This is a genomic window from Acrocarpospora catenulata (assembly GCF_018476525.1).
Taxonomy (GTDB): Bacteria; Actinomycetota; Actinomycetes; order Streptosporangiales; family Streptosporangiaceae; genus Acrocarpospora; species Acrocarpospora catenulata.
Genome location: NZ_JAHCST010000001.1, coordinates 188069 through 245739 on the forward strand (window position 1 = coordinate 188069; position 57671 = coordinate 245739).

Annotated in this window: 46 protein-coding genes and 1 pseudogene (1 of these 47 cut by a window edge); 22 read left to right on the forward strand and 25 right to left on the reverse strand. The window is 69.7% G+C overall.

The window, feature by feature from the left end; all coding sequences use genetic code 11:
* Nucleotides 1–212 precede the first annotated feature (212 nt).
* Both KIP79_RS00835 and KIP79_RS00840 read right to left on the reverse strand, forming a co-directional pair.
* Nucleotides 213–1448, reverse strand: a complete 1236-nt coding sequence (locus KIP79_RS00835; RefSeq protein ID WP_308169493.1) for a M1 family metallopeptidase — start codon at nucleotides 1446–1448, stop codon at nucleotides 213–215.
* A 66-nt stretch (nucleotides 1449–1514) separates the two neighbouring features.
* Entirely contained in the window at nucleotides 1515–5360 is a 3846-nt protein-coding gene (locus KIP79_RS00840; RefSeq protein WP_250212478.1) for a Pls/PosA family non-ribosomal peptide synthetase, read from the reverse strand.
* Nucleotides 5361–5583: 223 nt separating this feature from the next.
* Here KIP79_RS00840 and KIP79_RS00845 point away from each other — a divergent pair, with 223 nt between their 5' ends.
* Nucleotides 5584–6018: a hypothetical protein gene (locus KIP79_RS00845; RefSeq protein ID WP_214102706.1), complete on the forward strand. Its 435-nt coding sequence runs from the start codon at nucleotides 5584–5586 to the stop codon at nucleotides 6016–6018.
* Between the two features lie 120 nt (nucleotides 6019–6138).
* A complete protein-coding gene (locus KIP79_RS00850) occupies nucleotides 6139–6885 on the forward strand; it encodes a sulfite exporter TauE/SafE family protein (RefSeq protein ID WP_308169520.1) in 747 nt (248 codons plus the stop codon).
* A gap of 19 nt (nucleotides 6886–6904) precedes the next feature.
* Here the strand turns inward: KIP79_RS00850 and KIP79_RS00855 are convergent, their stop codons facing one another.
* From KIP79_RS00855 to KIP79_RS00865, 3 genes are all read right to left on the reverse strand, one after another.
* Complete coding sequence (locus tag KIP79_RS00855) at nucleotides 6905–7453, reverse strand: LGFP repeat-containing protein (RefSeq protein ID WP_214102707.1); 549 nt, start codon at nucleotides 7451–7453, stop codon at nucleotides 6905–6907.
* A 264-nt stretch (nucleotides 7454–7717) separates the two neighbouring features.
* A complete protein-coding gene (locus tag KIP79_RS00860) occupies nucleotides 7718–8371 on the reverse strand; it encodes a response regulator transcription factor (RefSeq protein ID WP_214102708.1) in 654 nt (217 codons plus the stop codon).
* Nucleotides 8368–10428 carry a sensor histidine kinase gene (locus KIP79_RS00865; RefSeq protein ID WP_214102709.1) on the reverse strand — a complete coding sequence of 687 codons (2061 nt, stop codon included), beginning with the start codon at nucleotides 10426–10428 and terminating at the stop codon, nucleotides 8368–8370. The genes KIP79_RS00860 and KIP79_RS00865 overlap by 4 nt, the downstream gene beginning before the upstream one ends.
* 180 nt (nucleotides 10429–10608) lie before the next feature.
* On the opposite strand from KIP79_RS00865, the gene KIP79_RS00870 reads away from it, so the two are divergent.
* Entirely contained in the window at nucleotides 10609–11226 is a 618-nt protein-coding gene (locus tag KIP79_RS00870) for a hypothetical protein (RefSeq protein WP_214102710.1), read from the forward strand.
* 425 nt (nucleotides 11227–11651) lie between these two features.
* On the opposite strand, the gene KIP79_RS00875 is transcribed toward KIP79_RS00870, so the two are convergent.
* Nucleotides 11652–12413: a DeoR/GlpR family DNA-binding transcription regulator gene (locus tag KIP79_RS00875; protein ID WP_214102711.1), complete on the reverse strand. Its 762-nt coding sequence runs from the start codon at nucleotides 12411–12413 to the stop codon at nucleotides 11652–11654.
* Between the two features lie 1032 nt (nucleotides 12414–13445).
* Between KIP79_RS00875 and KIP79_RS00880 the strand changes: the two genes are divergently transcribed.
* The 4 genes from KIP79_RS00880 (at nucleotide 13446) to KIP79_RS00895 (ending at nucleotide 20193) form a co-directional block, all read left to right on the forward strand.
* Nucleotides 13446–14822 (forward strand): family 2B encapsulin nanocompartment shell protein, encoded by a 1377-nt coding sequence (locus KIP79_RS00880; protein ID WP_308169494.1) that lies wholly within the window; start codon nucleotides 13446–13448, stop codon nucleotides 14820–14822.
* A gap of 295 nt (nucleotides 14823–15117) precedes the next feature.
* Nucleotides 15118–16491: a family 2B encapsulin nanocompartment shell protein gene (locus KIP79_RS00885; RefSeq protein WP_308169495.1), complete on the forward strand. Its 1374-nt coding sequence runs from the start codon at nucleotides 15118–15120 to the stop codon at nucleotides 16489–16491.
* Nucleotides 16491–17624, forward strand: coding sequence for a family 2 encapsulin nanocompartment cargo protein polyprenyl transferase (locus KIP79_RS00890; RefSeq protein ID WP_214102712.1), 1134 nt, complete (start codon nucleotides 16491–16493; stop codon nucleotides 17622–17624). Before KIP79_RS00885 ends, KIP79_RS00890 begins: the two co-directional genes overlap by 1 nt.
* Before the next feature lie 475 nt (nucleotides 17625–18099).
* Complete coding sequence (locus tag KIP79_RS00895; protein ID WP_250212530.1) at nucleotides 18100–20193, forward strand: ATP-binding protein; 2094 nt, start codon at nucleotides 18100–18102, stop codon at nucleotides 20191–20193.
* Here KIP79_RS00895 and KIP79_RS48090 read toward each other — a convergent pair whose 3' ends face one another.
* Genes KIP79_RS48090 through KIP79_RS00910 form a run of 3 tightly spaced genes read right to left on the reverse strand, consistent with a single transcriptional unit; the run spans nucleotide 20194 to nucleotide 22762 of the window.
* On the reverse strand, nucleotides 20194–21096 hold the full coding sequence (locus KIP79_RS48090) for a carbohydrate kinase family protein (RefSeq protein WP_214102714.1): 903 nt from the start codon (nucleotides 21094–21096) through the stop codon (nucleotides 20194–20196). It abuts the gene before it with no gap.
* Between the two features lie 11 nt (nucleotides 21097–21107).
* The gene (locus KIP79_RS00905; RefSeq protein WP_214102715.1) at nucleotides 21108–21704 is read right to left on the reverse strand and encodes a hypothetical protein; all 597 of its coding nucleotides are present in this window, start codon (nucleotides 21702–21704) and stop codon (nucleotides 21108–21110) included.
* Entirely contained in the window at nucleotides 21701–22762 is a 1062-nt protein-coding gene (locus KIP79_RS00910; protein WP_250212480.1) for a hypothetical protein, read from the reverse strand. The genes KIP79_RS00905 and KIP79_RS00910 overlap by 4 nt, the downstream gene beginning before the upstream one ends.
* A 372-nt stretch (nucleotides 22763–23134) precedes the next feature.
* Between KIP79_RS00910 and KIP79_RS00915 the strand changes: the two genes are divergently transcribed.
* From KIP79_RS00915 to KIP79_RS00935, 5 genes and pseudogenes are all read left to right on the forward strand, one after another.
* The gene (locus KIP79_RS00915; RefSeq protein ID WP_214102716.1) at nucleotides 23135–26245 is read left to right on the forward strand and encodes an AfsR/SARP family transcriptional regulator; all 3111 of its coding nucleotides are present in this window, start codon (nucleotides 23135–23137) and stop codon (nucleotides 26243–26245) included.
* Nucleotides 26246–26389: 144 nt separating this feature from the next.
* On the forward strand, nucleotides 26390–27259 hold the full coding sequence (locus KIP79_RS00920; RefSeq protein ID WP_214102717.1) for an IS1380 family transposase: 870 nt from the start codon (nucleotides 26390–26392) through the stop codon (nucleotides 27257–27259).
* Entirely contained in the window at nucleotides 27256–28239 is a 984-nt protein-coding gene (locus tag KIP79_RS00925; RefSeq protein ID WP_308169496.1) for an IS110 family RNA-guided transposase, read from the forward strand. The genes KIP79_RS00920 and KIP79_RS00925 overlap by 4 nt, the downstream gene beginning before the upstream one ends.
* Nucleotides 28240–28286: 47 nt before the next feature.
* Nucleotides 28287–28643, forward strand: a pseudogene (locus KIP79_RS00930) (transposase); the annotation flags it as partial.
* 1102 nt (nucleotides 28644–29745) lie between these two features.
* The gene (locus tag KIP79_RS00935; protein ID WP_214102718.1) at nucleotides 29746–30771 is read left to right on the forward strand and encodes a LacI family DNA-binding transcriptional regulator; all 1026 of its coding nucleotides are present in this window, start codon (nucleotides 29746–29748) and stop codon (nucleotides 30769–30771) included.
* Nucleotides 30772–30790: 19 nt separating this feature from the next.
* On the opposite strand, the gene KIP79_RS00940 is transcribed toward KIP79_RS00935, so the two are convergent.
* Complete coding sequence (locus KIP79_RS00940) at nucleotides 30791–31873, reverse strand: winged helix DNA-binding domain-containing protein (protein WP_214102719.1); 1083 nt, start codon at nucleotides 31871–31873, stop codon at nucleotides 30791–30793.
* Nucleotides 31870–32646, reverse strand: coding sequence for a DUF3152 domain-containing protein (locus KIP79_RS00945; RefSeq protein ID WP_308169497.1), 777 nt, complete (start codon nucleotides 32644–32646; stop codon nucleotides 31870–31872). Before KIP79_RS00945 ends, KIP79_RS00940 begins: the two co-directional genes overlap by 4 nt.
* 192 nt (nucleotides 32647–32838) lie before the next feature.
* Here KIP79_RS00945 and KIP79_RS00950 point away from each other — a divergent pair, with 192 nt between their 5' ends.
* Nucleotides 32839–33624: a CHAP domain-containing protein gene (locus KIP79_RS00950; RefSeq protein WP_308169498.1), complete on the forward strand. Its 786-nt coding sequence runs from the start codon at nucleotides 32839–32841 to the stop codon at nucleotides 33622–33624.
* A gap of 14 nt (nucleotides 33625–33638) precedes the next feature.
* Here KIP79_RS00950 and KIP79_RS00955 read toward each other — a convergent pair whose 3' ends face one another.
* Together KIP79_RS00955 and KIP79_RS00960 are read right to left on the reverse strand one after the other, a co-directional pair.
* On the reverse strand, nucleotides 33639–34076 hold the full coding sequence (locus KIP79_RS00955; protein WP_214102721.1) for a type II toxin-antitoxin system PemK/MazF family toxin: 438 nt from the start codon (nucleotides 34074–34076) through the stop codon (nucleotides 33639–33641).
* A 41-nt stretch (nucleotides 34077–34117) separates the two neighbouring features.
* On the reverse strand, nucleotides 34118–34453 hold the full coding sequence (locus KIP79_RS00960; protein WP_214102722.1) for an MmcQ/YjbR family DNA-binding protein: 336 nt from the start codon (nucleotides 34451–34453) through the stop codon (nucleotides 34118–34120).
* Nucleotides 34454–34639: 186 nt separating this feature from the next.
* Here KIP79_RS00960 and KIP79_RS00965 point away from each other — a divergent pair, with 186 nt between their 5' ends.
* The 4 genes from KIP79_RS00965 to KIP79_RS00980 all read left to right on the forward strand — a co-directional run bounded on the left by KIP79_RS00965 (nucleotide 34640) and on the right by KIP79_RS00980 (nucleotide 37985).
* Nucleotides 34640–35575 (forward strand): endonuclease/exonuclease/phosphatase family protein, encoded by a 936-nt coding sequence (locus tag KIP79_RS00965; RefSeq protein WP_214102723.1) that lies wholly within the window; start codon nucleotides 34640–34642, stop codon nucleotides 35573–35575.
* A 12-nt stretch (nucleotides 35576–35587) separates the two neighbouring features.
* Nucleotides 35588–36679, forward strand: a complete 1092-nt coding sequence (locus KIP79_RS00970) for an MBL fold metallo-hydrolase (RefSeq protein ID WP_214102724.1) — start codon at nucleotides 35588–35590, stop codon at nucleotides 36677–36679.
* Between the two features lie 69 nt (nucleotides 36680–36748).
* Nucleotides 36749–37105, forward strand: a complete 357-nt coding sequence (locus tag KIP79_RS00975; protein WP_214102725.1) for an Lsr2 dimerization domain-containing protein — start codon at nucleotides 36749–36751, stop codon at nucleotides 37103–37105.
* Nucleotides 37106–37112: 7 nt separating this feature from the next.
* Nucleotides 37113–37985 carry a PHP domain-containing protein gene (locus tag KIP79_RS00980; RefSeq protein ID WP_214102726.1) on the forward strand — a complete coding sequence of 291 codons (873 nt, stop codon included), beginning with the start codon at nucleotides 37113–37115 and terminating at the stop codon, nucleotides 37983–37985.
* A gap of 86 nt (nucleotides 37986–38071) precedes the next feature.
* Here the strand turns inward: KIP79_RS00980 and KIP79_RS00985 are convergent, their stop codons facing one another.
* Nucleotides 38072–38926, reverse strand: coding sequence for a type I methionyl aminopeptidase (locus KIP79_RS00985; protein ID WP_214102727.1), 855 nt, complete (start codon nucleotides 38924–38926; stop codon nucleotides 38072–38074).
* Nucleotides 38927–38995: 69 nt separating this feature from the next.
* Between KIP79_RS00985 and KIP79_RS00990 the strand changes: the two genes are divergently transcribed.
* Nucleotides 38996–39250, forward strand: a complete 255-nt coding sequence (locus KIP79_RS00990; protein WP_214102728.1) for a helix-turn-helix domain-containing protein — start codon at nucleotides 38996–38998, stop codon at nucleotides 39248–39250.
* 183 nt (nucleotides 39251–39433) lie between these two features.
* On the opposite strand, the gene KIP79_RS00995 is transcribed toward KIP79_RS00990, so the two are convergent.
* Nucleotides 39434–41773, reverse strand: a complete 2340-nt coding sequence (locus KIP79_RS00995) for a Tex family protein (RefSeq protein ID WP_214102729.1) — start codon at nucleotides 41771–41773, stop codon at nucleotides 39434–39436.
* A gap of 171 nt (nucleotides 41774–41944) precedes the next feature.
* On the opposite strand from KIP79_RS00995, the gene KIP79_RS01000 reads away from it, so the two are divergent.
* On the forward strand, nucleotides 41945–45235 hold the full coding sequence (locus tag KIP79_RS01000) for an ATP-binding protein (RefSeq protein WP_214102730.1): 3291 nt from the start codon (nucleotides 41945–41947) through the stop codon (nucleotides 45233–45235).
* On the opposite strand, the gene KIP79_RS01005 is transcribed toward KIP79_RS01000, so the two are convergent.
* The 7 genes from KIP79_RS01005 to KIP79_RS49970 form a co-directional block, all read right to left on the reverse strand.
* Nucleotides 45236–47383 carry a peptidase domain-containing ABC transporter gene (locus KIP79_RS01005; RefSeq protein WP_214102731.1) on the reverse strand — a complete coding sequence of 716 codons (2148 nt, stop codon included), beginning with the start codon at nucleotides 47381–47383 and terminating at the stop codon, nucleotides 45236–45238.
* On the reverse strand, nucleotides 47380–47541 hold the full coding sequence (locus KIP79_RS01010; protein WP_214102732.1) for a hypothetical protein: 162 nt from the start codon (nucleotides 47539–47541) through the stop codon (nucleotides 47380–47382). Before KIP79_RS01010 ends, KIP79_RS01005 begins: the two co-directional genes overlap by 4 nt.
* Nucleotides 47538–48287: a TIGR04500 family putative peptide maturation system protein gene (locus KIP79_RS01015; RefSeq protein ID WP_214102733.1), complete on the reverse strand. Its 750-nt coding sequence runs from the start codon at nucleotides 48285–48287 to the stop codon at nucleotides 47538–47540. Before KIP79_RS01015 ends, KIP79_RS01010 begins: the two co-directional genes overlap by 4 nt.
* Complete coding sequence (locus tag KIP79_RS01020; protein ID WP_214102734.1) at nucleotides 48268–49263, reverse strand: MvdC/MvdD family ATP grasp protein; 996 nt, start codon at nucleotides 49261–49263, stop codon at nucleotides 48268–48270. Before KIP79_RS01020 ends, KIP79_RS01015 begins: the two co-directional genes overlap by 20 nt.
* Nucleotides 49264–49324: 61 nt before the next feature.
* Nucleotides 49325–49486 (reverse strand): hypothetical protein, encoded by a 162-nt coding sequence (locus KIP79_RS01025; RefSeq protein WP_214102735.1) that lies wholly within the window; start codon nucleotides 49484–49486, stop codon nucleotides 49325–49327.
* Between the two features lie 192 nt (nucleotides 49487–49678).
* Complete coding sequence (locus KIP79_RS01030) at nucleotides 49679–51934, reverse strand: glycosyl hydrolase family 18 protein (protein WP_214102736.1); 2256 nt, start codon at nucleotides 51932–51934, stop codon at nucleotides 49679–49681.
* Nucleotides 51935–52070: 136 nt separating this feature from the next.
* Nucleotides 52071–52325, reverse strand: coding sequence for a transposase (locus tag KIP79_RS49970; protein ID WP_214102737.1), 255 nt, complete (start codon nucleotides 52323–52325; stop codon nucleotides 52071–52073).
* 109 nt (nucleotides 52326–52434) lie between these two features.
* Here KIP79_RS49970 and KIP79_RS01040 point away from each other — a divergent pair, with 109 nt between their 5' ends.
* Nucleotides 52435–53589: an RNA-guided endonuclease InsQ/TnpB family protein gene (locus KIP79_RS01040; protein WP_214102934.1), complete on the forward strand. Its 1155-nt coding sequence runs from the start codon at nucleotides 52435–52437 to the stop codon at nucleotides 53587–53589.
* Between the two features lie 70 nt (nucleotides 53590–53659).
* Here the strand turns inward: KIP79_RS01040 and KIP79_RS01045 are convergent, their stop codons facing one another.
* From KIP79_RS01045 to KIP79_RS49140, 3 genes are read right to left on the reverse strand one after another with little or no spacing between them, the layout of a single operon-like run.
* Nucleotides 53660–54235 carry a TetR/AcrR family transcriptional regulator gene (locus tag KIP79_RS01045; RefSeq protein ID WP_214102738.1) on the reverse strand — a complete coding sequence of 192 codons (576 nt, stop codon included), beginning with the start codon at nucleotides 54233–54235 and terminating at the stop codon, nucleotides 53660–53662.
* The gene (locus KIP79_RS01050; protein ID WP_214102739.1) at nucleotides 54232–55011 is read right to left on the reverse strand and encodes an SDR family NAD(P)-dependent oxidoreductase; all 780 of its coding nucleotides are present in this window, start codon (nucleotides 55009–55011) and stop codon (nucleotides 54232–54234) included. Before KIP79_RS01050 ends, KIP79_RS01045 begins: the two co-directional genes overlap by 4 nt.
* A 40-nt stretch (nucleotides 55012–55051) precedes the next feature.
* Nucleotides 55052–56647, reverse strand: coding sequence for an IclR family transcriptional regulator domain-containing protein (locus KIP79_RS49140; RefSeq protein ID WP_308169499.1), 1596 nt, complete (start codon nucleotides 56645–56647; stop codon nucleotides 55052–55054).
* A 75-nt stretch (nucleotides 56648–56722) separates the two neighbouring features.
* Here KIP79_RS49140 and KIP79_RS01065 point away from each other — a divergent pair, with 75 nt between their 5' ends.
* On the forward strand, nucleotides 56723–57532 hold the full coding sequence (locus tag KIP79_RS01065) for a CoA transferase subunit A (protein WP_214102740.1): 810 nt from the start codon (nucleotides 56723–56725) through the stop codon (nucleotides 57530–57532).
* Nucleotides 57533–57552: 20 nt separating this feature from the next.
* Nucleotides 57553–57671 carry the 5' portion of a CoA-transferase subunit beta gene (locus KIP79_RS01070; RefSeq protein ID WP_214102936.1) on the forward strand. It continues 604 nt past the right edge of the window, so only the first 119 of its 723 coding nucleotides appear in the window; the start codon lies at nucleotides 57553–57555; the stop codon falls past the right edge of the window.

A 57671-nucleotide genomic window follows, 5' to 3' on the forward strand; every position in this document is an offset into this window, starting at 1 on the left:
CCCCCCCACGCGAGGGGGGGGGGCGGGGCGCCGGGATTTCAGCGTTCGGCTGGGGCGGCCAGCCGTTCCGCTTCCCAGTGCAGGGCCTCGACGAGCACGAGCTCCAGGTGCAACTCACTGTCGATGAGGCTGTCCAGGACGTCCATTCGGGCCTCCCTGACAATCATGACGCCCCATCAGTCACAGAGGTTCACACAACTCTTGAAATTGCATCAATCGGCCGGAAGTTTGGGGGAGTAGAGCCACCCCGCGAAGAGCGGATCCAGCGAATCAGGGGTGTACCGGGCGGCCAGGTCGGTGAACAGGCCGGTGCTGACCGTCCCGTGCCGGTAGGCCGAGGTCCACTCCCGCAGCAGGGAGAAGAACGGCCCGTCCCCGAGGGCTCCGCGCAGCGCGTGCAGGGTCAGCGCCCCGCGCTTGTAGACCCGGTCGTCGAAGATGCGCCGCGCCCCGGGATCGGCCAGCACGAAGTCCTGCGGCTGCCCCGCCAGCCGGCGCCGCCACCGCCGCGCGTGCCCGGCCGCGGGCTCACCCCCGGACGCCTCCGACCACAGCCACTCCGCGTAGCAGGCGAACCCCTCGTGCAGCCAGATGTCCCGCCAGTGCCCGAGGGTGAGGCTGTTGCCGAACCACTGGTGGGCCAGCTCGTGCGCGACCAGCCGCTCCGAGCCGCGCCCGCCGTCCACGTGGTTGGCCCCGAAAACCGACATGCCCTGCGCCTCGACCGGGATCTCCAGCTCGTCGCTGGTGACCACCACCGTGTAGGACTCGAACGGGTACGGCCCGAACAGATCCCCGAACACCGTCATCATCCGGTCCTGCCGGCCGAAGTCGTGCCGCACCCGGTCCGCCAGCCGCGCCGGATGGTAGACCCGCTGCGGCAGCTCCCCTGGCAGGTCCGTGGCCACGTACCGCCCGATCTGCACCCCCGCCAGATAGGTGGCCATCTGCTCCGGCGCCTCGTACACCCAGGTGGTGCTGGACGGCCCCTGCGAAACCGACACCTTCTTCCCGTTCGCCACCACCCGGTACGGCGAGGCGGCGGTCACCGCGATCCGGAAGGTCGCCTTCTGCCCAGGGAGGTCGTTGCACGGAAACCAGGACGGCGCCCCCGTCGGCTGGCTGGCCACGATCGCCCCGTCCGCCAGCTGGTCCCACCCCAGCCCGCCCCACGGACTGGATACCGGTTGCGGATTGCCGCCGTACCGCACCTCGACGGTGAAGGCCCGCCCCTCCGGCAACCACGCCACCGGCTGCACCCGCAGCTTCTCCGTCCGGTGCGCGTACCGCGCCTTGACCCCGTTGACCTGCACCCGGTCCACCCGCAGCGCCCCCAAGTCGAGTTCGAACCGGCTCAGCGGCGCCGTCGCCACCGCATTGAGCAGCGCGACGCCGGTCAGCCGGTTGGGCCCGACCCGGTACTCCAGCGACAGGTCGTAGTGCAGCACGCGGTAACCCTCATTACCCCGCCCCGGGAAATAACCCACCGAACTCCCAACGCGAAAACTCCCAGATCAGAACCACGCCGCGATCGGGTTGCCGAACCAGCGCGTCCGAGCGGGAAGCGACTCCCCGCGCATGACCAGGGACGCCGGTCCGACGGTCGTGTGCTCCCCGACCGTCGCGGCGGGCAGCACGACCCCGTGCGGGCCGAGCGACGATCCGGCCCGCAGTACGACAGTATCGACGCTCATCACCCGGTCGTGGAACAGGTGGGTCTGGAGCACGCACCCCCGGTTCACCGACACCCCGTCCCCCAGGGTGACCAGGTCGATCTCCGGTAGCCAGTACGTCTCGCACCAGACCCCGCGCCCGATCCGCGCCCCCATCGTGCGCAGCCAGAGCACCAGCGGCGCGGTGCCGAGCAGCGGCTGCGCGAACCACGGCGCGGCCAGCACCTCCACGAAGTTGTCGGCCAGCTCGTTCCGCCAGACGAAGGAGCTCCACAGCGGCCGGTCGCCCGCCCTGATCCTGCCCAGCAGCGCCCACTTGGCCAGCGTGGTCACGGCGGCGGCCAGGATCCCGGCACCCGCCAGCACCACGCCGCCGAGCAGGGCGGCCGCCGCGTAGCCGTGCCAGAGGGCCAGGCGCAGCAGCGTGGCCAGGACCAGCACCGCGACCGCCACGGTGGCCATCGCCGGGACGATCCTGCCCAGCTCCACGGCCGCCCGGGCCAGCCGGAGCCGAACGGGCGGGTTGTAGGTGCGGGCCCGGTCGGCCGCCTCGGCGGTGCGGCGCAGCTCGACCGGGGGCATGCCCAGGTACGACGACCCCGCCTTGGCCTTCTTCGGCGCGGCGGAGAGCACCCCGACCAGGCCGTCCTTGGGCACCTTCCGGCCCGGGGCGGTCATGCCCGAGTTGCCGAGGAAGGCCCGCTTGCCGATCCGCACGTGATCGACGCGCATCCGCCCGTCCTCCAGCTCGTACGGGGCGACCATGGTGTCGTCGGCCAGGAAGGCCCCGTCCCCGACGGTGGTCATCGAGGGCAGCGCGAGCACGGTGGACAGCTCCACGTCCCGGCCCACCTTCATGCCGAGCGCGCGCAGCCAGCCGGGGGTGAACGTGCTGGCGTACAGCGGGAAGAGCCAGACCCTGGCCGCCGACATCAGCCGCGCGGTCAGCCACGCCTGCCAGGCGACCCGGCTGTGCACCGGATGGCTGCCGGGGTACAGGCGGATTCCGAGCAGCCGGACCGCGACCACGGTGAGCAGCGCGAACGTGGCCATGGACGCGACGGTGGCGAGCGGCACGCCAAGCAGCGCCCGCCCGAGCGCCGCCCCGAGCGTGGCCGCGTCGCCGATCGCGGCACGCAACAGCAGCAGCCCGGGGAGCGCGGCGGCCACCGGCAGCAGGCTCAGGGTCAGCGCCGACACCGCGTACACCGCCATCCAGCGGCGCGAGCGGCGCGGCCGCCTGCCCTGGTGCCTGGCCTTGCCGGTACGGCCGGCCGGTGCGCCCGCCCAGCGTTCCCCGGCCGGAACACCCTTGCGGACCGCCGAACCGGCCACCACCTGCGCGTTCTTACCGATCCTCACCCCCGGGAAGAGGGTCGACCTGGCCCCCACGGTGGCCCCCGCGCCGATCCGGATCTCGCCCACCCGGAGGAGATCCCCGTCCAGCCAGTACCCGGTCAGGTCCACCTCGGGCTCCACCGCCGCGTGCTTGCCCACCCGGAGCAGGCCGGTGATCGGCGGCAGCGTGTGCAGGTCCGCGTCCTGGCCGATCTGCGCGCCCAGCGCCCGCGCGTACTGCGGGATCCACGGCGCGCCCGACAGCTCGCCCACCCCGATCCTGGCCGCGAACTGCTCGGCGAACCACAGCCGCAGATGCATGCCGCCGCCGCGCGGGTAGACGCCCGGCCGCAGCCCCCGCAGCAAGCCCCGGGCCACGGCGGCGGCCAGGCTCATCCGGCCCAGCGGCGAGACCACCAGCAGCCAGCCGAACGCCACCCACCACCAGGAAACCGTCGGCAGCCACGGCAGCCCGGCCAGGTTGGCGAGGGCCATCAGCCCCACCACCCAGCGCAGCGCGCCCACCGTGAGCAGCGGCACCGTCAGCGCGGCCTGCACGGCCGCGGCCCGCGGCGGCACCGGCGCCACCACCCGGTCCTGCCCGGCCACCTCGGTGTCCATGGCCGCCAGGTACGCCCCGAGCCCGCGCAACGTCGGATGATCGTAGAGGTCGGCCACCGCGACCCCCGGATACTGGTCGCGCAGCACCGACACCAGCCGCGCGGCGGCCAGGCTGGTCCCGCCCAGCGTGAAGAAGTCGGCGTCCGGATCGCCCGAGCTCACCCCGAGGATCTCCTGCCACCGCTCGGCCAGCCACTTCTCGATCCCGGTGAGATCCCCGGTGTCCTCGGCGACCGCGAGCGGCCACGGCAGCGCGTCCCGGTCGATCTTGCCGGAGGTCCGGGTCGGCAGATCGTCCACCACCGCGAGCCGGGGCACCAGCGCGGCGGGCAGCGCCTCCCGGAGCCGGTCCCGGGCGATGCCGGGGTCGAAATCCTCTCCGGTCACGACATAGCCGACCAGCAGTTGGTGCCCGGCGCCGGTGGTGCGCACCGCGGCGGCGGCCCCGGCCACGCCCGGCAGGGCCAGCAGCGCGGCGTCGATCTCGCCCAGCTCGATGCGGCGGCCACCGATCTTGATCTGCTCGTCGGCCCGGCCCACGAAGAGCAGCCCTTCGGGTTCGGCCCTGACCAGGTCGCCGCTGCGGTAGGCGCGCGCCCAGCCGAGCGCGGGCAGCGGCGCGTACTTCTCCCGGTCCTTCTCCAGGTCCAGGTACCGGGCCAGACCGACGCCGCCGATCACCAGCTCGCCGATCCCGCCCATCGCGACCGGCTCGCCGGTCGGCCCGACCACGGCCAGGTCCCAGCCGTCCAGGGGCAGGCCGATCCTGACCGGGCCCTGACCGTCGAGCGGGGCCGCGCAGGCCACCACGGTCGCCTCGGTGGGGCCGTAGGTGTTCCAGACCTCCCGTCCCGGCACCGCGAGCCGGTCGGCCAGCTCGGGCGGGCAGGCCTCGCCGCCGAAGATCAGCAGCCGTACCTCGTCCAGCGTCTCCACCGGCCAGAGCGAGGCCAGCGTGGGCACCGTCGAGACGACCGTCACTCCCTTGTCGACCAGCCACGGCCCGAGATCCATCCCGGTACGCACCAGCGCGCGCGGCGCCGGCACCAGGCAGGCGCCGTGCCGCCAGGCCAGCCACATCTCCTCGCACGAGGCGTCGAAGGCCACGGAAAGCCCCGCCAGCACCCGGTCCCCGGGGGCGATCGGGTCCGCCCGCAGGAACAGCCGCGCCTCCGCGTCCACGAACGCCGCCGCGCTGCGGTGGGTGACCGCCACGCCCTTCGGCTTCCCGGTCGACCCGGAGGTGAAGATGATCCACGCGTCGTCGCCCAGCCCGGGCCGTCCGCTCTGCCCCCCGGGCTCGCCCGTCATGGCGACGGTACGGCTCTCGCCGATCACCGCGCACACCCCGGCCTCCTCGAACACCAGCCGGGCGCGTTCCTCGGGGTCGTCGGCGTCCACGGGCACGTAGGCGGCTCCCGCGTGGAGGACGGCCAGGATCGCGACGTACAGGTCGGCGGTGCCGGAGGGAACTTGTACGCCGACCCGGTCGCCCCGGCCGATGCCACGTGCGGTCAGCTCCCCGGCCAGGTGGGTGACCTGGGCGGCCAGTTCGGCGTACGACAGGGGGGTCTGGCCGTCGTCGAGGGCGGTCGCCATGGGGTGGCGGCGTACGGTCGCCGCGAAGACGTCCAGCAGGGTGCGTCCGGGCGGGGCGGCGGCGCCGCCGCGAAAGATCGCCTTTGTCGGGGGGAAATCGGTGGTCGGATTGGGCAGGGATGTGCGCAAAGATTCCCCCGGTGGTCGACAGAGGGCAGCCACCGGCCGAGCAGGGTGCGGATGTCGCTCGCGCCGGTCTTCCCGGGCCGCCGGACGCGAGGACGCGCCACCTCCATTGAATCAGGCGATTGCTAGAACAATTCCCTTTACGCCCGATATATGCCAATAACCTTACGAATGGCCGGAAATATGGAATGAACCCGGACGGCCTGCGCTGCGTACCTCGAACGTGTTGACTCGTTCGCGCCAGATCGCGCTTGCCGTCTCCGCCGCCGCCCTGCTGTCCGCCGTCGCCTGCTCGGGAAGCGAGAGCGCCGGCCAGGGGGCCGCCACCGAGGTGCCGATGGGCCCTCCCCCCACCGTCGAGCAGCTCTCCGCCAAGGTCGGCTGCACGCCGGACATCCAGGTCGACGCCGCCGATCTCCGTACCGGCGCCTGCACCACCGAAGTGGGCCAGTTCTTCGTGAACACCTTCGCCACCCAGCAGGGCAAGGACGAATGGATGGACCAGGCCCCCGAGTACAACCCCCACCTGGTCGGCAACCTCTGGACCGTCCTCGGCACCCGCGAGGTCCTCGACCAGCTCAGACTCAAACTCGGCGGCGACCTCCACCTCAGCGACCACCGCGTCAAGTCCCCGGCTCCAGCTGCTGGCGCCGGCTACTAGTGCCCGGCAGGGCCTCGCCTGGGGTAGTGCTCGACAGGGCCGTGCCGGGAGTAGCGCTCGGCAGGGCCGTGCCGGGGGCCGATGGCTTCCTAATCCCACCCATATGGTTGGGTTTTGGACGTGGTACTCGGGTTGGGGGAGATCGCCGGGCTTGTTGCGGCCGGTGTGGTGGCGGGTGTGCTGAGCACGGTCGTCAGCCTCGCCTCGATCGCCTCCTACCCGGCGTTGCTGGCGTTCGGACTGACCCCACTGGCCGCCAACGTCACCAACACCGTCGCGCTCATGTTCACCGGCCTCGGCGCGGCGGCCGGATCCCGCCCCGAGCTGGCGGGTCAGGCCGGCCTGGTCCGCCACTACGGCCTGGCCACCGCCCTGGGCGGAGCCACCGGCGCGGCACTGCTACTGATCACACCGGCCACCGCCTTCGAGAAGATCGCGCCCGTGCTGATCGCGGTCGCCTCGGCGATGTTGCTCCATCCCGGCGCCGCTCTGCCCGGCCGCCTCACCGGAAGTGCCTGGCTGCGCGCCGGAGTCTTCTGCGTCGCCATCTACATCGGCTACTTCGGCGCGGCCGGCGGAGTCATCATGTTCGCCCTGCTCACCGCCGCGATCAACCAGTCCCCGGCCCGGGTCAACGCCATCAAGAACGTCATCGGCATCTTCGCCAACGCCGTAGCCGCCCTGGGTTTCGCCCTCTTCGCCCCGGTCGCCTGGTCCGCCGTGGCCCCACTCGCGACCGGCCTCCTCCTCGGCGGCCTGATCGGCCCCGCCATCGCCCGCCGCCTCCCCGGCCAGACCCTGCGCATCCTCACCGCCGTCTCCGGCCTGGCGGTAGCGATCAAGCTGGGTCTGGACACGTACACCTGAGGCTTCCGCCGACCGGCGGTCAGGTCATCGTGACGCTGACGGGGACGGTCCAGCCCTGGCGGCAGACCTTGCGGACCGGGAACTTCTGGTCGCAGCCGTGGACCCAGAAGGTGATCTTGAGGCCCTTGGCGACGTTGACGGCGTACCTTCCCGAGGTGCCGCCCGGCAGCGGCGCGCCAAGGACCGAGCCGCCGTTGGAGAGTTCACCCGAAGCCTGGAAGTACTCGTAGTGGAACGGGTCGGTCGGTCCCCACCGGAAGACCGCCTGGTTGTTCTTCTGGAACGCGGCGACGATCATGCGCTCGCCCTGCTTGGGACTCCACGCGATCTGCCCGTGCTCGAACCGCTGCTTGCGCCCCGTCATGTTGGGCGGCGTGTACTCCTCAACGGTCGCGCACCCGAACCAGCTGTCGGCCCCGCCCATGGCCCGCCAGTAGTCGCCGATCAGCCCGTACGGCTGGATCGCACACGTCCCGGCGACGGCGGGCTGCGCGGCGACGCCGACGCTCAGAAACGCGGCCGCGGTCATCCCGGTGGCGGCGACGGTACGCCAGATCTTCGTTGCCATGATTCCTCCTTGATGTCTCTTCGACGGTAGGAAGAACCGGCCCAATAGGGATCATGGCTAGCCAGCCGAATCAGTAGGGCCAACCCTCCTCAAATCGAGGGTTCAGGCCACGTATCAGGTGCATGCGGGTATCGTCCGGGCGTGATCGAACAGGTCTGGCAGCTGCGCCGTGGCGAGGAGATCCTCGGCGAGATCCAGGTGGGCGGAGGAGATTTCCTTGGTGGACGCTTGGTTCCGCTGGAGTGACGTCCCTTTGGGGTAGCGTCACCGGCCCAGGCCCGCCTCCCGGGCCTGGATGATGGCCTGGGCCCTGTCCGCCACCTGGAGTTTGGCGAACACGTTGGAGACGTTGTTCCGTACCGTCTTGGGGGACAGCACCAGGCGTTCGGCGATCTGCCGGTTGGAGAGCCCGGCCGCGATCAGTTCGAGGACCTCACGCTCCCGGGCGGTCAGCTGGGGGAAGGGCTCCTCCTTGGGCGGGCGGACCGTGGCCAGCCGGGCGAAGTAGCGGGTCACCCGACCGGCCAGGGCCGGACCGAAGATCACTTCACCGCTGGCCACCGCCGTGATCGCCCGCAGGATCTCGGTCTGGTCGGCACCCTTGACCAGGTAGCCCCGGGCTCCGGCGAGCATCGCGGCGAACACGCTCTCATCGTCGTCGTGCATGGTCAGAGCCAGTACGCCGATCCCGGAATCCCGCTCGAGGATGCGCTGGGTGGCGGCCACGCCGTCCAGGCGGGGCATCTGGAGGTCCATCACGACGACGTCCGGGCGGAGTTCGGCGGCCAGTGCCACGGCTTCCAGTCCGTCGGCGGCCGTGCCGAGCACCTCCACCGCGCCCGTGGAGGCGAGCATCATCCGCAGGCCGTCCCGGTAGACCGGATGATCGTCGGCGATCACCACCCGTGGCGGCGTCATGGTCGTCCTTTCTGAGCCGTGAGAGCCGGTTCCGCGTTCGTGGCCCGGAGGGGCAGGACGGCGTGCACGCGGGTCCCGCCCGCCGCGCGGGAGCTGACCGAGCAGTGCCCGCCCAGTTCCTCGGCCCGCTCCCGCATGCCGAGCACCCCGACGCCCACCAGCGCCCCGGACGGGACGCCCGCGCCGTCGTCGGCGACCTCCACCTCCAGCGCGTCCACGCCAAGGCTCAGCCGCAGGTCGCACCGCCCGGCCCCCGCGTGCCTGACCACGTTCAGCACCGCCTCGGAGGCGATCCGGTACGCCGCGACCTCGACCGCCGCCGGAAGCATGCCAAGATCGCCGGTGACGGTGACCGTGATCGCCAGGGCTCCGTCACTGAACCGCCCGGCGGCCTGGCGAAGCGCCCCCGCCAGGCCGAACTGGTCGAGCGCGGGCGGCCGCAGGTCGTGCACCAGCCGCCGGACCTCGCCGAGCACCGTGGACAGGTCGCCGCGCACCTGCTCCAGGGTGTCCAGCGCGCTCCCGGTGTCCCTGCTCACCAGGTTGCCGGCCGCCTCGACCTTCAGCGCCGCCGCGGCCAGGGTCGGCCCGAGGCCGTCGTGCAGGTCCCGGCGGAGCCGCCGCCGTTCCTCCTCGATGCCGGTGACCAGGCGTTCCCTGCTCTGCTGGAGTTCCTCGGTGAGGGCGGTGGCGTGGACGGCCGCGGCGGCCTGCCGTACCACGTCGGCCAGGAGGCGCTGGTCGGGCTCGGCCAGGCGGGCGCCCGCGCGGGGGACCAGGGCCAGCCGCCCGATGGGGGCGCCACGGTAGGCGAACGGCAGCACCACCACGCCCGGCAGGGGAGAGCCGTGTTCGGCCACCACGGTACGGCCGTCGGCGCGGTCGAGCTCCACGCGTACATAGGGGGAGCGGAAGGCGGCGGAGACGGCCGAGGCGACCTCCAGCAGCAGTTCCTCCGGCCCGACCGACTCCTCCAGGCGCTTGGCCAGCGCCGACACCACGTCGTACGGCTCACCGCGGCCCGTCATGATCACGTTGACCCAGCGCTGGATGCGGGCACGCAGGGGCGCGTAGAGCACGGCCACCACGCCCGCCGCGAGCACCGCGCTGACCGGCTCGTCCAGCAAGGTGCTCAAGCCGACGAAGATCGACATATCGACGGCCACCACGATCGCGGCCAGCCCGCCGTACAGGAGGGTCCAGCCGAGCAGCGGGTCCACGTCGTAGAGGCGGTAGCGGCCCACCGCCACCAGCACGGCGGCGGCCAGCGCGACGTTGGCGGCGACGAAGGCGGCGTCGGGGGTGACGGCGTCGACGATGGCGGGCACCAGCAGCAGGAGCACGTTGAGCAGCCCGGCCAGCAGCATCCAGCGCAGCTGGGCCCTGCGCACCTGGTCGGAGCCGCGGAAGCGGGCCACGAAGGCGGCCACCGCGACCACCAGACCGGCGGTGAGCAGGGCCGGCATGGCGGTGAGCAGCCCCCGCCAGAGCGCGTCGGGCAGCTGGGGGAGTGGCAGATCCACCTGGGGCCAGGGCTCGGTGTCGTCCAGGATGCGCCACGGCGCGGCCAGGAAGACGAGCACCGCGAGCGCGGTGCCGCCCAGCGAGAGCGCCGCCGCCCACCGCCAGCGCCGGGTCGGCAGGCGGCCGTCCGGGAAGAAGAGCAGCACCAGCGGGGCCACCAGGTTCAGGAACGGCCCCAGCCGAGCCCCCGCGTACAAGGCTGAGCCGGTCAGCGGCAACGCGCCGCCATAACGGTGCAGCGACCACACCGCGTACGCCGCGGCCACCCCGTTGAGGCAGCTCACCAAGCCCCCGGCGGTCAGGATCCAGGTCATCGCGTGGCGCGGCAGCCGGATCGCCAGCACCGCCCCCGCCACGGCCAGCGCCACCCCCGGGACGGTCGACGACCACGGCGCCCAGGCCAGCGGTGCGGGGCGCGCGTCGGCGGGGGTGACGTACTCGGCCCAGCCAGCGACCGCCGCACCTGCCAGGCAGACCGCCGCCAGGGCCACGGCGGTCACGGTCAGCGCCCGGTCGAGGCGGGAGGGGAACACCTGCCCAGGTTGCCATATGTCCGGTTATTGGGCACGGGACCGTTGTCCCGTCCCACCCGGGACAACGGTCCCTTGTCTGGACGGGCGGATCGGGGACACCGCCGGCCCCGCCGCTCCCTGGGCGCCCGGGACGTCCCGCCGGAACACTGGGCGGCGCCTGGAACCCAGTAAGGAGACCCCGTGTCCGTGCACGTCAAGCCCAGCAACGTCAACCCCGGCGACCCCGGCGCCCGGTCCGGCGCCACCCCCGAGCGGGTACGGCTGGCCGGAGCCATGCTCGCCGTCGGCGCCATCGCCTGGGGCATCGGCCAGGTGATCGTCGGCGACAAGATCCAGGAAGGCATTCAGACCCTGGATACCGTCACCGGGATGATCTACGTCCTGGGGATGATCGGCCTGGTCTGGGCTATCCTGGCCACCCGGGCGAGCGGCGACGGCTTCGGCCGCCTGGTCGCGCTCGGCCTGCTCGTCATCCTGCCGGGCGCGTTCCTGCTCAACGTGCTCTCCTTCGGCTACGCCTCGCACGACGACTTCCCGCTCTGGCTGGCCATCCTGGACGCCTGCTGGCCGCTCAGCCAGCTGGGCATGCTGGTGCTCGGCAGTTGCGTGGCGGTGGCCCGGCGGGCCGCGGGGGCGCTCCGCTGGCTGCCGCTGCTGGCGGGCTGCTGGTTCCCGGTTAGCGTCATCGCCCAGATCGCCGGCGGGTCCGCCGTTTCGGTCTGGGTGAGCGCCGTCTGGCTGATCGGCGTACACGCCCAGTTGGGGGTGCGGATGGCCGTCCGGGGCCAGTTGGTCTGACCCGCCCGCTCATGATCTGGTCTGGGGCCGTTGCTCCAGACCAGATCATGATTTTTGGGTGTCGAGGTCCAGGCCGAAGTCCGGGTCGAAGTCCAGGTCCAGGTCCAGGTCGAGGTCCAGGTCGAGGTCGAGGGCGCCAGGGCGGCGCGTTCGCCCAGCGCCGCGTCGGCGCCCGTGTCCTCGACGTCCGCCTCCACGAAGCTCACTCTTCAGGTCACTTCCCCGGCGGCTTCACCAGATCGCGACGGTCAGGGCGGGCTTTGGCGGCAAACCGCGTCCGGCCGGAAGCCCCGCCCGCACGCTTCCCCAGTCGCCTCTCCGGCCGCCTCCTGGTTGCTTCGGTTGCTTCTCCATGATGGCCGAGATCAAGGTCATCGGGGACTCCCCGGCCGAGCCTCCGGTTGCTTCTGCGGTTGCTTCTGCGGTCACGCGCGGACCACGTTGGGTCCGGCCGCCGTCAGGTCGGCCGCCAGCCCCACGTCCAAGCCGGTGTCGGTGATCACCGTGTCCACATCGGCGAGCGTGGCGAACCGGGCCAGGTAACTGTTGGCGAACTTGGTGTGGTCGGCCAGCAGCACGGTCCTGGTGGCGGCGCTGATCATCGCCCGCTTGATGGCGGCCTCCGCCGGGTCCGGCGTGGTCAGGCCGCGGCTCACCGAGCAGCCGTTGGTGGCCATGAAGGCCACGTCCACGTGCAGGTTGTCCAGCGGGCGCAGGGCCCAGTCGTCCACCGTGGCCAGGGTACGGCCGCGGACCCGGCCGCCCAGCATGATCACCTTCAGGTTGACGCGGGTGGCCAGCATGGTGGCCAGCGGCGGCGAATTGACGATCACCGTCAGTTCACGGTCGGCGGGCAGCATCTGGGCGAGTCGGCTGGTGGTCGAGCCGGCGTCGATGATGATCGCGCCGTCCTGGGGCAGTTCGGCCAGAGCCGCCTTCGCGATACGCTCCTTCTCGGCGGTCATCACCTCGTCCCTGGCCGCCAGCGCCGGTTCGAAGCCGAGACGCTCCACCGGGATGGCGCCGCCGTGCACCCTGCGCAGTGTTCCCGCCCGCTCCAGGACGGTCAGGTCGCGCCGGATCGTCTCGGTGGTGACCGACAGCTCCTCGGCCAGGGTCACCACGTCCACCCGACCGGCCATTCTGGCCCGCCGCAGGATCTCCTGCTGTCGCTCCTCCGGGTACAAGATGTTGATTCACCACCGTTTCGATTTGCTTTCATCTGTATTTATACCCGTATGTGTTGGAAGTCAAGGGCATCCGGGCATGTCCGGACATGCCGAGGGTGTCACGGGCCGGGGCGGGGTGGTTCTGGCCAGAGGGTCGCGTGGTGGTGATCGCCTGTTTGGCGTCGCTGGGGGTCAGGGTAGCGGGCTTCCGGGGCCTGGCTGGAATGTAGTGGATTGGACTGCTTTCTTTAGGGATGGGTCCCGGAGGGCCAGAATACGCCTGCTTTGGCGAATTCGGGTTGATCGGCTTTGTTCGGTACGCGTTGAGGGGTTCCGGATGGAGTAAACGCATCGTCCCGAGGCTGTTGAGGGGTTTCTAGAGGGGCTCTAGTCTATTCGGTACGGAAAATAGGCTTGGCTGCATTCTTTTCGGGAGAAATATTTCCACGGGTGGTTCGCTCGGCGATTGATTGGCGGGAATCACGGCTGAGGGCGGTGATCGATCGCTGAATGGATGCCCTGGGGTGGGGCTGGTGAACTTTTTGTGCCAGGGTTCGTTGATCTTGGAGCGGTTGTTGATCGGCTCTGACGTGGGACGACATGACTCGGAAGATCGATCGGGGAGGGCCGGGCGTATTCGGATGTGGTCGTCGGCGTATTCTGCCTGGCTGTTGGCGGTTTGGGAGATCGCTGATCTGCTGGCGCCGACGATGGTGGGGGTTGGTTGAATTGTTGAACGCATTGCCGGTGGGGATCTAATTGACGGGGAAGGCCGGGCCGGACGGCTGATGCCCGAAATATGCCGATATGGCTCGCGTTGGCGTGTCGGGTCCCGATATGGGAGGCATCTGGGATATGGTGTTTATTTGATTATTAAGCGGTGTTGCTCATTCGAATGGGAACTCGAATTTGACACCGGAAAGAGATCGGTTGCATGATTGGGCAGGCCGGGAGGCGTAATGGTCGCCTCAACGCGGATTAACGTTTTTGCAATTAGTCGTGCGCCAATTCCGTTCCATCGATTCCGTTCCACCGAACAGGAGTGGGTAAGTGACGGTTGAGAACGACCAGCTGAGCCTTGGCACCGCCGCCGCGCGGAAGCTGACGACCACGACCAAGACCGTGCCCCAGATGCAGGGCATCACCTCCCGGTGGCTGCTCAGGCTGCTGCCCTGGGTCCAGGTCTCCGGCGGTGCCTACCGGGTGAACCGCAGGCTGAGCTACGCGGTCGGCGACGGCCGGGTGACCTTCACCAACGTGGGCGCGTCCATCCGAGTCGTGCCGCCGGAACTCGGCGAACTGCCGCTGCTGCGCGGATTCGACGACCTGTCGGCCCTGGAGGCGCTGGCCGGGCGTTTCACCCAGCGGGACTTCGAAGCCGGCGAGGTGATCGTCACCTCCGGCCAGTCCGCCGACGACGTGGTCCTGGTCGCCCACGGCAAGCTGGAGAAACTGGGCACGGGGCCGTACGGGGACGAGGCCGTGCTCGGGGTGCTCGCGGACGGCGACCACTTCGGCGACCAGACACTGCTGGAGAGCGGAACCTGGGAGTACACGGTCAAGGCCAAGACCGCCGGCACCGTGCTGACCCTCTCCCGCCGCAGCTTCGAGGAACTGCTCGCCCAGTCCGAATCCCTCAGCGCCCACGTCGAGGCGTACCGCGCGGGCCCCGCCCGCGCCCAGGACGAGTACGGTGAGGCCGCCATCCACCTGGCCGCCGGCCACCACGGCGAGCCCAGCCTCCCCGGCACCTTCGTCGACTACGAGGTCTCGCCCAGGGAGTACGAGCTGAGTGTCGCCCAGACCGTGCTCCGCGTGCACACCCGGGTGGCCGACCTCTACAACAACCCCATGAACCAGACCGAACAGCAGCTCCGGCTGACGATCGAGGCCCTGCGGGAGACCCAGGAGCACGAGATGGTCAACAACCGCGAGTTCGGCCTGCTGCACAACGCCGATCTCAAACAGCGCGTGCACACCCGGACCGGCCCGCCCACCCCCGACGACATGGACGAGCTGCTGGCCACCGTCTGGAAGGAACCCTCCTTCATCTTGGCCCACCCGCAGGCCATCGCCGCCTTCGGCCGCGAGTGCAGCAAACGCGGGGTCTACCCGGAGAGCAGCGACATGTCCGGCCACCGAGTGCCGGCCTGGCGCGGGGTGCCGATCCTGCCCTGCAACAAGCTCCCGGTCACCGACACCCGGACCACCTCGATCATGGCCATGCGGGTCGGCGAGAGTCAGCAAGGCGTGGTCGGGCTGCACCAGACCGGCATCCCCGACGAGTACCAGCCCAGCCTCTCGGTCCGCTTCATGGGGGTCAGCGAGCAGGCCATCATCTCCTACCTGGTCAGCGCGTACTACTCGGTGGCCGTGCTAACCCCTGACGCCCTGGGCATCCTGGAGAGCGTCGAAGTCGGCCACTGACCTACTCCGCCACGACGGCTTCCGTCAGGACGGCTTCCGTCAGGACGGCTTCCGTCAGGACGGCTTTCGGTACCACTGCTCCAGCCTGGCCGTTTGCTTCCAGCCCTACCGTTTGCTTCCGGCCCGACTGCTTGATTCCTGCACGACCGCTTTCTGGCACCACCACGCCGTTCTCGCACCACCACGCAGTTCTGGATCTCGATCTCGTGATCAGCACCGGGGGCGCCGCAAACGCCCCCGGGCGTTACCGGCCCGATCAGCGGGCCACTCCGCTGCGCCCTCTGAGGAGTGAACTGTGACCGTACAGAACGACCCGCTGAGCCTCGGTACCTCCGCGGCCAGGAAACTCACCACGACCACCAAGACGGTGCCCCAGATGCAGGGCATCTCGTCCCGGTGGTTGTTGAAGGTGCTGCCCTGGGTGGAGGTGTCGGGCGGTGCCTACCGGGTCAACCGGCGGCTCACCTACACCGTCGGCGACGGCCGGGTCACCTTCACCAACGTGGGCGCCTCCATCCGCGTGGTCCCGATGGAACTCGGCGAACTGGCGCTGCTGCGCGGCTACGACGACGTGGACACCCTGGAGGCCCTGGCCGGCCGTTTCACCCAGCGCGACTTCCAGCCGGGCGACGTGATCGTCGCCGCGGGCGAGCCAGCCGACGACGTGGTCCTGGTCGCCCACGGCAAGCTCGACAAACTGGGCGTCGGGCCATACGGCGACGAGGCCGTGCTCGGAGTGCTCGCCGACGGCGACCACTTCGGGGACAGGTCCCTGCTCGGCCCGGGGGTGTGGGAGTTCACCGTCAAGGCGACCACGTCCGGCACCGTGCTGACCCTGCCCAGGCGCTCCTTCGAGGAACTGCTCGCCCAGTCCGAATCGCTCCGGGCCCAGGTGGACTCCTACCTCTCCGCCGCCGACCGCCCCCAGGACAAACACGGCCAGGCCGCCATCCAGGTCGCCGCCGGCCACCACGGCGAAACCGCCCTCCCCGGCACCTTCGTCGACTACGAACTCTCCCCCCGGGAGTACGAGCTGAGCGTCGCCCAGACCGTCCTCCGCGTGCACACCCGCGTGGCCGACCTCTACAACGACCCGATGAACCAGACCCAGCAGCAGTTGCGGCTGACCATCGAGGCCCTGCGGGAACGCCAGGAACACGAAATGATCAACAACCGCGAGTTCGGCCTGCTGCACAACGCCGACCTCAAACAGCGCCTGCACACCCGCAGCGGCCCGCCCACCCCCGACGACCTCGACGAGCTGCTCTGCCGCCGCCGGAAGACCCAGTTCTTCTTCGCCCACCCCCAGGCCATCGCCGCATTCGGCCGCGAATGCTCCAAACGCGGCCTCTACCCCCAGACCATCGACCTGAACGGCAGCCGTGTACCCGCCTGGCGCGGTGTCCCCATCCTGACCTGCAACAAAATCCCCATCAGCGAGGCCAGGACCACCTCCATCCTGGCCATGCGCACCGGCGAGGAGGACCAGGGCGTCGTCGGCCTCCACCAGACCGGCCTCCCCGACGAGGTCGAACCCGGCCTCAACGTCCGCTTCATGGGCATCAACGACCAGGCCCTCATCTCCTACCTGGTAAGCACGTACTACTCTGCGGCCGTCCTGATCCCGGACGCCCTCGGCGTCCTAGAAAACGTGGAACTCGGCCACTGATGACCCCCACCGGCACCCCCACCGACCAGCTCTCCGGCCAGCCCACCGGCCAAGAGCCCGACCAGAGCTCCACTCAGCACGCCGAGCATCATCATCACCCCGACCCCCTGTGCTCTGACCACCGCTCGGCCCGTGAACTGCTGGACTGGAGCCGGGCTCTGCTGCGCCCGGCCCTCGGCCAGGCCGTGGACAAGCTGCCCAGTTCCATGCGCCACATCAACGGCTACCACCTGGGCTGGTGGGACGCGCACGGCACCCCCGCCGAAGCCGACAGCGGCAAGGCGATCCGCCCCACCCTCACCCTCCTGGCCGCCCAAGCCGCCGGAGGAGACGTGAACGCGGCGGTCCCCGCCGCCGTCTCCGTCGAGTTGGCGCACAACTTCTCCCTGCTCCACGACGATGTCATGGACGGCGACACCACCCGCCGCCACCGCCCCACGGCCTGGAGCGTCTTCGGCGTCTCCCAGGCCATCCTTGCTGGCGACTCGGCGCTCTCCCTCGCCTTCCAGGTCCTGGCCGCCAGCGGCCACCCCCTCGCCCACGAAGGCGTGTCCATCCTCAACACCGCCGTCCAGCACCTCCTGCAAGGTCAGAGCTCCGACATCGCCTTCGAGGAACGCCCCGACGTCAACCTCACCGAATGCCTGGCCATGGCCACCGGCAAAACCGCCGCCCTCATCTCCTGCGCCTGCACCCTCGGCGCCCTCTTCGGTGGCGCCACCCCCACCCAACTCACCCACCTACGCGCCTTCGGCGACCACCTCGGCCTGGCCTTCCAACTCGCCGACGACCTCCTCGGCATCTGGGGCGACCCCACCATCACCGGCAAACCCATCCACTCCGACCTGGCCAACCGCAAAAAATCCCTCCCCGTCGTCGCCGCCCTCACCTCCGGCACCCCCGCCGCCCGCGAACTATCCGCCCTCTACACCCGCGACGACCTCCTCACCGACACCGACCTAACCCACGCCGCCACCCTGGTCACCCAGGCCGGCGGCCAATCCTGGACCCAAACAAAAGCCACCACCCTCCTAAACCAGGCCCTAACCCACCTCACCGCCGCCAACCTCCCCCCAGCCCCCACAGCCGAACTGACCACTCTCGCCACCCTGATGGTCCACCGCGACGTTTAGGACCGAACACCGCGAGGGTCTGGCCAGTCAGGCCGCGCTTCACTGGCCTCGTCACTCCGAACACGCCTCAGGTCACACTCGAACCTGAGAGCCGCGGTGGCGGGGCCAATGCCACGAATACGGCAGCGCGCTACCTCCACCTCGTCGGCGGCGATCGTGACACAGGCAACGGAGATCTGAATGCTGGACCTAAAGGACCACCAGTTCGGGAGCGTGCCGCAGCCCTACGTCGGCGTGGGCTATGTTCAGCAAGCTCGATGCACGATCACGGACGGAACCGAGCTCGGTGCTCACCCCGATGGCCTCGGCTCCGTGGCGTAGTGTGCTCTGACGGATATGCACAGTGATGCTGTCGCACTAACCAGTGGTCAGGTTCCGCAAATTCTTACAATTGTGCGGTGAGGGCGCGGCAGGATGCATTTCTGTGGTAAGTATGCATTCTGCTGACGTATATTCGATTCTCCTGCGCTTGGTGATGAACAGAGATCCCCATAGTGAGCACGTCAACAGTTTGGGTGGCACCGTGCACGGCCCGGCGGTCCAGGCCAGAGACATCATCGGCGGCATCCATATCCACCAGGCCGTCTCCCCGATGCCCACACCACGACAGCTGCCACCGAGCGGTACGCTGATCAACCGACTGGAAACACTGGCATTTCTTGATCGTGCCCATGGCAAAGGGTCGCGGTCCGGATCCCCGACCATCGTGGTCGTATCCGGCCCGGCGGGGGTGGGCAAGACGGCCATTAGCCTGAATTGGGCCCACCGAAATAGTCAGGATTTCCCGGATGGGCAGCTGTACGCGGATTTACGTGGTCATGCAACCGACCCATCGGCCGACCCCGCAGAGGTGCTCGGACAATTCATCCGGGCATTCGGAATCGCACCCGATCGTATTCCCGGCGGGCTCGTGGAACGGGCCGCCCTGTATCAGTCACTCGTGACCGCACGTCGCCTTGTGGTCGTGCTCGACGACGCCTTGTCAGCCGCACAGGTGCGACCGCTGCTGCCCGCGTCCGGAGGCAGCGTCGTCCTGGTTACGAGCCGGTGGAGGCTGGCCGGACTGATGATGGATGGCGCCCGAGGTATCCAACTGGAGCGGCTGGATGTGGAAGCCGCCCTGGATCTGCTCCGGCATCGGCTCGGTGACGATCGTGTCGGCGGAGAGCTGACCGCGGCAAAGCAACTGGTCGACCTGTGCGCGCGGGTGCCGCTGGCGCTGTCGGTTGCGGCCGCCCGGCTGGCCACTCGGCCACGCTGGCCGCTGACCGAGATGGTCGAGGCGCTTGCCCAGGAGAACCAGCGCCTCAGCGCACTGTCCGTGGAGGACGACATGACCATCAGGGCCGCTCTGACGCTCTCCTATCAGAACCTTTCGCCACCTGAAGCAGCCCGGCTGTATCGGTTGCTCGGGTTGTTTCCGGGCGCGACGTTCGACAGCGCGGCGGCTTCAGCGTTGGTCGGGCTGCCATCAACTGAGACGCGACGTCTTCTGGGGGTGCTGACCGACGCGAACCTGCTGGACGACGTCGACGGTGGGAGCTATAGGTTTCATGATCTGGTACGGCTGCATGCAAAAGAGATGGCCGAGGCGGAGGAACCGATCGCCGTACAGGAGGAGGCCATGCGGCGCGCGGTTGACTGGTTCCTGCGCAGGACGCGAATGGCGAGCCACGCAGCGGCGCCGTACCGGTCGATTCCCGTGCCGGATGGAGAGCCTGGCTTCGCCGACGCCGCGCAGGCGCTGGACTGGATGGACCGGGAGTTCCGCAACCTGCGGGCGACCGCGCTGGCGGGACACGCGCGAGGGCTACACGTGGAGGTATGGAATCTGGTGGACGCGATGTGGCCACTGTTCCTACATCGTGGCTTCCGGTCGGAACGATTGGAAATCGACCGGCTAGGACTGGCTGCGGCGCAGGCCTGTGGGGACGCGAACGCGCATGCCAAGATGCTCAACCGAACCGCCCTGTCGCTTCGTACGCTGGGCCGCTGGGACGAAGCCGCTGCGGACTTGAGGTATGCGCTGGACATCTGGCGTGGGCTGGGCAACACGTACCGGATCGGGGACACCAACCGGCAGCTGGGGCATCTGGAGATGGATCGTGACCGGCCACAGGCCGCGATCACCATCTTCGAGGCGGCAGTTGACAGCTATCGGGCGGCGGGTGAACCGCGGCGGGTGGCGCTGGCCATGTGTGACCTTGGACGGGCGCTGACCGAGAGCGGCCGGGCCGGTGAAGCGGTGCCTCATCTGACCGCTGCGATCGAGATGCTGGCACGCGAATCCGATCCGTACAACCATGCCAGAGCGTTGATCCTGCTTGGCCGAGCCCGCTGGGAGGAGCCGTCCGTCGCGGAGGACCTGCTCATTCGTGGGCTTGCGGCAATGGAGGAACTGGGATCGTTGGCTGGCCAGTCGCTGGCACTGCGCAGCCTCGGCGAGGTCGCGTTGAGCGCGGGGCGTCGGGCGGACGCGCGCCAGTACCTGGAGCGCGCCCGCGAATTCCTCGCCCATATGAGTAGTGATACCGACAGGCTTGACCGGCTCCTGTCTCAGCTCGATTGATCACCAGCTTTCGACTGTCGTCGGTGGCGGCGGACTCGCACGCAGTTCGGGGAGGCTCAGGGACACACTCGCGGGAGTCCGGTGGCCGATCTTCCAGCCCGCGTTGAGCACCGCGGCCTGCAGTGCCTGTACGGGATCCCCCGTACTCACCCAGAAATGAAGGAAGGTGGCGAACAGTGCGTCCCCAGCGCCCGTGGTGTTGATTACTCCCCGGGGCGTAACAGCTTCAACCGTAACAAGTCGTCTGTTGCGGAGCCCAACCACGGCGCCACGTGCCCCCATGCCCACGCCGACCACGGCGCAACGCGGATAGCGGTCGAAGATCTCGGCGATCCACTGCCGGGGGGCCACAGGCAGGCGTTCATCACTGCAGAACAGGATGTGGGCGGCACGGAGCCACGGGACGTTGTAAGGGTCGGCGGTATCCCCGATCAGGTGGGCATCCACTGCGATCGGAACACCCAACTCGGCGGCGGGGGCGACCAAAGGGCGGACGAACTTCGCATTCGTCAGCACCAATAGCTCGGCTCCCCGAGACTGACTGGCGAGGACGTCGAAGGGATAGGCGACGTTGTTGACGGGGGCCAGGTGCGGATAGCCCATACGTCGGCCGTCCGGCCCAACCAGGACGACGCCCGTCGATGAGTTCTCGCTGGTGATCACGCCGGGTCCGAGCAGGCCGTTTTTGTCCAGTTCGGCCCGTATGCCGGCACCGACCAGGTCCGAGCCCACGACCGTGCAGAGCCGGATGCTGCCACCTAGGGTGTGCAGGGTGCTTGCGATGTGCGCGGCGGCACCGGACACGCCACCCGACAACCACCGCGGCGTACACGTCGGGCGGTAGTGTACGGGGAACTCGTGCACGCCGACCGACAGGTAGAAGCTGGTGGCTCCGGCCACCACGATTCGAGGTGTCATGTGCCGTACCCCAGACTGATCCGGGCGCGGCCAGCCACGTCCATTTCACCGGGCTCACTGCCGGGGGAATGGATGTAGCGACCAGCGATGATGGCGGCAGAGGCCAAGCTGGCCAGGGGAAGCTTGGCCGTCAGCCAGCAGTACAGGAACGAGCCGAACGTGGCCGGCCAGGGATCGGTTCCGGCCATGAGCCCGGCGGTACCGGTGATCTCGGCGACAAGTCCATGCCGTGTGCCGATCAGGCAGCCCTGGTCGCCCCGAGCGACTGCGACGGCACATCCGACATAGCGGTCGAGCACTCCCGCGAACTGCTGCCGGGTGACCAGGACGTCAGCTATCTCGTGCCAGCCCTGGTCTCGGCGATCGTCGGAGTCGGCCACGATGTGCGCATCGTCCGTGACGAGGTCCCCCCGGGGCAGCCCACCGACGGACGACCCGGTGAGCACCATCAGGTGCGGTGCCCGTAACGGACCCTCGCGCGGGATGATCAGCAAGGCGGGCAGCGCCGAATGAGGCGGTGCGATAGTCGTAGTGCGGCTTAGGCGCAGCGGGTACCGTTGCCGGAAAAAATGCGGGACCACCAGCATGGTCACCCCTCCAAACCCGTGACGAGCACCGGTAGCGGGACGGGAATCGCGATGGGCACGCTCGACGGCTGGCGCAGGCCCATGAGCCGGTACATCAGCCGCCGCATGTTGCGGTGGAAACGGCCGGGCTCGGAGGTGACGCGCTCCTCAACCCGCTGGTAGTCGGTGGGCTTCAGCACGGCCGCGACCCGGTCCAGTTGAGTGCGGAGTGGTTGGTACCGATTGATTCTGGGCACGACGGCGGCTAGGTCGGCCATCGCCGACTCCGGATCCACCTCGGATGCCTCGAAGCTGGCCAGGGCCACCGGCACACCGATCGACGCGCCGTACAGGGTCGCTGACCCTTGATCGCCGATCACCCAGTCGGCCGCCACCAGAACCCCGCGCCAATCCTGCTCCGGCATCAGGATCCGCAGCCCTCGCCGCTGGCAGTCGGCCAGCCAGGTCCGGACCTGCCAGCGGCTGTGTCCGAACCAGACGTTCGGGTGGAGCAGTGCCACTACGCGGTACTCGTTCGCTGGCAGTTCGTGGACCACTCTGGAGAACAGGTCCAGCCGTCGGGCGAACAGCGAGTGCCGTCCCCAGGTTGACGTCACCACCAGTACCTTCTGGCGAGGGCCGGCGTCGAGCGCCCGCCGGTATAGGTTGCGATTGGGCATACTGGCCGCCAGTCGGTCGTAGCAAGGGTCGCCGACTACCTGCGCCACCGGCAGGGCCTGCGGACAGGCCCGCCCCAGGCGTCCCAGTTCGGTCTGGTGCGAAAGCACGATCGAGGACGCGATCACGTTCCCGTTCCGGACCAGCCGCTGCGCGTCCAGACCGTAAGTGGGCCGTTCCCCTGCCACGTGCTTGCCTGGTGCCCAGGACACTCGCTTGTTGAACCCGTTCCCGTGCTCCATGACGATCAGCGGCGCGTGCACCTCATGAACGTGGCCGTAAGCCGCCGCGATGGCCAGGTCGAATCGCGTGTTCACGGCCTGCTGCCAGGGCAGCAGCAGCCCTTCGATACTTTGTACGAATTCTTCCACGCCGTTGTTGAAGACGTCCGGTGCGATCGTGAACATCACCTGGACGCGCGTGTCGGAATCGACCAATCGAGCCGCGTCCAGGAGTCGCTGCCCCGATGTGACCGTGTGAACGATCACCAACAAGGTCTTGCAGTTTCCTCGAGTCACCCATTTGCGCGCGTCCAGGCCCACCGGCACTCGGCGCCATTCGTGAATTGCCATCGCCCCTCTGAAGCCCCCTTGATCATCTGGTCGTCGGCGACCCCCTTCGCCTTGCTGTGAGCGTCCACATCTGACCTTGCGGAGAACCTTGCGGGAACCTTACTGGTTCTGTCATATCTGACAGAATGGCAATCCGGCCTGGATCCAGGTCCCGGAAGATGAAAAGATTCCGGCCAGAGAGAACCGTTCCCTCCAATGGGACAGCCGGTGGAATTTCGCATTCTTGGCCAGATTCAGGCCTTGTCCGAAAACGGCCCGATCGAGATCGGGTGGGCGCGAGAACGCCACATCCTGGCCATCCTGCTCCTCGCTCCCGGCCAGCCGGTACCGGTGAAGTCGCTCATCAGTCGTATATGGGACGATGATCAAGCGTCAAATGCGCGGTCCCAAATACATCAGAACGTCGCGCGGATCAGAAAGTGGCTGCCGAATGGTGGTGCGAATCTACGCAACCGGGCCGGCGCATACGTGCTGGACATCGCGGAGGAAAGTGTTGACCTGCACCGGTTCCGGATGCTGCGCGCTCGGGCTCGCGCCGTCCAGGCGACCGGCGACCGCGAGCAAGCCATTCGCCTGCTCCGCGAGGCGTCCCTCCTCTGGCGCGGAGAGCCCCTCTCCGGCCTCACCGGTTCATGGGCGGACCGCACGCGTGAGGTGATTGAGGAGGAGTTGCTCTCCGCCCTCATCGAACGCGCCGATCTCGAACTCCAGATCGGTCTCCACGCCGACCTTGTGGGCGAGCTGCGCGATCTCATTGTTCAGTACCCGCTCAATGAACGGCTGGTCGAAATGCAGATGCTGGCCCTGTACCGCAGTGGCCGCCTTGCCGAGGCCTTGGCCGTCTACCGCGATACCCAGCGGCGCTTCCACGACGAATTAGGCTCCGAAACCAGCCACAAACTGCGTGAACTTCATCAGCGTATCCTTCGCAGCGACCCGACCCTCCTCCCTCGGCCTCGTCTCGCTGCTCAGCCTCCCAGCGGCCTTCCCCGCGATGTGTTCAACTTCACCGGCAGAGCTGAGGAGATCTCCCAGCTGACCGCCATGGCCGCAGCCCGCGCTACGGCCGTCACCGTTCTGCGAGTGGATGGAATGGCCGGCGTCGGGAAGTCGACCCTGGCCCTGCACGTGGCCCACATGCTGGCCCCGCGGTACGCGGACGGGCAGATTTACCTCGATCTGTACGGTCACCGCAGTGAGAACGCCGCATTGGACCCATTTGACGCGCTCACCCGCCTGCTCCGTGCGATCGGCATACCGGGAGAGCGCATCCCGAAAAGTCTGGACGAGGGTGCCACCCTGTGGCGGACCGAACTGGCTCGTCGCCGCATGCTAATCGTGCTTGATGACGCGACCGGTCATGAGCAGATTCGCCACCTACTTCCCGGCGCTCCAGGCAGCTTGGTTTTGATCACCAGTAGGCGCCGACTGGCGGGTCTCGATGATGCGCCACCCCTGACCTTGAACCCACTGCCACATGACGATGCCATCACTCTGCTCGGGCGGATTATCGGTCCGCGACTCAGCCGAGAGACCGAGGATGTAGCGAAGGTCGTCGAGCTTTGCGGATACCTTCCACTCGCGATCGTCCTGGCCGGACAGCAATTCGGAGGCCGCACCTCCTGGCGGGTCAGCGATGTCGTTGCCCGGCTCAGTGAGAAGGGGCGCCGCCTCGCCGAACTCCGCGCTGAGAACCGTGAAGTCATCGCCGCCTTCGAATGCTCCTACCAGGAACTCGACAACCGCCACCGCCAGACCTTTCGCTCACTCGGTCTGCACCCCAGCCCCGAAATCACCATCGACTGTGCCGCCGCTCTCCTGTCCGAGGACCGTGCCACCACCGAACGCCTCCTTGATGGCATCCACGACCACCACCTCATCACCGAACCAATCCGCGGCCGCTACTGTTTCCACGACCTGATCTGGGAGTACGCCCGCTCCCTCGCCGAAAACGACCCTGCGCCACAGCGCCGGGCAGCCATGGCCCGAGTTCTCGACTTCTATCTCCACCTAGCCGATCAAGCCGACCGGATGTTGCCTCCCTTCCGAGCACGCCCACATATCGAGATCGCCCATGTACCTCAGGTGAGACCCGAATTCCGCTCCGCTGACGAGGCGCGGGAATGGCTGGAGAAGGAAATGGACAACCTCATCCACCTCATCCGGTACGCATCCGCAGACGGTTGGGCGCGGCATGCGACGCTGTTCCCTCATGTCCTCAGTCACTTCCTCGAAGCGGGGGGTAACTGGAAGGAGGCCACATACCTTCACGAGTTGGCCATCAGCGGGTGGCGGGAACTCGCGGACCAGCCAGGGCTGGCCCGTGCCCTGGCGGAGGCCTCGAAGGTGAACTGGCGTATTGGAAACTATGAGCAGGCGATTCGGTTCGCCACCGAGGGACTGGCCATTCGCCGTGCTTTGAACGACCAATCCGGGATCGCCGAGCTACTCGACCAGTTTGGCCGGATTTATTGGCACCGTGCCGATTTCGAAACGGCGCGCGAATATTGCCGGGAGGCGCTGAACATCAGAAAGATGCTCGGTGACCACCACGAGGAAGTGAACAGCCTAAACCACCTGGCTATCTTGGCCTGGCACCTGGGCGATTACATTCAAGCCGCAGACCAGTTTCAGGAGGCGCTCCGGGTCAGTAAGGAGATCGGCGATGACCGCGGACAGATGATAACATTGAATAATGTGCAGGAGGTGGAGCTCCGATTAGGTCGGTACGCTTCCGCCAGGCGACATCTGGAGCAGGCCGCCGTGCTGGAAAGTGAAATGAGCAGGCAGCACCAGGCCACATGGCTGGCCAACTCCGGGAATCTGCGGCGGGAACTCGGTGAGTACAATAGTGCGCTTGACTTCTACCGAAAGGCGCTGCAGATCTACAATGAATTGGGTGATCGGCGAGCTAATTCCGAGATTCTCAATGAGACTGGATTCTGTTTGGGTAGCATGAACCGCGAGGGCGAATCATTGATCCATCATCAACATGCGTTGACGGGAGCGTTGGAACTCTCGGATCGATACTTGGAGAGCAAGGCACTGTTCGGTCTTGGTGAGGTGCATCGACGAGCTCACCGCCACAATGTCGCCTTGGAGCACTACCGGCGGGCGCTGGGTATCGCTCGCGACATCAAGGATATCTACCAGGAATCTTTGATATTGGATCGAATGGGACTATCCCTCTTCCATAGTCAGGAGCGCGCGGAGGCGGAGGCGTGCTGGCGGGAGGCGGCTACCAACTTCGACAGGTTGGGTGTGCCTGAGGCCAGGACAACACGTGCACGACTCGACCGATCCATAGATACAGGATAAATCGGGCAGTGCATGTCGTTAACCTGCGGCTTTCACGGTGAATTTGAGCCAGCTTGATCGCCTACATGAGAAAAGCGCCTTTGAACTGGGAGGATAGGGCTTGTCTAGGGTCCAATCCGCGCCAGTTCAGAAGGCACTTTTCACGTGAAGACTATCGTCTCCCAGCGCAAGATCGTGGCGTCCGCCGACGGCTCGGGACTCATCTCGCAAGCCGGCGGGCTGCTGCTGGCAGAGACGCTGCGGGTCACCGGCCTGGGCAATGCGCTGTCGGCGCAGCTGGAGCGGTGGCGGCCATCACGAGCGATCCACGACCCCGGAAAGATCATCACCGACCTGGCCCTCACGCTGGCGTTGGGCGGGGACTGCCTGGCCGACATCGCGATACTGCGCACCCAGCCCGACCTGTTCGGACCCGTGGCATCCGATCCGACGGTGTCCCGGCTGATCGACCGGCTGGCCGCCGACCCCGCCCGCGCGCTCCAGGCGATCCGCACCGCCCGGGCCGCCGCCCGGCAGCGGGCCTGGTCACTGTCCGGGCAGGACGCATCCGGAACCGACGGCGAGCTGATCCCCCTCGACATCGACGCCACCATCGTCATCGCCCACTCCGACAAACAGCACGCCACACCGACCTGGAAGAAGACCTACGGCTTCCACCCGCTGACCGTTTTCGCCGACCACGGTCCCGGCGCCGCCAGGGAGCCGCTGGCCATCATGCTCAGGCCCGGCAACGCCGGGTCCAACACCGCCGCCGACCACATCGAGGTCACCCGCCTGGCCCCGGCCCAGCTCCCCAAACCGCGCCGGCGGCAGGTGCTGATCCACACCGACTCCGGCGGCGGCACCCACGAGTTCCTGTCCTGGCTGAACAAACCCGGCCGCCGGCTCGCCTACTCCATCGGGTTCACCCTCAGCGACGACATCGCCGCCGCGATCCTGGCTCTGCCTCCCGATGCGTGGACGCCCGCCTACGACGCCGACGGGCAGGTGCGGCCTACCAGGTCTACGGGGTGAATCCGAAGCAGGCGGCTCGGCATCGTGAGCTGGTGTCGCTGTCGGGGGCCAAAAGCGACAAGGCCGACGCCCGCACTCTTGCGGACATGATCCGAACTCGTCGTCACCAGTTGCGCCCAGTCGCGGCCGACTCCAACGAGTGTGAGGCGGTGAAGGTCGTGGCCCGCGCTCACCAGACCATGATTTGGGAGCGGACCCGGCAGACACTCCGGCTACGGGCGGTCCTGCGCGACTACTTCCCCGCCGCCCTGGCCGCCTACGCGCCGCTGACGCTGACCGGGCCTGACGCCTTGGAACTGCTGGCCGAGGCCGCCGACCCTGTCAGCGCGGCCAAGCTGTCCATCGCCCGGATCTCCGCTGTGCTCAAACGCTCCCGCCGCCGTGATGCCGCGGCTAAAGCCGCTGCGATCCGGGATGCGCTGTGCACCGAGCACCTGGGCCAATCCGAGATCGTCACGGGTGCCTACGCGGCCACAGTCCGGGCGACCGTGGCGGTCCTGCAGACCCTGAACTCGCAGATCAAGACATTGGAAGAGCAGGCCGAGGCGTATCTTGGTCGCCATCCGGACGCTGAGGTCTACCTCTCCCAGCCTGGCTTGGGCGTCATCACCAGCGCCCGGGTGCTCGCGGAGTTCGGCGACGCGCCGGGCCGCTACACCAGCGCCAAGGCCCGCAAGAACTACGCCGGCACCAGCCCGATCACGCGCCAGTCGGGCAAGTCCAAAACAGTGCACGCTCGTTTCGTTCACAACGATCGTTTGGTGGACGCCCTTCACACGCAGGCCCTCTCAGCGGCCCGCCACGACGCCGGCGCCCGCGCCTACTACGACGAATTACGGGCCCGCGACATCAGCCACAACGCCGCCCTCCGCCAGGTCGGCAATCGCCTCGTCGGCATCTTGCACGGCTGCCTCAAAACCCACACCTACTACGATCAAGCAACCGCCTGGTCGCATCGTTACAGCGGCCTCGCAGCTTGACCATAAAGCTCATGGGGTGTCTGCTTCGTCACCAACACCCGGACCGTCAGCTCGCCGACCTGGAACTGCGGCACCGCCGCCGCGCCCGCTGCGAGGACCGCATCCGCGCCGCCAAGGACACCGGCCTGCGCAACCTGCCGCTGCACGACTTCACCCAGAACCTGATCTGGTGCGAGATCGTCGCGCTGGCATGCGAACTGCTGGCCTGGATGCAGATGCTCGCCCTGCACGGACCGGCCCGCCGCTACGAACCCAAACGACTGCGGCTGAGACTGTTCGCCGTCGCCGCCCGCCTGGTCCGCGGCGGCCGACGCCTCCGCCTGCGCATCACCGCACACTGGCCCTGGGCCGGCCACCTCGCCGCCGCCATCACCCGGCTACAAGCGCTCCCGGCTCCGACCTGACCAGCACAAACCCGCCCCGACGACGAGAAGGGACACCCAGCGGGCCCGTGGAACCCCGCCCACCCGGCGCGACAGCCGGGCCACCAGACTGACCAAGACGGCGAAATCAACTCCCAGCCGAACCGCTCAGCCGACCAGACGAAGATCGTGAAACATCGAGGTTAATGAGGTTACTTGTCTTACTCTTCCGCATTCGATGTGATTACCGTTGGGTAGTTGAGCTTTTCTGGGTTGGACAAAATGTGTGCCTGGTCCGGCCGTTAATCGCCGTGGACGACACTCCAGCAGTCGTCGAGGTTCGCGCATTCGACCATATGGTTGATTTCGACTGTCACATATTCCCCCAAACTCCTCACCGGCCAGGAATTTTGCCAGGTCAACTTAGGTCTGCCTGTAGAACTGTGCCGCGAACGTTCACTGTTACGGCTGGTCCGTACACCTCGTAGCGATCACGGCGCTGGAGCCGGCAATCGTGTTTGGTGGTGGATTCGGGAAGATCATTAAAAGACAGGGTAGAGAACTTGAGCCCTTCGATTGTATTGTGAGGCTGGCAACTCTGGATGAGCGCCATCTCTGGCGTATCATCCAGAAGTCGCCAAATTGGCTCAGCTGGCCAACTGTGTGGATGTAACGGCATTCCTGTGTTCGTCAGAGTAGGAGTTCATGGCGGTAGTGGTGGTGGCTGCCGTCATGAATACTGTCGCGCAGATGAGCGCCCTGACCAGCAGGGTCTTGATCTTCCCCGGTTCGGAGGGCATACGTCTCCTGAGTGCTGAAATATCTATAGCAGGAAGCGTGCGTGACACTCTTCCCTCTTCCGCTGGATGATCATAGAGCGGTCGGGCCTCCTATGGGGGTCAACTGCAGCACTTTATTGGTCCGCAACGATGGCTGTTTTTATGGGGCTGGGTCATTTTCTATACAAGTGAGGTCGGATGCCCGATCTTGCTCTCGCGCTGGCTAGGCGAACGAGACGTTGCTCACCGCGCTGGAGACCTGCTCCAGTGCTTGGGCGCCGTGGTCCCCGCGCCAGACACCTCTAGCGCCCATCAGCGGCGCTAGCATGGAGAGCGCTCTCCCGTTGATGGGTTAGAGTTCTCCCATGAGGGAAGATCGCCCGGCCTCGCCCACTCTTGAGGACGTCGCCAGGGCTGCGGGGGTCTCTCGCGCCACCGTCTCCAGGGTCATCAACGGGATCCGAAACGTCGACCCGAGTATCCAAGAGACCGTACGCCAGGCGGTCGCGGCCGTCGGCTACGTGCCCAACCGGGCGGCCAGATCACTGGTCACCGGCAGGACCGGGTCCATCGCCCTGGTCGTCTCGGGGGCGGGGCAGTTCTTCGCCCGGGTGTTCACCGATCCGTTCTTCGGGCGGGTGGTGAGCGGGATATCGGGGCATCTGCGGCCGCTGGGCGTGCATCTGGTCCTGATGCTGGCCGAGGCCGCCGACGCGCGGGCCCAGGTGGTCGACTACCTGAGACAGGGGCACGTGGACGGCGCCATCCTGGTCTCCACCCACGCCGAGGATCCCCTCCCGGCCCAGCTGGTGGAGTCCGGCCCGCCGGTGGTGCTCTTCGCGCGGCCCGCCCAGCCGATCAGGATCAGTTATGTGGACGTCGCGCACAGCACCGGAGCCCGGCTGGCCGCCGACCATCTGGTGGCTCGCGGCTGCCAGCGGGTGGCCACCATCTCCGGCCCCCTGGACGTGCCCGCCAGCCTGGAACGGCTCTCCGGGTTCCGGGAGGCGATGGCCAGGCACGGGTACGCGTACCTGCCCAGTGTGGAGGGGAACTTCACCCAGGAGAGCGGCGAACTGGCGATGGAGCGCCTGCTCGCCGAGCACCCCGACATCGACGGCCTGTTCGCCGGGAACGACCTGATGGCGCAGGGCGCGCTGGTGGTCGCCCAGGCGCACGGCCGCCGGGTCCCGGAGGACCTCGCGGTGGTCGGCTTCGACGACAGCAGCGCCGCCACCGCCTGCCGTCCGCCGCTCACCACCGTGCGCCACCCGGTCGAGGACATGTCCGCCGAGATGGCCCGCCTGCTGCTCGCCCACATCGACGATCCGGCCCGCCGCGTCACATCAGTGATCTTCGAGCCGGAGTTGATCATCCGCGAGTCCGCTTAGGCGGGCCGGGCCGCAGCGGTCAGGTCGCCTCCAGGACGCGGGTGGCGCGGGCGCCGCGCACCCGGCCGACGCGGTCGGCCTCCGCCTCCAGGGCCGGGCGGGGGAGAGGTTCGAACGCGGTGACCGTGAGGTCCAGGACGTTCTTGCCCGCCATCTTGGCCCGCCAGGTCCCGGCGATCTCCCCGTTCAGCAGGACCGCGCCGGGATTGCCGAGAATGCGCCAGATCTCGGACTGCCGGGCCTTCTCGGGCACCAGCAGCGTGCGGTCCCTGGCCTGCAGGTACGGATCGGACGGCGGCAGCAGCCGGAGCAGCCGGGGGCTCGGCGCCTCGCGCAGGGCGGGCACCCGTTCGGCGGGCAGCCAGGCCTTGCGCCCGTCGATCCGGATCTCGGCCAGGTCCTTCGGCCACATGCGTTTGACCTCGGTGAGCGTGGTGCCCAGGAACTTGGCCGCCTCGGCCGGGGTGGCCGGGCCGAGCAGGGTCAGGTACGCGCGGACCACCGACTCCGGGGCCACCGACCGGGTGGGCACGGCCGGCCGGTGCGTGGCCGGGGCCAGCGTGGTGGCCGAGCCCTGCGGCGTCAGCCGTACCCCGGCGGCCAGGCCGACCTGCTGGAACAGGGCGCCGGAGATGTGCTGCGCGGAGCAGCCCCGGCACCAGTAGGTGAGGCACTCCGGGATCTGGGCGCTGACCGCCTTGCTCACCTCGCCCTTGGACATCGGCTGGATGACCACGTCGTGCATGGCCTTGGCCGCCGAGCGGAAGGCGGCCAGGCCGAGCTTGGCGCCCTCCTTGATCTGCGCGGTCGCGATCCGGGCTGTCGCGTCCGCGTCGCTGACCGGCCAGAGCGCGGCGGCCAGCGCGGGGAGGTCGGACGTGCGGTGCAGGTGCGGCGCGCCCCTGGTGGACCAGACCAGGGTGAGCGCCGAGTCCTCCGGGTCGGCCGAGGTGCGGGCCGACACGGCCTGCCGGGCCGACCCGTACGGAGTGTCCTGGACGCCCAGGTCCAGGACGGCGAGTTCGCTGGGGGGAAGAGCGGTGCGGTCAAGCTGTTGCGCCGCGACGCGGTAGGCCAGCACCTGGCGCCGATCCACGTTCATAGCTCCGACCTTAGCCGTCCCGGGTGGGGCCAGGGGTTGGGCTCGCACGACCCGACCGACTTGGTCTGCTGGACCATGACGGGCGCGAGCTTGCCCTTGCCTGGGCACTGCTTATGGCCGTGGCCGAGGCTGTGGCCGACCTCGTGGTTGATCAGGTACTCGCGGTAGGAGGCCAGGTCCTTGCCGTAGCTGTCCGCGCCCTCGTTCCAGCGCATCGCGTTGATCACCGCGCGGGTGCCGTTGAAGCAGGACAGCCGCCCGGCGGTCTGGAGCGGGAAGCACTGGTCGTCGACCTGGACCGGGCTGGACAGCGACACCCGGACCGTGACCGGACCCGAGGTGACCCGCTTGAACCGGCCCCAGCCCCGCGGGTCGTTGAGGATCCGGTGCACCTCGTCGGCGAAGTCGTCCCCGGAGTACGGCAGGCCCTGCTCCACCTCCACGATGTACCGGTAGAGCGGCCCTTCACCCTTCGGCGCGTCCGCCTTGTGGCGGACCGTGACGTACTTGCCGTTCGCGTGGTTCGGCACGGTGACCCGGGCGGGCTGCACCCGGCCGTTCACCACCTGCCGCTTGTCCGGCCGCACCCCCTCCCGTGCCTTCAGCACCTCCGGCTGGGCGGGCACGGCCAGTCCGGCCGGCGCCGGTCGCGCCTGCGGCGTGGTCGCCGCCACCGGCTCGTGCGCCGGCTGCTGGCGTGCGATCAGTACGGCCCCGCCGGCCACGCCCACAGCGAGGATCCCCGCCGCCGCGAACAGGAAACGATGGTCCACAAGCTCTCCCCAACCCCCACGATCTATCCCCAGGGCACAGATCATAACGGGAAAACGATCACATCATTGGCCCCGCACGCTGGCGTTTCTTCCCTTGGCGAAACTTGACGTATCTGTTTTCCCCGGAAAAGCGCCGCGAGTCCGACATTTCCGAACTACAGTCGATTGTTATCGGGCGGTTATGGAGGAAGTGTGCTGGAACGTTCCCCTGGGGACACGATCACTGAGGACCTGTTAGCCGTCGTCACCGGGGAACTTGGTTACCGGGAGAAGCCTGGCCAGCACACCAAGTTCGGGGCGTGGTACGCGGAAACCGTCAAAGATCCGCAATACCGGAACGCGCCCTGGTGCGACATGTTCATCGCCTGGGCGGCCGACCGTGCCGGGGTCACCGACTACGTGGGCGCGTTCGCCTGGACCCCCTCGCACGCGCGCTGGTTCGAGCAGCACAACGCCTGGACGGACACTCCGGAACCGGGCGCGCTGGTCTTCTTCGACTGGGCGGGCGGCGATGACATCAAAGGCATCGACCACGTGGGAATCGTGGAGAAAGTCGAAAACGGGAAACTCCACACCATCGAGGCGAACGTCGACCGCGTCTGGTTAAAACGCAAGGTCAGGGACGAATCCAAGGTGGTCGGGTACGGCGTCCCGCGCCTGGTCCGTGACACGCTCAACGCCTCGCCGGACACCCTCAACCTGCGGCCCGACGCGGTGACGGCCGTGGCCGGGGGCGCCTCGGGCGTCTCACCCGGCGCCGCCGTCGCCACCGGCGTGCTCGCCCTGGCGCTCGGCGCCTCCCTCATCGCGACCGGGCTGCACGTACGCCGGCTCGCGCGGGCCGCCAAGGCCACGGGCAGACATCGCCGGAAGCGTGCCAAGCAATCAGTGGACGTAGACGCTGTCGACCGCCAGGCCCACCGGGGAGACGTACTGGAAGGGGCTGGTGTCGGCGTAACGGACCGCCGTCTCGGTTGACCGCTGAAACCGGCTCAGCCGTCGGCGGCCCAGCCGTGCGTACGCATCAGAAACGCCGCCACCCGCACGAACCGATCCTGATCGAGGATCGCGCCCTCCCGCCGGATGTCATCCTCGGCTAGCTCGAAAACCCGATCCACCCGCAGGTACGACGGCCGCCCGCTCCGATCCCAGGCCCCCGAGCCCAACGGCAGCCACTCATCCCCGCCGTCGCCCTTGCTGGACAACATCATCCCCAGCAGCCGGCGCCCGTTCCGCCCCACCACCAGCAGCGGCCGGTCCTTCCCCCGCGAGGGATCCTCCTCGTACGGCACCCAGGCCCACACGATCTCCCCCGGATCGGCCAGACCGTCCAGATCCGGCGAGTACGCCAGCGAGGCCGTCCGATCCAGCCGGTGAACCTCACGAACCGCCCCCCGAACCGGCCGGGGATCCGCACCATCGTCACGCATCCGGCAACCCTACCAACCCAAGATCCACCCCTTTGTCGCCGTTACGGCACCAGAGCCGACACCTTCTTCGGCACACACATCCGCCAGGCCTCCACCACCAGCTCCCGCGTCTCCTCCTCATCCAGCGCCGCCAGCCACCCCCGCACCCAGTGAAACCGCATATCCGACTCCCGAGGCAGAAAGAACTTCTCCGGCTCCGCGGCCACCAGCCCCGCCCGCTCCTCCTTCGGAAACCCGAATCCCATCGACAACTCATCAGCCGCCACAGCCAAATACACAATCCTCCCCACCCGAAACGTCACCCGCTCCCGGACAAGCCGCTCCTCGGTCCGCGGCAACCCCAACGCCACCCCACGAATAAACCCAACAGTCACCATGCGCCGATCCTAGGCCGATACGCTCTGGCGGGCGGTGGAGTCGGGGGCGGTGCCGCTCGTTTAGCGGGGCGTTGTCGGTTGGATTCGCATTGTTATGGAGTTTGAGCGGTTTTAGGAGGCCGTGCCCGGCATAGTTAGGAGCACGAGCCAGGAAATTTCGGGATTTGTTCTTGGTGGGGGCGGGCCATGGTTGTGGTTGGGACCTGGAATCTGGAGAACCTGTATCGGCCGGGCGGGCAGTTCGGGCCCCGTGATGAGGCCGCGTACGAGGCCAAGCTGAAAGCGCTGGCGGGCACGATCGCGCAGATCGGGCCGGACGTGCTCGGGGTGCAGGAGGTGGGGGAGCCGGCGGCGCTGGCGGATCTGGTCGGGCTGCTGGACGGGGAGTGGCACGTCGAGCTGTCGCAGATTCCGGACGGGCGCGGGATCCGGGTCGGCTTCGTCAGCAGGTTGCCGCTGACCGTGCTGCACGACCGGACGGCGTTTCCCCGGCCGCTCGACCCCGTGCAGCACGAGGACGACGGCGACACCGTGGGCACGACCAGCCGGGGCATGCTGGCCGTCCGCGCCGGTGACGACCTGACCCTGGTCGCCGCGCACCTGAAGTCCAAGCTGCTCAGCTTCCCCGGCGGGCGCTTCCAGCCCCGCGACGAGGGGGAAAGGGCAAGAGCCGGCGCGTACGCGCTCTACCGCAGAACGGCGGAAGCGGTCACCCTGCGCGGCCTGGCCGACGAACTGCTGCTGGGCGAGGGCGAGACCAGGAAACTGATCGTGCTGGGGGACCTGAACGACGGGGTGGAGGCCGCCACCACGCAGATCCTGGTCGGGCCGCCCGGATCCGAGATCGGCACCTCGGGGGAGCGCATCCGCGACCGGGGCGACCGCTGGCGGTTGTGGAACCTCGCCCCCCGCATCCCCGAGGCGGAACGCTATTCGAGGGTCTACCACGGCCGCCCCGAGCTGATCGACCACATCCTGGTCAGCCGCGCCCTGCTGGAGCGGATCCAGACGGTGCACTCGGTGCTGGACCACGGTCTGCCCTCGGTGGGCGACCTGCCGGGCGTGCGCCGCGACACACCGGATTCCGACCATGCCCCCATCACGGTCACCCTGGCCCTGTGACAACATCCTTGTATGCGTAAAACGGGGTGGCTGGTAGCGGGATTGGCAGCGGCGGGGGCCGCTTGGGCGATGCGGGACATCCCCGCCGCGATGGGAGCGAAACCGGCGGGTGAACGGCTGGCACGCATGCGCCGTTCCCCGCAGTTCGACGGTAAACGGTTCACCAACCGGGCGGAGACCGCGATCACCCCTGCCGGCCAGGGCAACCAGATCGTGCGCGACTTCATCCTGGACCGCGAGCAGCGCCGCCCGCACCAGGAGGTCCCCCTTCTGACGCCCTCCGCCACCCCGCTGAGCAGCCTGGACCTCGTCTGGTACGGCCACGCCTCCACGCTGATCGAGATCGAGGGCCGCCGGGTGCTGTTCGACCCGGTCTGGAGCGACCGCTGCTCGCCCGCCCCCCACCTGGGCCCGCGCCGCCTCCACCGGCCGCCCGTGCCCCTGGACACCCTTCCCCAGGTGGACGCCATCGTGATCTCCCACGACCACTACGACCACCTGGACATGCCCACCGTACGGACCTTGGTCGGCCTTCAGTCGGCGCCCTTCCTGGTCCCGCTCGGCGTCGGCGCCCACCTGGAGCGGTGGGGCGTGCCCCCGTCCCGCATCGTCGAACTCGACTGGGACGAGGGGGCCACCGTCGCCGGTCTGCGCATCACCGTCACCGAGGCCCGCCACTTCTCCGGTCGCGGCCTCGTCCGCAACGGCACGCTCTGGGGCTCCTGGGTGGTGACCGGCGCCCACCGCCGCGTCTTCTACACCGGCGACTCCGGCTACTTCTCCGGCTACGCCGAGATCGGCGCCAAGTACGGCCCCTTCGACCTGGCCCTCATCCAGATCGGCGCCTACAGCGAGTCCTGGCCGGACATCCACATGACCCCGGAGGAGGCGGTCGCCGCCCACCTCGACCTCCGCGCCGACCTGCTGGTCCCCGTGCACTGGTGCACCTTCATCCTGGCCTTCCACGCCTGGGCCGAGCCGGTGGACCGGCTCTGGCGGGAGACCAAGGCCCGGGGCGTACGGCTGGCCGTGCCGAAACCGGGCGAGCGGGTGGCCGTGGACCAGCCGCCCCTGGTGGACGGCTGGTGGCAGTCGATCGCCTGAGACCTGAGACCCCTGAGATCCCAGTACCATTACCCGGGTCTTGGCATGTCTCGACTGGGGGAGGGGCTAGTGGCGGAGAAGGTCATTCTGATTGATGATCTTGATCAGTCCGAGGGGGAGGACGTGGTCCGCAGGGAGTTCCAGCTCCTGCAGCGGACCTTCGCGATCGACCTGTCGGAGGTCAACGACCGGCGGCTGCGCGACGCGGTCAGCCTGATCGAGCTGGCCCTGGAGCGGGGCCGGGAGGTCAAGCAGGCGACCAGGTCCCGGCGGGCCGCCGAGCCGCAGCGGCTGCGCGGCCACACCAACAGCGACGTCCGCAAGTGGGCGGCCGAGCAGGGCATCGAGGTGCCCGCCCGGGGCACGCTGCCGGACGAGGTGATCGACAAGTTCATCGCCGCCGTGCAGGCGCCCGAGGAAGGCTGACCAGCGGGTGCGGATCGACCTGCACGCCCACAGCGCCGCCTCGGACGGGACGCAATCCCCGGCCGAGGTGGTGCGCAGGGCCCGCGCGGCCGGTCTGGACGTGCTCGCGCTGACCGACCACGACACGGTGGCCGGGCACGCGCCCGCCGCACAGGCGCTGCCCGCCGGGCTCACCCTGGTCCCCGGCATGGAACTGTCCTGCCGCAGGGACGGGATGAGCATCCACCTGCTGGCCTACCTGTTCGATCCCGCCAACCCGGAGCTGACCGCCGAACTGGCCCGCATCAGGGCGGCCAGGGAAGGCCGGGCCGCCGCCATGGTGGCGCGGCTGGCCGAGCTCGGCGTGCCGATCACCCTGGCCATGGTGGAGTCCATCGCCGCCGGCGGCGTGATCGGCCGCCCGCACATCGCCCGCGCCATGCTGGCCACCGGCGTGATCGCCACCCTGGAGGAGGCCTTCACCCCCGCCTGGATCGGCCCGGGCGGGCGCGCGTCCGTAACCCGCTACGCCCTGGACCCCACCCGCGCCGTACGGCTCACGCGCGCGGCCGGCGGCGTCCCCGTCCTGGCCCACCCCCGCGCCGCCAAACGCGGCAGGACCGTCCCCGACGAGTGGATCGCCGAACTCGCCGCCGCAGGCCTGGCCGGACTCGAGGCCGACCACCCCGACCACACCCCCGAACAACGCGCCGACCTCCACGCCCTGGCCACCGACCTGAACCTCCTCACCACCGGCTCCAGCGACGACCACGGCACCCTGACCGGCCACCGCCTCGGCCGCGAAACCACCGCCCCCGCCCAGTACGAACGCCTGATCTCCCAGGCCACCGCGGCCCGCCCCATCTCCGGCGGCGCCGCACCTTCGGCGTCTCCGGCATAGGGAGACTGAACCAGGTGCCACAGCTCCCTGCGCACCGAGTGGGAGCCTGGTGCGACCTTCCAAGGATTCGGCGAACGTGGCGGCGGTCAGGGCAGGGTGAGGATCTGCGGGCCGTCCTCGGTGATGGCCACGGTGTGTTCCACGTGGACGGCGCGGGTGCCGTCGGAGCTGCGTAGGGCCCAGCCGTCGTGGGCGGTGTAGTAGCGGTCGGAGCCGCCGGACAGGAACATGGGCTCGATCGCGATGGTCAGGCCGGGTTTGAGGACCATGCCCCGGCCGGGGCGGCCCTCGTTGTGGACGAAGGGGGCCTCGTGCATGTGGCGGCCGATGCCGTGGCCGCCGAAGCCGTCGGGGATGCCGTATCCGGCGGCACGGCCGACCCGGCCGATGGCGTGTTCGATGTCGCCGAGCCGGTTGCCGGGGATGGCCGCCTGGATGGCGGCCTCCATGGCCATCCAGGCCACTTCGATGAGCCGTTCGTCGGGGCTGAGGACCGTGGTGGTCTGCCGCATCGGCTGTGTGGCACCCGACATATCCGTAATTTCGGGTGTGGGGTGCGGGGTGCGGCGTTCCGTTCCCCGGCTGCCCACCACCATGCTGAAGGCGGCGTCTCCCGCCCAGCCGTCCAGGTACGCCCCGAAGTCGAGGGTGAGCAGCTCACCCTCGCGCAGTCGGTACCGGTCCGGGATCCCGTGCACGATCACGTCGTTCACCGAGGTGCACATCACCGCGGGGAACGGGGTCGGCGCGAAGTCGGGCTTGTAGCCGAGGAACGCCGACCTCGCCTTGTTCTCGTCGAGGACCGTCGCCGCGATGTCGTTCAGCTCGGCCAGCCGCACCCCGGGGGCCACGGCCGCCGCGACGGCGTCGAGCGCGCGGCCGACGACGCGGCCGGCCTCCCGCATCGCCGCCAGCTCGCCCGGTGTCTTCAGTTCGACCATGGTGCCTCCTCGCACGCTGCTTCCCAATAGTTATACCGGGATTCTTATCACGGTTGCTAGGATGCTCTCATGGTCCGACCATCGCTCACCGAACTCGACCACCAGCGCGGCCACCGCCTCGGCCGCCTGCTCCGCGAGGCCAGAGGCGCCCGCAGCATGCCCGAGGTGGCCGCCGCCGCCGGCCTCTCGCCGGAAACCCTCCGCAAGATCGAAACAGGCCGCATCCCCACTCCGGCCTTCTTCACGATCGCCGCCCTCGGGGCCGCCCTCGGCATCTCCCTCGACCTGCTCGCCCAGGCCTGCGCCGAGGACCGCGCCGCCTGACGGCCCCCCACAAAGGCCGCGCAGACGCCCCAGAAATGCCCACAGAGGCCCCGTGAAGGTCCGCAGAGACCCCGGCGAAGGTCCTGTAGAGGCCCCGGAAGGCCAGCAAGAAAGACCCCGCAGGGTCAGGAAAAGCGCGACCGGTGGCCATCGGATGACGGCCACCGGTCGGACGTACCAGATCTACCGGTTCTTCCTGCCCTGGTCGGTCAGGCCGGCGCGACGGAGAGCCTCCGCCATCGCGCCGCCCGCAGGGGCGCTGTCGCGGCCGGAGCCGCCACGGTTCTGGCCGCGCCCACCGCCCTTACCGCCGCCACCGCCCTTGCCCCCCTGGCGGGGTTCGCGGTTGGGCGCCGCCGGGCGGGCCGCCTCGTCATCCAGGCGCAGGGTCAGCGAGATGCGCTTGCGCGGGATATCGACGTCCAGGACCTTCACCTTCACGATGTCACCGGACTTCACCACATCCCGGGGATCCTTCACGAAGTTCGCCGACATCGCGGACACGTGGACCAGACCGTCCTGGTGCACGCCGATGTCCACGAAAGCCCCGAAGGCCGCCACGTTGGTGACGACCCCCTCCAGGATCAGGCCGGGCTTCAGGTCGGCGATCTTCTCGACGCCGTCCCTGAAGGTGGCCGTCTTGAAGGCCGGACGCGGGTCCCGGCCGGGCTTCTCGAGTTCCTTGAGGATGTCGCTCACCGTGGGCAGACCGAAGGTGTCGTCCACGAAGTCGGCGGCATTGATCCGCCGCAGCGCCCCCGTGTCCCCGATCAGCGACTTCAGCTCGCTTCCCGTCGCGGTCAGCATCCGCCGGACCACCGGGTACGCCTCCGGGTGCACGCTGGAGGCGTCCAGCGGGTCGTCCCCGCCGGGGATGCGGAGGAACCCGGCGCACTGCTCGAACGCCTTCGGCCCCAGCCGGGCCACGTCCTTCAGCGCCCGCCGGGTCCGGAACGGGCCGTGGGTGTCCCGGTGCAGCACGATGTTCTCGGCCAGCCCGGAACCGATCCCCGACACCCGGGTGAGCAGCGGCGCGGAGGCGGTGTTCACGTCCACCCCGACCGCGTTCACACAGTCCTCGACCACCGCGTCCAGTGAGCGGGACAGCTTCAGCTCCGACACGTCGTGCTGGTACTGCCCCACCCCGATGGACTTGGGGTCGATCTTGACCAGCTCGGCCAGCGGGTCCTGGAGCCGCCGCGCGATGGACACCGCCCCGCGCAGCGACACGTCCAGCCCGGGCAGCTCCTGGGAGGCGTACGCGGAGGCGGAGTACACCGAGGCCCCCGCCTCGGAGACGACGATCTTGGTCAGCCCCGGCATCAGCTTGACCAGCTCCCCGGCCAGCTTGTCGGTCTCCCGGGAGGCCGTGCCGTTGCCGATCGCGATCAGCTCCACCCCGTGCTTCTGGGCCAGCGCCCCCAGCACCGCGATCGACTGGTCCCACTGCCGGCGCGGCTCGTGCGGGTAGATGGTGGCGGTCTCCACCACCTTGCCGGTGGCGTCCACCACGGCCACCTTCACGCCGGTGCGCAGCCCGGGGTCGAGTCCCATCGTCGGGCGGGTCCCGGCGGGCGCGGCCAGCAGCAGGTCGCGCAGGTTGGCGGCGAACACCCGGACCGCCTCGTCCTCGGCCGCCTGCCAGAGCCGGGTGCGCAGGTCGATGCCCAGGTGCACGAGAATCCTGGTCCGCCAGGCCCACCGTACGGTGTCCAGCAGCCAGCGGTCGGCCGGGCGGCCCTGGTCGGCGACGCCGAACCGGCGGGCGATGCGCTGCTCGAAGGTGCTCGGCCCGTCCTGCGGCTCCTCCGGCTCCAGGGTGAGGGAGAGGATCTCCTCCTTCTCGCCGCGGAACATGGCCAGGATGCGGTGCGAGGGCAGCTTGCTGAACGGTTCACCGAAGGCGAAGTAGTCGGAGAACTTGGCCCCGGCATCCTCCTTGCCCTCCTTCACCTGGGAGACCACCCGCCCGCGGTTCCACATGCTCTCCCGCAGGTCGCCGATCAGGTCGGCGTCCTCGCCGAACCGCTCGATCAGGATGGCCCGCGCGCCCTCCAGGGCCGCCGCCGCGTCGGCCACGGCCTCCCCGACGTACGCCGCCGCCGTGGCGGTAGGGTCCAGCCCCGGGTCGGCCAGCAGCGCGTCGGCCAGCGGCTCGAGACCGGCCTCCCGGGCGATCTGCGCCTTGGTCCGCCGCTTCGGCTTGTACGGCAGGTAGATGTCCTCCAGCCGCGCCTTGGAGTCGGCCGCCATGATCTGCGCTTCCAGCGCCTCGTCCAGCTTGCCCTGGGACCTGATCGACTCCAGGATCGCCGCCCGTCGCTCCTCCAGCTCGCGCAGGTAGCGCAGCCGCTCCTCCAGCGACCGGAGCTGGGCGTCGTCCAGCATCTCGGTCGCCTCCTTGCGGTACCGGGCGATGAACGGCACGGTCGCCCCACCGTCCAGCAGCTCGACGGCGGCGGCCACCTGCCGCTCCCGGACCCCGAGCTCCTCGGCGATCCGCTGGTTGATCGAAGTCGTCACGGTCCTTCTTCTCTCTGGCTCGGCGCGGCCCCAGAAAGCGGCCCGCACCGGCCCGCCCCCGCCGCCCGGCCTATTCTGCCCGACCACCGCCCGCCCGCCGAATGTTCCACCGGAGGACGTGCCAAATGAAGCTGTTCACCCGCTTTGATCCGCACGCCTATGCTTCGCATCATGGTGCGGGTTCTGGTCCTGGGTTCCATAGGCGCGGAGGTCGCCGGTCGTCCTGTCGAGTTGGGCACGACGCTCCATCGGGCCGTGATGGCCCGGCTGGTCTGCGCGCAGGGGCACATCGTGTCCACCGACCGGTTCATCGACGACCTGTGGAAGGGCCAGCCCCCGCCGAAGGCCCTCGGCGCGTTGCAGGTCTACGTCTCGAACCTGCGGCGGATCCTGGAGCCGGGGCGCGCGCCGCGGGCCGCGGCCAGGGTGCTGGTGAGCGCCCCGCCCGGCTACCGGCTCATGCTCGGCCCCGACGATGTGGATGCCTGGCGGTTCCCCCGGTTGGTGGAGTCCGCGGCCGGTCTGCTCGCGGAGGGCAGGCCCGCCGACGCGCTCGCCACGGTCGACGAGGCGCTGGCCTTGTGGACGGGGCCGGCGTACGCGGAGTTCGCCGACCAGGAGTGGGCCGTGCCCGAGGTGGTCCACCTGCAGGAGCTGCGGGCGGTCGCCGTCGAGTACCGCGCCGAGGCGGGCCTGGCGCTGGGCCGCCACGCCGAGCTCGTCCCCGAGCTGGAGCGGCACGTCGGTGCCCAGCCGCTGCGGGAGAACGCGGTACGGCTGCTCGCGCTCTCCTACTACCGTGCCGGTCGGCAGGGGGACGCGCTCGCGGTCCTGCGCCGCACCAGGGAGCTGCTGGTGGAACAGCTCGGCGTGGACCCCGGGCCCGCGCTGCGCAGTCTGGAGGGGGACATCCTCGCCCAGGTCCCCTCCCTGGACCTGATGGTGACGGAACCCGCGCCGGTGCCGCTGGTGGTGCCCCCGCCGCGCCCGCAGCCGCCCGCTCCGCGCGGGATGGTCGGGCGTACCAGGGAGCTCGCCCGCCTCACCGCCGCGGCCGGCCAGGCCGAGGGCGGGTTCCGGCTCGCGTGGCTCGGCGGCGAGGCCGGCTCGGGCAAGAGCACGCTGGCCGACGCCCTCGTCCGGCAGCTGGCGGGGCAAGGCTGGCAGGCCGTCGTCGGCCGGTGCCCGGAGACGACGGGGGGCGTGCCGCCCGCGTGGGCCTGGAGCGAGGTGCTGCGCCATCTGGCGGCGAGCACGCCGCCCCCGCCGGAGACCGCCGCGCGCCTGGCGCCGCTGCTGACCGACGACGCCGCGCCGGTCGGCCAGTTCTGGCTGGCCAGGGCGGTGGGCGACTACCTGGAAGGCGTGCCGGGGCCGCTGTTGATCGTGCTGGACGACGCCCACCGGGCCGACGAGGAGACCCTCCAGCTCCTGCGCCACCTGGCCGTACGGCTGGCGGGCACGCCCGTCCTGGTCCTGCTCACCCACCGGCCGGGGGAGGGCGGCGCCGACCTGCTGGCGACCGGCGCCGCGCTCGCCGTGCAGACCGTGGAGAACCTGACCCTGGGCGGGCTCGGGCCGGAGGAGGTCGCCCGGCTGCTCATGGAACGCTCCGGCCTGGACGTGGACGAGGCCACCGTACGCAGGGTCAGCGACCGTACGGGCGGCAACCCGCTGTTCGTGAGCGAGACGGCGCGGCTGCTCGCGCTCGATGGTCCGACGGCCGTCAACGCGCTGCCGCCCGGGGTGCGGGATCTGATCCGGCGGCGGGTGGCCCGCCTGCCCGGGGCCGCGCAGACGACGTTGCGCAGCGCGGCGGTGCTCGGCCGGGAGGTCGACGCCGACGTGCTGATCGCGATGCCGGGAAGCGACGAGGAGGCCGTGCTCGACGGGCTGGAGGCGGGGGTGCTGGCCGGGCTGCTGGACGAGCCCCGGCCGGGACACGTGCGTTTCGCGCACGTGCTGGTCCGGGAGACCCTCTACGAGGACATTCCCCGGCTGCGCCGGGCGCGCATCCACGGGAAGGTGCTGACGGCACTCGAAGCCGTACGGCCCCGGGACGTCGGAGCGCTGGGGCACCACGCCCTCGCCGCCGCGAGCAGCGCCACCGCGCTGACCGCGGCCGAGCACGCCTCCCGGGCGGCGGCCCAGGCCTCGGCCCTGTACGCCTACCGGGACGCGGCGGCCTTCCTGGAGGGCGCGCTGGGGACGCTCGACCTCGCGCCTGAACCGTCCGACGCGATCCGGCTCGACCTGCTCTGCCGGCTGGTGTCCGCGCTGGCGCACGCCGGTCAGCTGGAGCGGGCGCTGGAGGCCAGGGCGAAGGCGATCGCCGTCGCCCGGAAGATCGCTGATCCGAGCGCCTTCGCCCGGGCGCTCGTGGCGTTCGACGCGCCGATCATCTGGACCATCCAGCCGGACCGGAGGCTCGAGCCGGATCTGGTAAGGGCCGTCGAAGAGGTGCTGCCGGAAGAGCGGGGCGAGTTGCGCTGCCGCCTCCTGGCCATGTTCTGTCACCTCATCGAGGGGCACGATCACGGCCGCCTGGAGGCGGCGAGCACCGAGGCGGTGGCCATCGCCAGGGACCTCGGCGACCCGCACCTGCTCTGCATGGCGCTCAACGCCCGGTACTGGGCCTGCCACGACCCGGACCGGCGCGAGGAGATGGAGCGGGTCGGCCAGGAACTGCTGCGCGCTTCCGCATCGGTCGGGCTGCTCGGCTACCAGATGCTCGGCCACGTGGCGCTCTGCATGGTCATGCTGGGGCGCAACGACTGGGCCGCCGCCCGGCGCCACGCCGACCAGGCCGCGGAGCACTCGACGAGCGGTCAGCTCGCCCACGCTCTGGCCATCCTCGGGTTCTTCGACGCCCTGCACCTGCTGGTCCGCGGCGAGTTCGAGGAGGCCGAGCGGGCGTACACGACGCTGGGGCAGCGCATGGTCGAGATGGGGGCGCCGAACTGGGCCACCATGGGCCCTGTCGGCCGGTTCGTGGTCTGTGTGGTGACCGGACGCTTCGAGGACGCCGTGGCGGTGATCGCCCCGGTCTACGAGGTGATCCCGGACGGGGCCGGGGAGATGCTCGCCCGCGCGCTCGCGGGAGCCGGTCGCCTGGCGGAGGCCAGGGCCGTATGGCCGCCGGAACTTCCGCGCCGGGACTACGCCTGGCTGTTGATGATGGCGGCACGGTCGGCGAACGCGATGGCGATGGAGTCCCGCGAGAAGGCCGGGGAGTGCTACGAGTTGCTCCTTCCCGAGGAGGGGGAGATGGCCGGGCTGAACTCCGCGTCGGTCACGTTCGGACCGGTGGCCCACACGCTCGGCGATCTCGCGGTGTTCCTCGGCCGGCCGGAGACGGCGGCAGGGCATTACCGGCGGGCCGTGGAGGTGGCCAGGCAGGTGGGCTCCCCGCACTGGGAGGAGGACGCCCGCAAGGCGCTGGCGCGGCTCCCGGCCGGCTGATCATCCGGGGGAGACGGCGCCGGTCAGCTGGGCGGCGACCAGGCGGGCGTAGCGTCCGCCCAGGGCCAGCAGCTCCGGGTGGGTGCCGTGCTCGATCACCCGCCCCCGGTCCAGGACGAGGATCAGGTCGGCGTCCCTGACCGTGCTGAGCCGGTGCGCGATGACGACGCGGGTCTGCGGCAGGCCCGCCAGGCGGGCCTCGATCTCCGCCTCGGTGGCGGCGTCGAGCTGGCTGGTGGCCTCGTCCAGCAGGAGCACCCTGGGGTGCGGCAGCAGCGCGCGGGCGAGGGCCAGCCGCTGGCGCTGGCCTCCGGACAGCCCGCCGCCCTCGACCAGCAGCGTCTCGTAGCCCATCGGCATCGCCGTGATCTCCTCGTGCAGGCAGGCGAGCGCGGCGGCCTCGGCGATCCGCCGCTGGGACGCCTCCGGGTCGTTGAACGCGATGTTCTCCCCGATGGTCCCGGTGAACAGGGACGGTTCCTGGGTGACCACCCCGAACTGGCGGCGCAGCGAACGCTGGTTGAGCTCGGCGGCGGGGACGCCGTCGTACCGGATCTCGCCCTCGGTGGGGGTGTGGAGGGCGAGCAGCAGCCGGGCGAGGGTGGTCTTCCCCGAACCGGAGGCGCCCACCAGCGCGACCTTCTGGCCGGGCCGTACGGTCAGCGAGACCTCGCGCAGCACCCACGGGCCGCGGGGGTCGTGCCGGAAGCCCACCCCGCGTAGTTCGATCCCGCCGCGCAGGCGCAGCACCTCGATGCCGGAGGACGGCTCCGGCTCGCCGGCCAGGATGTCCGACAGGCGGTCGAAGTGGGCGCCCGCCTCCTGGAGGTTCCGCAGCGAGGTCAGCAACGAGCCGAGCGGGGTGAGCGCGGCGGCCGCGACGGAGTTGAGCGCGAGCAGCGTGCCCAGGCTCATCGACCCGTCGAGCACCCGCCACGCGCCGATCCACAGCAGCCCGAGGGGCGCCAGATAGTGGATCCCGGCCAGCGCGGCGTCGACCAGGCCCTTGACCAGGCCGCCGCGCACGTCGGCGTGCAACTGGCGGGCGAACTGCTCCGACCAGCGCTTCAGCGCCAGCGGCTCGGCGCCGGACGCCTTGAGCGTCTCGATGCCGCCGATGGCCTCCAGCAGGCGGCTCTGCGCGGCGGCCAGGGCCGACAGCTCGCGCCGGGTGAGGTCGCCGACCCGCCGGGCAGTACCGAGCAGCAGACCGCCCTGGAGCAGCGCGAGCAGCAGCAGGAAGCCACCGAAAACGGGGTCCGCCAGGACGACGAGCACAAGGTAGACCACCGCGAGCGGCCCGTCGAGCAGCGTCGCGAGGAGCTGGCCGGTCAGCGTCTCGCGCAGGGAGACGACGCTGGTGGTCCGGTTCACCAGGTCGCCCTTCCCCCGGGTGGCGAAGTACCGGTACGGCAGCGCGATCAGGTGGGACACCAGATTCTCTGTCACCTCGCCGTCGGTGCGCGCACGCAGCGCGACGAGCAGCACCGAGCGCAGGTACGCCACCGCGAACTGGGTCACCGCGGCGGCCAGCACGGCGGCCCCGACCAGGATGAGCAGCCGCTCGTCGCCGTACGGCAGGACCCGGTCGACGACCACCGGGAACGCCGTCGCCAGCCCAAGGCCGAGGATCTGGAGCAGCACCGAGGCCGCCAGCACCTGGGCCAGCAGTCCCTTCCTCCTGAGCAGCAGCGTGCGCAGGAACTCCCGGCGCCAGGCCTGGGCGGCGCCGGAACGCGCCCGCCGGAAGCCCGGGGCGGGCTCGAAGGCCAGCAGCACGCCGGTGAAGCCGGCGTCGAACTCCTCGGCGGAGAGCCGGGCGCGCCCCTGGGCCGGGTCGACGACGTCCACCCCGCCGGGCGTCCATCGCTCGACCACCAGGAAGTGCTGGAACTCCCAGTGCACGACGGCCGGCATCGGCACCCGGGCGAGGTCGGCGGGCTCCAGCGAGAACGCCTTGGCCCGCAGGCCGAAACGTTCGGCGGCCTCGACGATGGCGAGCGCGCTCAGGCCGTCCCTGCCCGCGCGCAGCCGGTCGGCGACCTCCTGGACGGCGGTGCGGCGGCCGTGGAAGGACAGCACCATGGCGAGGCACGCGGCCCCGCACTCGGTGGCCGCGTTCTGCATGACCACGGGAACCCGTCTCATCCCAGGACTCCCGCGCCCAGCACGAGCCAGGCCAGCACCGCGGCCGGCGCGACGACCGCCACCCACAGGGTCACGAACGTGGTCGCGCCCAGCGTCACGGGGCGGGGCTGCGCCGTCCCGGCGCGCGCCCCGGCCCGGAAGATCCGCTCGCCGCTCACAGCGCACCCGTCCGCGCCGTGGTCCCCCAGAACCATTCGATCTTCGCGGCACGGCGGCGCTCCGCCAGCCACTCGTCGAAGATCCGCCGCTCGACGCGGCGGCGCGTCTCGTCGTCGAGTACGGCGCCGAACTCTGCCTGGTGCTCCGCGAAGTAGGACTCGACCCTGCCCGCCGTCACCCGCTCGCGCACGCGCGCCGCCGCCGCCTCCCCGGCCACCAGCGCCGCCAGGTCCACGTCCGTGAGGCAACGCTGGTCCATCCACGCGCGGGTCTGCTCGACGGTCAGCAGGCCCCTGGCCCGGCGGAAGGCGTCCACCGCCTCCTGGAGTTCGTCGTCGGTGAGCTCGACGGGGGACTCCGTCAGCTCCGCCTGGAGCAGGGTGGCGGTGACGATCCGGTCCATCAGCCGGGCCTCGTCCCACAGGAAGTCGAGCCGGGCGACCGCGTCGGCCACCGTCACGCCCACCCCGTCGATCCGCAGCAGGAGCAGCTCGCTGGCCCGGTGCACGCCACGCAACGGCCACGGCAGGTTCTGCTCCGGGCACCAGGACAGCGAGACCGTGCCCTCGCCCGCCCGCTTGATCAGCAGGTCGTAGTGGCGCGAGCCGTCGTACTCCTCGCGCTGGCACAGCAGCCGGAACCGCACGTCCGGATGGCGCTCCCGCAGCCTCCGCAAGTGGTCGCTCGCCTCGGCGGGATCGGTTCCCGCCAGGTCACGCAGGGTGTCAAGCGCATCGGACAACATCACTGGTCTCCTTTCGCGGGCCGTGCAGCAGGAGGTCGCAGATGGCCTCGCTGATCGGCAGGCCGGTCGCGCTCTCGATCCAGAGCCACTGGCCGCTCGGGTTGACCTCCAGGAAGACGTAGCGCCCTTCCGGGGTCAGGATCAGGTCGATCGCGCCGTAACAGAGCCCGAGCCGCTCGACGATCTCGACGCACCGCCGGGCCACCTCGGCGGGGAGCCGGTGCGGCTGGTGGCGGGTGTTGCCCAGGTCGTAGCGGCGCCAGTCGAAGCGGGTGTGGTTGCTCTCCTGGGAGTGGATCTCCGCGGCGAAGACCGCCCGCCCGACGACGGTGACCCGCAGTTCCACCCGCTTGGCGACGTATTCCTGGACGATGACGGGCGCGAAGCGGATCGCGTCGGCGTGGATCACGTCGTGGGTGGACACGGCCTCGGCGTACCGGCCGACGTCACCCGGCGGGCGGGGATCGTCCAAGGGCTTGGTGATGATCCGCCCGTCGTGCCGGTCGTAGAAGTCCAGGAACTCGTCGGGGTCGGTGGTGACCAGTGTCGAGGGCAGGTCGAAGCCGAGCCGGCCGGCCAGCGCCAGCTGGGACGGCTTGCGCTGGGCGAGCATGATGGACTGCCTGCGGGCGGGCACGTGCCGGCAGTCGAGCTGGTCCCACAGGTCGCCCGCGAAGGCCGCGCATTCCCCCTCGGCGTACGCGCGGACCGCGGGGTCGGTGAGCTCCGCGTGGGCGACGGGCGGCTGGGGACGCCGGAACCACACGGCGGTCAGCGCGTCGAGGTCGAGCAGGCCGCCGTCCGTGTGCAGGGTGCGGCGCACCCGGGGCCCGTACGCGGCGGTGATCCGGGCCCGCGACGGGAAGTCGGCCGGGTCGAACACCACGGTCTCGGCTCCCCGGGCGGACAGGATCGTGGCGACCCGCTCGGCGTGCGCGTCCCCGTCCGCCGTCAGGATGAGTATCTCGCCAGGCATTTCGCTCCTCCTGGGACAGGACACGCGGGGCGCCGTCCGGCGCCCCGCGCGTCACACCGGATCAGGCGCCGGTGAAGTCGTCCCGGTCGCGCCAGCGCCGGCCGTCCGGGGTCATGACGATGCTGGTCAGGTCCGGGTTGGCGCCGCCGTTGACCAGCCGCAGGTCGCCCTCGTCGAGCTCACGGCCGACGGCCGCGATGTCGTCAATCTTGATCTTGGACATGTTCGTTTCCCCTCCACCGTCCTGGGACGGCCTCTTGTGCTGAAGAACCGGTGCCTTGAGCACCTGGTGAAACCGTAGAAACCAGCCCTTAGCTGTTTCTTGGTCAACTCTTGGACCGCTGACTTAGAAAGCACTTAGAAAAGGGAAGGCCCGCCGGGGGATCCCGGCGGGCCTGGTAGGTCGGCTGGTGGACTAGGCGAGACCGTTCTTCATGGCGGTGATCAGTTCGCCGCCGGTGGTGTCGCCGGTGAGTTCCCAGAAGAACGCGCCGCCGAGACCCTGGTCCTTGGAGTACGTCATCTTCCCGCCGATGGTGGCCGGGGTGTCGTAGCTCCACCAGTTGCTGCCGCACTTGGCGTAGGCGGTGCCCGCGATGGTGCCGGTGGACGGGCAGGTGTTCTTGAGGACCTTGTAGTCCTCGATGCCCTGCTCGTACGTGCCGGGCGCCGGGCCGGTGGCGGTGCCGCCGGGGGTCGCCTGGGTGACGCCGGTCCAGCCGCGGCCGTAGAAGCCGATGCCGAGCAGCAGCTTGCTCGCCGGCACGCCCTTGCCCTTCAGCTTCTGGATGGCCGCGTCGGAGTTGAAGCCGGCCTGCGGGATGCCGGTGTAGGAGGTGAGCGGGGAGTGCGGGGCCGTCGGGCCCTGCGGGGCGAAGGCGCCGAAGTAGTCGTAGGTCATCACGTTGTACCAGTCGACGTACTGGGCGGCGCCGCCGTAGTCGGCCGCGTCGATCTTGCCGCCGCTCGAGCCGTCGGCGGTGATCGCGGCGGTGACCAGGTTGTTGGAGCCGAACCGGTTGCGCAGCGCCTGCATCAGGGTCCGGAAGGAGGCCGAGCCGCTGCTGTCACAGGAGAGACCGCAGGCGTTCGGGTACTCCCAGTCGATGTCGATGCCGTCGAACACGTCCGCCCAGCGCGGGTCCTCCACCAGGTTGTAGCAGGAGTTGGCGAAGGCGGTCGGGTTGGCCGCGGCCTGGCCGAAGCCGCCGGACCAGGTCCAGCCGCCGAACGAGAACAGGATCTTGATGTTCGGGTACGCGGCCTTGAGCTTGCGCAGCTGGTTGAAGCTGCCGCGCAGCGCGCCCGCGTCCCAGGTGTCGGCGACGCCGTCCACGCTCTCGGCCGCGCTGTAGAACCGGTCGTAGTCGGCGTAGGTGTCGCCGAGCACGCACTGGCCGTTGGTCACGTTGCCGAAGGCGTAGTTGATGTGGGTCAGCTTGGACGCCGAGCCGCTGGTCACGATGTTCTTGACGTGGTAGCCGCGCTGGTAGACGCCCCACTGCACGAAGTAGCCGAGCAGCTTCTTACCGCCTCCGCCGGTCCCGCTGGTGGTGGCGGTGACCGAGTTGCTGAGGCCGGACTGGTTGTTGGCGGCGTCGCGGGCGCGTACCTGGTAGGTGTAGCTGGTGTTGGCGGCGCGGCCGGTGTCGGTGTACGTCGTGCCGGTGACCGTGGTGACCAGGGTGCCGCCACGGTAGATCAGGTAGCCGGTGACGCCGACGTTGTCGGTGGAGGCGTTCCAGGCCAGGGAGACGCTGCTGCTGGTGACGCCGGTGCTGCGCAGGTTGCCGGGCACCGAGGGAGCGGTGGTGTCGCCGCCGGTCCCGCTGGTGGTCGCGGTGACCGAGTTGCTCAGCCCGGACTGGTTGTTGGCGGCGTCGCGGGCGCGCACCTGGTAGGTGTAGCTGGTGCTGGCGGCGCGGCCGGTGTCGGTGTACGTCGTGCCGGTGACCGTGGTGACCAGGGTGCCGCCACGGTAGATCAGGTAGCCGGTGACGCCGACGTTGTCGGTGGAGGCGTCCCAGGCCAGCGAGACGCTGCTGCTGGTCACGCCGGTGCTGCGCAGGTTGCCGGGCACCGAGGGAGCGGTGGTGTCCCCGCCGCCGCCACCCCCGGTGACCGCGATCCCGGAGACGGTCGCGTAGTTGGCGCCGCCGTTCATGTTGAACTGCACGTTCAGCTGGCCGTCGCTGACCGTGGTGGTGTACGTGCGGTCGCAGGCGTTCAGCGCGCCGCAGGAGGCGAACACGTCGAAGCCGGTGGCCACCACCACGTTCTCGATGCGGATGTCGAACTTGCGCTGCCCGGCGGCGTTGGCCCAGTCCTCCATCATCTTCAGGGTCACCGTGTACGTGCCGTTGGCCACGTCGAACTTGTAGCCGCCCCACCCGTTGAACAGCTGGTACCGCTGGTAGAGAGCGTCGTCGGTGGTGCCGCCGATCGGGCTGGCGGTCGAGCCGGAGCCGTAGGAGGTCTCATAGCCCCAGGTGCCGCTGGTGTACGCCTTGTCGGCCAGCCAGCTGTTGCCGGCGCCGTCGGTGAAGGCGGGGCCGTTGGCGTTGGCCCGGATCGGCACGGTGACCGCGCTGTGGGCGGTCTGCGCGAAGAAAAGGGGAAGAAGCAGTGCCCCCACTGCCAGTAACAGGGTGTAGACGGTCCTGGTTCTCATTTGTGTGCTGCTCCACGTCCATGGGGGGATTGGGATACGAGGGACGCGTGTGCACGGCCGACCGGGTTCGGCGGGCACTCGTTCGACATCGCGGCGGTGATCGAGGGGACGGGCGGGGATCGCGGCATGACGTTCCCTAGCTGCGGGTTCCACAGTAACTATTAGGAAGCTTTCCTTTTAATTGGAGCGAACGTAACCCGCCCGCCGTTCCGGCGTCAACATGAGCTGGCCAGGAATCCTGGTCTTCAGGGCCGGGAGGAATGGCATCCCTTCCTGCGTCCGGACACTGGTCCAGGCGATTTTGGTTCTCGATGTACTCGCAAATGATCTTCAGGGGTGCGCCGCCGCGCGAACCGGCGAAGTACGAAGGCGGCCACAAGTGTCCGTGCATGTGGTGTCGGTTGGGGTCGGCGAGAGCCCACGAGGCTGTGGGGACGGTCGTTGCTGACGTCGTCCATGGCCTTAGCGGGCTGGACCCCGCGAGACAGTACGATGCCAGCGTGAAGCTCGTGGTACAGGTGAAGCTGTGCCCGGATGAGACCACCGAAACGGCCCTCCGGGAGACATTGCATGTCTGCAACCGGGCCGCCAACCATGCCTCCCGCCGCGCCTTCCAGACCAGAGTGACGGGCAAGACCGCACTCCAGCGGCTCGTCTACGGCGAATTGAAGCAGATGGGCCTGTCCGCACAGCCCGCGATCCACGCCGCGCGGAAGACCGCTGGGGCGTACGCCACTTTGAAGGCGAACCTTAAGGCGGGCAACTACGGCCCTGAAGGATCCAAACGCCGGACCAAGGTAGAGTCAAAGCCGATCCGGTTCCGCAAGGACGCCGCCCAGCCGTTCGACGACCGCTGCCTGTCCTGGCAGATCGACGCCCGGACCGTGTCCATCTGGACCGTACGCGGCCGCTCCGCACGGATCGCGTTCCAGTGCTCGCCCGATCAGCTGAAGATGCTCGCCGAGTACCGGAAGGGCGAATCCGACCTGGTGTTCCGGGGCGGGACCTGGTACCTGTACGCCACCTGCGACATCCCCGACCCCGAGGTGAAGGACCCGGTGAACGGGTTCCTCGGCGTGGACCTCGGCATCGCCAACATCGCCACCACCAGCGACGGCACCGTACATGCCGGAAAGCATCTGAACCAGATCCGGCACCGCAACCGACGCTTACGCACACGCTTGCAGAAGAAGGGCACCAAGTCCGCCAAGCGCCTGCTGCGCAAGCTCTCCGGCCGTGAGCAACGGTTCGCGGCCGACATCAACCATCGCATCTCCAAGACCATCGTGACCGAGGCTGAACGCACCTCGCGCGGCATCGCCCTGGAAGACCTCGGCGGCATCCGCGAGAGGGTACGGCTCTGCAAGCCCCAGCAGGTCACGCTGCACTCCTGGAGCTTCCAGCAGTTCGGCCGGTTTGTCGCCTACAAGGCGGCCCGCGCCGGAGTGCCGGTGGTCCACGTGGATCCGCGCCACACCTCCCAAGAGTGCTGCGAGTGTGGCCACATCTCGAAGAGGAACCGCCCTAACCAAGCGACTTTCCGTTGCACGTCGTGCGGCTTCGCTGAGCACGCCGACGTGAACGCAGCCCGCAACATCGCCTCGCGCGGTGTCACGGGCTGGGCAGTGAGTCACGCTGCCGAGGACGCGGCCTGAACCGTCGAATCCATCGATGGCGAGGAGCTGCAAGCTCGGTCCCTCAGGACCGAGAAGCTGACTAAGTCTGTTAGTCGGGTGCCCGCAATGACCGCCAGATCGGGTCAGGCAGCACCCGCGCGGCCTCGGCGAGGTCGATGCCCGGGGCCCCGGCCAGCCACCGCCGGGTCACCTCCGAGAGTGGGCCGATCAGCAGCATCTCGATCAGCGGGAGCGGCAGGTCGGCCACCCTGCCGGCCGCGATGTGCGGGCGTAGCCAGGCGACCAGTCGTTCCAGCTGCGGGGCCTTGCGGGCGGCGATCAAGTCGGCGTGACCGGCCGTGTGCGGGGCCCCGTGAATGAACCTGGCCTTGGCCGGGGCGGACGCCACGAAGGACAGGTAGGCACCGACCACGGCCCGGACGCCGGTGCGCGGTGTGCGGGTCTTCTCCAGGGCCGTGATGAGCGCGTCCAGCAGTTCGCTCATGCACTCGGAGTAGATCGCGGCGGCGAGGCCGTCGAAGCTGCCGAAATGGTGGTAGAGGCTGCCCACGCTGACCCCGCTGCGCGTGGTCACCTCGCGCAGCGTGAAAGCGTCCTCGGTGAAGGCAGCCAGCCCCGTGTCCAGCAGCCGCCGGACGGTCTCCTCGCTCCGCCGCTGTCTCATCCGACCCCGGTGAGCGCCGCCGCCTGCCGCCAGATCCGCTCGCCCAGCTCCTGGTCCAGGTGGACCGGCAACTCCTTGTCGACGTTGAAGAACCGCCCCGAGCCCTTCTCCTCCAGGGCCAGCCGCACCACCGGCGTGGCGCCGTGCTCGGGGGCGGTCCAGAAGAACTTGGCCGCCTTCAGGACGAGCCCCAGCACGCCGCCCCGGTCTCCCAGACCGGTACGGATCACTCCCGGGTGCAGCGCGTCGATGGTCACCCCGGCATCCTGCCACCGCCGGGCGAAGAGCGGGAGCGTGAGCACGTTGCACAGCTTGGTGTCCGCGTAGGTCCGCACCGGATGGAAGTCCAGCCCGTACGCCGTGCGCTCGGGGTCGGCCTTTCCTTTGACGAACAACCCCGCGCTGACCTGCACCACCCGCCGGAGCCTGTCCTCCAGCAGGTGGTTGAGGAGGAACGGCGCCAGGTGGTTGACCGCGAACGCCTCCTCGACCCCGTCGGCGGTGAGCACCCGGCGGCTCGGCCAGAGGCCCGCGTTGTGCACCAGCACCTCGATCTCCGGGCAGAGCCGGCGCAGTTCCTCGGCCAGGATGCGCACCCCGGCCACCGTGCTCAGGTCGCCGGCCACCAGGTCCACCTCGCCCGGCAGCTCCCGGACGGCCGCCGCGCCCCGCGCCGGGTCCCGGGCGACCAGCACCACCCGGCGCCCGGTCCGCGCCAGCCGCTCGCACACCGCGTACCCGATCCCCCGGTTGCCACCGGTCACCACCACGCTCATGCCGAGCAGCATATTTAGAGCGTTTCTCTAGAGCAAGTCTCTAGAAAATCGGCCCACGCATCCCCCGCAGATCAGCTTCGATCCCGGCCGCCGTATCGGCCAGGGCCGGGAGCAGCGCGGCCCTGATCCCCTCCGGCGTGCCCCGGGCCGCGTGCGTGGCCACGTTGACCGCGGCCACCGCCCGCCCCGCCCCGTCCCGCACCGGCACCGCCAGCGACCGCAGCCCCTCCTCCAGTTCCTCGTCCACCAGCGCGAACCCGTCCGCCGCGACCTCCCGCAGCACCACGTCCAGATCGGTACGGCTGCGCGGGGTGAACGCCCGCGGCGGCTCCCGGGTGAGCAACTCGGCCTGGACGGCGGGCGGCAGGCCGGCCAGCAGCACCCGGCCCATCGAGGTGGCGTACGCGGGCAGCCGGGTGCCCACCGTGATGTCCACGCTCATGATCCGGTAGGCGGGCACCCGGGCCACGTACCGGATCTGGGTGCCGTCCAGCACCGCCATCGAGACCGACTCCCCGATGCGTTCGGCCAGGTCCGCCAGGTGCGGGGCGACGATCTCCTCGAAGGTCATAGAGGACAGCCGCCCGTACCCGAGCCCCAGCACCTTCGGCCGGGCCGCGAACCGGCGGCCGGACTGCGCGGCGTACCCGAGCGCGACCAGGGTGAGCAGCGAGCGGCGCGCGGTGGCTCTGGGCAGCCCGGTCGCCTCGGCCACCTGGGTCAGCGTCAGCCCGCCCGCCCCGCCGCCGAGCGCGGCCAGCACGGCCAGTCCGCGGGCCAGCGACTGGAGGAACTCCGCGCCGATCTCGTTCTTGGCGGCGAGGGCGGGATCCGACACCGGCGGGTCGACCGGGACCGGCTCCAGCGGGCGCTCCGGGGGCCAGCACGGTGCTTCGGCGCGCAGGCGGGGGACCACCAGCTCGGCCAGGGAGCCGATCGAGTGCCGGCTGGTATGGCTGACCACGCTCACCGCGCAGACTGGGCGCCCGTCCTGGCCGGTCACCGGGACCGCCACGGCGATCAGGCCGGGCTCGATCAGCTGGTCGTCCTCCGCCCAGCCGCGGGCGCTCTCGGCCGCCCGGTGGCGGAAGGCGGCCTCCCCGCCGGGGTCGCGCGGCACCACCACCGGGCCCCCGTTCAGGGCCGATCGCCGCCAGCCCGCCCAGTCCGTCTCGCTCCACCCGGCCGCGAACAGGGCGCCGGGGGCGCACCGCTCGGCCGGGAGCAGGTCGCCGATCCGGAAAACCGGGGACATGGTGCGCCGCCGGATGATCTGGGTGACGAACCGCACGCCGTCGCCGTCGGGGTCCCCGTCCGGCACGGCCACCGAGACCGACTCGTCGAACTCGGCGGCCAGTCGCGCGGTCAGCGGTTCCAGGGCGTCGGGGATGCCGCTGCCGGTCAGGTAGGCGTTGCCCAGTTCCAGCAGGCGGGGCGTGAGCCGTACCGTGCGGTCGGATTCGCGGACGTAGCCGAGCCGGATCAGCGTGGCCAGCACCCGGTCCACGGTCGAGCGGGCCAGGCCGGTGTGGCGGGCCAGGTCGCTGGGCCGGACCGGACCGGTGGGCGCCATCGCCCGGAGCACGGCCAGGCCGCGTTCCAGTGGTCCGACCGAGGCGTCGCGTGTCGTTGACATCCGTCCCGTCCTAGGGGGAGACTCCTTTTCAGCATTGATTATGAACTTTTGTTCATCCGGCGAACAAGAGGGGATATGGCGGAAATCCTGAGTCTTCAGGAGGCGGTGGCGCGTCTGGTCCGGCCCGGGCAGACCGTGGCGATGGAGGGCTTCACCCATCTGATTCCATTCGCCGCCGCGCACGAGGTGATCCGGCAGGGCATCACCGATCTCACCCTGGTCCGGATGACGCCTGACGTGATCTACGACCAGCTGATCGGCATGGGCGCCGCCCGCAAGCTGGTCTTCTCCTGGGGCGGCAACCCGGGCGTCGGCTCGCTGCACCGGTTCCGCGACGCGGTCGAGAACGGCTGGCCGCGCCCGCTGGAACTGGACGAGCACAGCCACGCCGGCATGGCCAACCGGTACGTCGCGGGCGCCTCGCGGCTGCCGTTCGCGGTGCTGCGCGGCTACCGGGGGAGCGATCTGCCGACCCGGTCGGCCACCATCTCGACCGTGCGGTGCCCGTTCACGGGGGAGGAGCTGGCGGCGGTGGCCGCGGTCAACCCCGACGTGACCGTGATCCACGCCCAGCGGGCCGACCGCGCCGGGAACGTGCAGCTCTGGGGTCTGGTCGGGATCCAGAAGGAGGCGGCGCTGGCGGCCGACCGGGTCCTGGTGACCGTCGAGGAGATCGTCGACACGCTGGACCCCCGCCCTGGGGCGGTCGTGCTGCCCGCCTGGGCGGTGCACGCGGTGGCGGTGGCGCCCGGCGGGTCGCATCCGTCGTACACGGCCGGGTACTCGGTGCGGGACAACGACTTCTACCAAGCCTGGGACCCCATCTCCAGGGACCGGGAGACCTTCCTGGCCTGGATGCGCACCCACGTCCTGGAGGCCGCGTGAACTGGACGCCGGACGACCTGATGACCGTCAACGCCGCACGGGCGCTGGCGGGGGCGGGGACCTGCTTCGTGGGGATCGGGCTGCCCAGCGCGGCGGCCAACCTGGCCAGGCGGACCATCGCGCCCGATCTGGTACTGAT

What these genes read in the sequence shown, in the direction of transcription:
- KIP79_RS01020 (WP_214102734.1), bottom strand. Translation starts at nt 49,263, where the DNA reads ATGCCTGGCGAGATACTCATCCTGACGGCGGACGGGGACGCGCACGCC.
- KIP79_RS00855 (WP_214102707.1), bottom strand. Translation starts at nt 7,453, where the DNA reads ATGGCAACGAAGATCTGGCGTACCGTCGCCGCCACCGGGATGACCGCG.
- KIP79_RS01025 (WP_214102735.1), bottom strand. Translation starts at nt 49,486, where the DNA reads ATGTCCAAGATCAAGATTGACGACATCGCGGCCGTCGGCCGTGAGCTC.
- KIP79_RS00895 (WP_250212530.1), top strand. Translation starts at nt 18,100, where the DNA reads ATGAACAGAGATCCCCATAGTGAGCACGTCAACAGTTTGGGTGGCACC.
- KIP79_RS00910 (WP_250212480.1), bottom strand. Translation starts at nt 22,762, where the DNA reads ATGTTCACGATCGCACCGGACGTCTTCAACAACGGCGTGGAAGAATTC.
- KIP79_RS49140 (WP_308169499.1), bottom strand. Translation starts at nt 56,647, where the DNA reads ATGTCAACGACACGCGACGCCTCGGTCGGACCACTGGAACGCGGCCTG.
- KIP79_RS01030 (WP_214102736.1), bottom strand. Translation starts at nt 51,934, where the DNA reads ATGAGAACCAGGACCGTCTACACCCTGTTACTGGCAGTGGGGGCACTG.
- KIP79_RS49970 (WP_214102737.1), bottom strand. Translation starts at nt 52,325, where the DNA reads ATGCACGGACACTTGTGGCCGCCTTCGTACTTCGCCGGTTCGCGCGGC.
- KIP79_RS00960 (WP_214102722.1), bottom strand. Translation starts at nt 34,453, where the DNA reads ATGGTGACTGTTGGGTTTATTCGTGGGGTGGCGTTGGGGTTGCCGCGG.
- KIP79_RS01050 (WP_214102739.1), bottom strand. Translation starts at nt 55,011, where the DNA reads ATGAGCGTGGTGGTGACCGGTGGCAACCGGGGGATCGGGTACGCGGTG.
- KIP79_RS00890 (WP_214102712.1), top strand. Translation starts at nt 16,491, where the DNA reads ATGACCCCCACCGGCACCCCCACCGACCAGCTCTCCGGCCAGCCCACC.
- KIP79_RS00860 (WP_214102708.1), bottom strand. Translation starts at nt 8,371, where the DNA reads ATGACGCCGCCACGGGTGGTGATCGCCGACGATCATCCGGTCTACCGG.
- KIP79_RS00955 (WP_214102721.1), bottom strand. Translation starts at nt 34,076, where the DNA reads ATGCGTGACGATGGTGCGGATCCCCGGCCGGTTCGGGGGGCGGTTCGT.
- KIP79_RS01005 (WP_214102731.1), bottom strand. Translation starts at nt 47,383, where the DNA reads ATGAGACGGGTTCCCGTGGTCATGCAGAACGCGGCCACCGAGTGCGGG.
- KIP79_RS01000 (WP_214102730.1), top strand. Translation starts at nt 41,945, where the DNA reads ATGGTGCGGGTTCTGGTCCTGGGTTCCATAGGCGCGGAGGTCGCCGGT.
- KIP79_RS00940 (WP_214102719.1), bottom strand. Translation starts at nt 31,873, where the DNA reads ATGAACGTGGATCGGCGCCAGGTGCTGGCCTACCGCGTCGCGGCGCAA.
- KIP79_RS01015 (WP_214102733.1), bottom strand. Translation starts at nt 48,287, where the DNA reads ATGTTGTCCGATGCGCTTGACACCCTGCGTGACCTGGCGGGAACCGAT.
- KIP79_RS01045 (WP_214102738.1), bottom strand. Translation starts at nt 54,235, where the DNA reads ATGAGACAGCGGCGGAGCGAGGAGACCGTCCGGCGGCTGCTGGACACG.
- KIP79_RS00935 (WP_214102718.1), top strand. Translation starts at nt 29,746, where the DNA reads ATGAGGGAAGATCGCCCGGCCTCGCCCACTCTTGAGGACGTCGCCAGG.
- KIP79_RS01065 (WP_214102740.1), top strand. Translation starts at nt 56,723, where the DNA reads ATGGCGGAAATCCTGAGTCTTCAGGAGGCGGTGGCGCGTCTGGTCCGG.
- KIP79_RS00990 (WP_214102728.1), top strand. Translation starts at nt 38,996, where the DNA reads ATGGTCCGACCATCGCTCACCGAACTCGACCACCAGCGCGGCCACCGC.
- KIP79_RS00970 (WP_214102724.1), top strand. Translation starts at nt 35,588, where the DNA reads ATGCGTAAAACGGGGTGGCTGGTAGCGGGATTGGCAGCGGCGGGGGCC.
- KIP79_RS00985 (WP_214102727.1), bottom strand. Translation starts at nt 38,926, where the DNA reads ATGGTCGAACTGAAGACACCGGGCGAGCTGGCGGCGATGCGGGAGGCC.
- KIP79_RS00965 (WP_214102723.1), top strand. Translation starts at nt 34,640, where the DNA reads ATGGTTGTGGTTGGGACCTGGAATCTGGAGAACCTGTATCGGCCGGGC.